Here is a 57,671-nt window from a genome sequence, read left to right as displayed (position 1 = left end):
GAGCGTGCGAAACAGCGGGGAGGGTTGCAGTGTGCGATGGTGTTCCCAGAGGATGCGCCAATCGCTGCCCGCCCAGACCTGGCCGATTTTCTTGGCGAAACTGTAATCCAGGCGGGCCAACGCCGTCCGGGTCGTGATCTCGCAGGCTTCAGCGGCAGTGGGTTCCAAGATGGGCCAATGTCCGGTCCGGCGTTCGAACGCGGCGGCCAAATCGCTGCCCAATGCTTGTATCTGCGCAGGCTCATCGCTGTCCACCAGTAACCATTGCGGGCTGGAACAGGCCTGTTGATCGAGGCGGCAGACCTCATCAACCAGAGCATCCAGCGCCTGCGCGCTGGCCGCGAGCGGCGTGATATAGGCGAAGCTGATCCTATGGCCCCAATCGATCCAGCGACAGCCACTCGGAAGCTGCTCACGCAACGCCTTCAAGGCCGTCTCGCCGCCCCAGGCGCTGACGCCGTGGGCCAACGCAAAGAGACGACCGATCTCCCGCGAGGGCACGGGCAGTACCGCCAGATAATCGCGCAAGCGGCCGCTCGGATCGCACCCCACGAACGCCGCCAGCAACCGGGCCGTAAGGTCGCCATCACGGGAGCTGGGGCGCAGCCAGTTCACATTACCTGCCAGCAGGCCTTCCAGCGCGGCGCAGAATCCCAGCAACGGTGAGTTGCCCGGCGTCACATGCACCACCAGACCCAGGGGCTGCCAGCTTTCGAACGCGCCACCGCCGTAGTCGATGCGTCGCAGCGAGCGCGCGTCGGTGCCCAGTTCCCGCTCCAGTTTGAACTCCAACCGCTGACGTTCGCAAAAGGCAACCAGGGCTTGGCGCTGATCCTCATCGAGCAGTGGATCCGGGGCTGCCGTACGCAGCCAGCGCACGAACGCGTCCGCGCAGTCGAGCACCTCTTCGCTGCGAAGCGGGGCTTGCAGCAGGACGGGCAGTTGCGCTTGAAGGTGTTCAAGTGCGGCATCGAGCGTCAGCTCGACGTTGAGGTGGCCATTGATGAGGTACATGTCAGTTTTCCTTGATCAATTCGGCAGCCGCCATGGCGCAGCTTCGACTGGCACTGGTGCCGGCACGGCCGTGCAGTTCGAACCACTGGGTGGGCAGGCCGCACTCGCAGTTGGCCGGATGCAGGGTCGCCAGATCGCTCATCACCACGACGTGCGCGGGGCTTGACGAGATGTAGGGCGAGACGAATGACAGCAATCCCGGCTCGCCAAACGGCTGGACGCTGAAGTTCGAGGGGTGACGCACGAAGACTTTCGAATAGACCGGTACGTGGAATCGATGGTGGGCGCATTCGACGTAAGGCACCGCGTGTTCGACCGCCCCATAGCCGTCGCGGCAACGTTGGGCGTCGATGCCCAACTGCCGGGTGATGCGCGCGTAGACCTGATGGCGAGGGATTTCCTGGGCCGCCTGTTTCTTCCAGCCGCCCCCCAGGAAGACCAGTGACCCGGGGGCCAGTGTCAGGTCATCTACATCGGTTTCGCGCATGCGTTCGAGGACGTGCCACAGCAGCGCCGGAAAGCCGAAGATTCTCACCGGGAGCCCTTCTTCGGCAAACGACTGCAGGGCATTGATGACGCCAAAGACGTCGAAGTCGTGGCCTTTCCCGGTGCGTCGCAGCGCATAGGCGACACGTTTGGCGGGGGCGAAGCGACACAGAAACTGATCGGTATACGCTGTGCCGAGCCGATTGACGGCTTCGGGTTCATGGCTCAAGAGCAGGTAGTTGCACGGCTCATGGGTAGACCAGCCGTAGTGCTCGAAGATGTTCGCGACCATGCCCTGGGCCGCTGCCATGCTGCGCTCGTCATAGCACATGCGACTTTTCTGCCCGCTGGTTCCCGAGGAGGTGAGCTCCAGCGCGCCTTCGGCGGTGGGGCTGAGGAGCATTCTCTGCTTGAAATAGCTGGCGTAGATCGGTGGCAGGCGCGACCAGTCCGTCAGGTGTTCCAGGTCATCGACCGAGAGTCCATTGGCGTTGAGCCAGTCTCGATAACCGGGGGTGTGATGACTGTGGAACAGGCTGATCTCAGCCATGGCTTTGTCGAACAGGCCCGCAGGCACCGAATCGCAGTCATACGGTCGGGGCAATGCGCACAGTGCATCAGCGTAGGGAAAATCGATCATCAGCTATTCCTCTGCGACGGCGAACTCAGGCGTGGGCAACGGCTGCGACCTGAACAGGCGCAATGGCAAAAGACAGCAGACCCCGGCGATGCCGACCATCAACGCGAAGGACTCAAGGCTTTCCCCGGCCCCCAGCAGTGCCAGTAGCGAGCCCGCCACGCTCATGACGGCGATGGAAATCATCCCGACCATGGCCGAGACCAGCCCTTTGCTGTCCTCGCTGGCGAACAGGGCCAGCCGATACAGTGCGGCGTTGCCCATGCCGAGCCCGATCGCATAGACCGACAGGGCACCGATCAACACGGACAACGAAAGGCTGAACTGGCTGGCAATGACCAATGTGATCAGGCCGGTGCTGAAGGGCCACAGGCTGTAGCCGACCACCCGGTGTACGCCGACCCGTTCGACCAAGGCGTTCAACAGCAGATTGCCGAGGATCACCGCAGAGAAAACCGGAATCTGCCAGGCGCCGTACAACAATGGAGACAGGCCCTGGCCTTGGATCAACAGCAATGGAGACAGACCGATCCAGGCAATGAGCGGCAGACTCATCAAGCCCAGCGCGACGCTGGCCGCCATGAACCCCGAATGGCCCAGCAGAGCGCCGTATCGCCGGACAAGGGAACGCATGTCGAGTGGCTCGACGGTCTGCGCTTTACCGAGGACATGAGCCGCCGCACCGATGTTTCGCGGCATGAAGCCCCATAAGGCCAGCCAGCTCACTGTCCCGAGGCCGGCCAGCAACATGAACAGTTCGCGCCAGGACAGCCATTGCAACAACAACCCGCCCGCCAAAGGCCCCAACAGAGGAGAGAGAAGGGCCACGTTGCCCAATAACGCCATGACTTTCACGGCAGTGGATTCGCAAAAGACCTCTTGTATCGCGGGATAGCTGACGGCAATCACAAAGCCCAGCCCCATCCCCTGGATCAAGCGCAACCCGTTGAAGCCATGCATGCTGGTGACCTGGGTGATTGCCGCGCAGGCCAACGCGAACCCGGCACACCCGACCAGCATGAACGGACGCCGTCCATAACGATCCGACAACGGACCGATCAACCACGGCAACATGACCCCGCCCAACAGGTACAAGTTAAATGCGTAGGGGATCTGATCCGCAGGCGCATCCAGGTCCTGGGTCACCTTGAGCATGGCGGGCATGACCAGGTCGCTGGCCAGGTAGGTCAGGCATTCGAAGAGGGCGATCGCCAGGCAGAAGCCTGTCAGGCGGATGGGTGAAGAACGGGGCGGCTGATTATGCATAGGGTCCCAACGTTGGTTTCCGAAAGAAGAAATTCACTTCTTTTTCGAGAATACGTTGGCGACTCCTACGGTCGTAAGGCGCCTTTTCCTTCAATGAGTAGTGGAAAACGGACCTGCGCTTGTGGGACGTGTCGCTCAGAAGAAAATTACAATGGCTGCTGGGAAATATTCTTACGGTCAATACAAATAGGTCATCAATCGTTTACAACCGCAGTCGCGCGAAAATGCGCGATGGTTGTACCCTATGCCTTGCCTATATCGCGCAGGAACAAAAGGCAGCAGCGGGCCTGGGAAGCACGCTGGATGCAGAACGGATCACTTCAGGAAGCTGTCAATGACACATTCACAACGTTTGAAATACTCGATTCTGATCGTCCTCGTCGTCCTGGCGATCATGCTCGGACTGTCCTGGATGCAGGGCAAGGGAATGATCAGCGAGCAGCTGTTTCAATACATCGCTATTGCCGTGGCGGTCATCGTGGTGGTGATCAACGGCGTGATGCGGCGCAAGGTCAAGTCCTGAGCGTTGGTTTCAATCGTCGGCCTCGAGCGCGGCCATCGCGCTGGGGTGCAGGCGATAGCTTTTATCAGGGTTGAGGGTCACGACCCCCTCGCTGCACAGACGCTTCAACACCTCGCGCACGCTGAGAAAGGACAATGGAATGTCCAGCCCCAATAACTGGCTGTGCACACCGCGCACGCCCAGGCAACGGTTCTCGTTGGCGGCCTTGAGCAGCGCGTCGATGACTTTGAGGCGGATCAGACTGGTCCTGAGCCCGAAACGCTTGAGCAGGCGCCTGATGTGGTCATTGCCGCCGCGATCCGGCAGTTTGTCGAATTCACCGCGGGTGGCGCTCAGCGAGACGCCGGTTGGCCTTGGCTTGCCCTCCATGGGCAGTTGCGCGTTACGCATGCAAAAACTCCTTACCAGCCAGTTCAGAAAAGGTCACGAATACTCTCCTGTAATAGGACGAACGAGGAGGCGCAATCATGAGGACAATGATGTGAAAAAATTGCCCCTGCTTCGTCAACCCCCCGTTTTCAAGCGGTGCCAGGGCATTAATTTTTTTTCATCCGGTTCGTTTTCAAGGGAGGCACATTCCGATTCAGCACGCGGCATGTGATTTCCCAGGCGAGCCGAGTGGTTGTCTATTGGCGCACCGGTAGCCGTCCTGGTCTCTGCAGTTTTCATCAGGAGTGAACGTGAGAATGTCCGGGCAGTTATCGAGGATTGGCCTTGCAGGCGCTTTTCTAGGGATCGCCCTCGGGCTCAGCCCCGTGGTCGATGCGCACGACGATGGGCAGGCCAGCGCCGAAATCCGTCGCACCCGTTTTGGCATACCGCATATCCGCGCCCAGGACGAACGGGGGTTGGGTTACGGCATCGGCTATGCCTATGCCCAGGACAACCTGTGCCTGCTGGCCAATGAGATCGTCACTGTCAATGCCCAGCGCTCGCGTTATTTCGGGCCCGAGCAGGTCACGGTCGAGCAGCGGCAGAACCGTGTCAGCGATCTGTTTTTCAGCTGGCTCAACACGCCGCAAGCGGTCTCCGGTTTCTGGCAGGCCCAGACGCCTCAAGTGCAACAACTGGTCGAAGGTTATGCGGCCGGCTACAACCGCGCGTTGGCTGAGCGCAAGGCCAAGGGCCTGCCCGAGCAGTGCGCCAGCGAGTGGGTGCGGCCGATCACCGCGCTGGACCTGGTCAAGCTGACCCGCCGGTTGTTGGTGGAAGGTGGCGTCGGCCAGTTCGCCGAAGCCCTGGCAGGTGCGCAACCGCCGCAGGCGACAGCACTCGCCGCCGAGCCGACCTCCCGTTTCGCCGCCGCCGCGACCCGGCAGCAGCGTTTTGCGCTAGAGCGTGGTAGCAATGCGTTGGCCATCGGCAGTGAGCGTTCGTTCAATGGTCGCGGGATGTTGCTGGCCAACCCGCATTTTCCATGGGTGGGTGGCATGCGTTTCTATCAGATGCACCTGACCATTCCCGGCAAGCTGGACGTCATGGGCGCGGCGCTGCCAGGCCTGCCGATGATCAATATCGGTTTCAGCCAGCACCTGGCCTGGACCCACACCGTCGACAGTTCAAAACACTTTACCCTGTACCGCCTGCAACTCGACCCGAAAGACCCGACCCGCTACCTGCTCGATGGCAAGTCCGTGCCGATGAGCCAACAGACGGTCACGGTGGACATCAAGCAACCCGACGGCCAGGTGCAGACGGTTTCTCGCGTGGTCTATGGCTCGCAGTTCGGCCCGATCGTGCAATGGCCCGGCCGGCTGGACTGGGATAACCGGTTCGCCTACAGCCTGCGGGATGCGAACCTGGAAAACGATCGGGTACTGGCCCAGTGGTACGCCATGAACAAGGCGGTCACGCTCAAGGATTTGCAGACTGCCGTCCATGAGATCCAGGGTATTCCCTGGGTCAATACCCTGGCGGTGGACGACCAGGGGCAAAGCCTCTACATGAACGTGTCGGTAGTGCCGAACGTCGATGCCGACAAACTGGCCCGGTGCAGCGATCCCAGGGCGGGATTGCAGCTGATCGTGCTGGATGGCAGTCGCAGCGAATGTGCCTGGGGCAGCGACCCCAACGCCGTGCAAAAGGGCATTTATGCCGCCGACAAGCTCCCGCAGTTGCTGCGCCGCGATTATGTGCAGAACTCCAACGATTCGGCCTGGATGGTCAATCCTGCGCAGCCGTTGTCCGGTTATTCCCCGTTGATCAGCCAGCATGGCCAGCCGCTGGGTCCGCGGGCGCGTTTTGCGCTGGAGCGGATGGGACAGTTGGCCAAGAACGGGCCGGTGAAGGTGGAAGATTTGCAGCGCATGGTCATGGACGATCAGGTGTACCTGGCTGACCAAGTGATGCCGGACCTGCTCCGCGTTTGCGCCGGTAACTTGGGGGGCGATGCTCCGGCATTGGCCGAAGCCTGTGCCAGCCTCAAGGCCTGGGATCGCAAGGCCGGTCTGAACAGTGGCCTGGGGTTCGTGCATTTCCAGCAGATCATGGAACGGCTGCAGGCAGTGCCTGACTCATGGCGCGTCGCGTTCGACCCCAAAGACCCGCAACGCACCCCGCGCGGGCTGGCGACCGAGCGGCCACCGGTGCTCAAGGCCATACGCGAAGCCATGCTGGCTTCGGTGGAGGCGGTGAAGGCTGCCGGATTGTCGAAGGACAGCCAATGGCAAGACGTCCAGGTGGCCAGCAGCGGCAGCCGACAGACACCGATCCACGGCGGCCCCGGGGAGCTGGGCATCTACAACGCGATCCAGAGCGTGCCGGGGGCGAACGGCAAGCGGGAAGTGGTCAGCGGTACCAGCTACCTGCAAGTGGTGACGTTTGACGGCAAAGGCCCGCAAGCCCAGGGATTGTTGGCGTTCTCCATCTCCAGCGATCCAGCGTCGCCTTATTCGGCCGACCAGACCCAGGCGTTTTCCCGGAAGCAGTGGAGTGTGCTGCCCTTCACCGAACAGCAGATCAAGGCCGATCCCCAATATCAGGCCCTGATGATCCGTGAGGGTGATGAGGCGGGCAGGGTGGCGACGCAATAACCGCTGTTGTACCTAAGGCGTTCGGTAAACCTGTGGCGAGGGAGCTAGCTCCCGCTGGGCTGCGCAGCAGACCCATTTTGTGAGCGCTCCGCGCTCAAGCGGGAGCAAGCTCCCTCGCCACATCATTCCTCTTTAAGTGAACAGCGTTTCGTTCCCAAAGGGGTGTTTCTCAGCTATTGGACCGGTCGTTGCCCGATGGAGTTGAGGACCGGGTTGCCGTCCTTGTTCTGGGTCAGGTAGACCGGCAGGACTTTCGGCAGCGAAGCCACGAGTTCATGCACTTCGCCGATGTTGTAGACACCGCCGACACGCAGCCCGCCAGTGCTGTTGTCCGCCAGCATGACGGGACGGTCGAGGTAGCGGTTGATCAGCGGCAGGGCGTCGCTCAGGGCGAGGTTGTCCAGCACCAGCTTGCCGTTGCGCCACGCCAGCGAACTGTCGTTGGGGTCTGTTTCACGGACTTGCGGCTGGTGGTCGCCCGCCTTGTAGCTCGCTTGCATGCCCGGCGAAAGTTGCAGGCCGTTACGGGTGAGCGCCTGGTTGCTGGTGACCCTGACTGAACCTTCCACCAGGGTGACCCGCACCTGGTCCTGGTACATCCAGACGTTGAAGCGTGTACCCGTCACACGGACCTGGCCTTGACCGGCCCGAACGACGAAGGGATGTTGTTGGTCATGGCTGACGTCAAAAAACGCCTCGCCCTTTTCCAGCGTCACTCGCCGTTCGTTCTTGTAGTTTGCAAAGGTCAGTTCACTGCCCAGGTTGAGTTCGACCTGGCTGCCGTCGCTCAGGGTGACATGGCGTACGCTCGTGCCAGCTTCGAATCGTTGGTAGGAATTGGCGATCCAGTCCAGGTTCCAGCCGGTGTAGGCGGTCAGGGGCAGACCCACAACGAGAACTGCGGCGGCGGCAGCCAACCGGTTCCAGCGCGACCGGGGCCTGACGCTGGACACCGGAGCAGCGGGTGCTGGCTCGACGCGCGGCAGATGATCGGCAACTTCCCAGATTTCCCGCATGGCTTCGTATTCGAACGCGTGCAGCGGATCGGCATCGTGCCACTGCTTGAACGCCTGCCGTTCGGCATCGGTGCAGTCGACGGCATGCAAACGCATGCACCAATGGGCAGCGGCATCGGTAATGGCGTCGTATTCGGCTTCCGAGAGGGTATGTTCGGTCATTGATTCGTCCTGGTTTGCCGCATTCTAACCTTCGGCATGAGCTGCCGAGAACTGCCGTCATGGCGTTTGCGCATCAATGTGCCTGTTTTTTCGCTCGAAGATCAGTCGTTAACCTGAGCATCGCATACCTTGCGTGAAAAAAAGATCAACAACCCCTCTTGTACGACTCACGGCACGGCCAGTTGCCGAGAGGGACTCGCATCGAGTTGCCGTCCTAATTCACAAATCAAGAGCGTGATCGAGTCGGCGTTGCGAAGTATGACGTCGATGCGCTTGTCCGGCAAAATCGGATCGAGAAAATCATCGCGAGCGTGATCCATGGTTTTGGCGCCGGTTATCTTGAGGATTTCCCGGGTTGTCTCTTTGTATAAAGGCAACAGTTCGATTTTCTTGTGTGTGTTGTCTGAGTTATCCCACTCTGTGAACAATCTGGATTTTGGGGTGGTTAACGAAAGTCCGTGGTGTTGCAGGTTCTTTTGCTTGTCGTATTGCACTTGTCCTAGATAGGTCGCTGTCGAAATCAAGTCGAGAAACGGCAGTGCCGCGTCCAGATACATGATGTCGAAGGTATTGAACAACTGATGGGAGACTTCATGGATAAAAGTCGCTGCCTGGGCATGGGCATCGACATTAAAGGTGTCGGGCACGACGGACTTGTACCAGTCCAGCCCCATGTCGAAGAAGAACTGGGTGATGTAGATTCTTCCAACGGCCGCCGGTTCGAGCACGAATGCAGTCGCTCTGTCCTCCAGGTGCCTGAGATGGCCGACAACGATGCGGCTGGCATTCTGCAGTTCCCAGGAGGGATCGGCCAATGCCTGGCATATCGGCGAGATCGCGGTCTCTATTTTGCGGATAAGACTGGCGTCGACGTGGCTGACACCAAAAAACAATTTAAGGTATCTGTCCAATCGAGAACCCGGAAGAACCTGTTGCTTGAGTTGATGGAGATTGTGCAAGGCATTGAAGGAGTAGAACCGCGCGGTCTCCAGCGCCTGCACGATTGCATTGGCTCGGTATGGGTATTTGCGGCGTATCTCAGCCATGCCTCGCGCTTCGATATTCAGTGACCCCTTGGCTTTGAAGTCGCTATAGGTGACCGCCATCTTCGACCCAGCCTTGCCAAAGCGGATGGTCTGGCGTTGTGGGTCGATCTCCCATAGTCGGCCGTCCGGGGACTTTTTCAGTAACGGCCCGTCGCCGTGTTCATGAATGATTCGCCAGGTGTGGCCGGCCTTTGCCACCTGAAAGACTTTGCCGGCCAGGGGGATATAAAGCTTGCCGTCTCCTAGGGCCTTGTAGGTGCCATCCACCAGGTTTTTCTGCAGGTTCGACAGGCTGACACCCGAGGCTTCGAAGGCGCCCAGGTCGGTGCGTAGTTGGGCGGTGGAGGCGACGTCCTTCCAGTTGAGCGTCGGTGTGACACTTGGCAAGGCCGGTTCAACGGGATCGAGAAGACCGAAGGTATCGTCGCGATTGAGCAGACCCAGCGACACCATCTCGGCGGCGCCGGCGATGAAGTCGTGCAGGCCGGTTCTCCAGTCACGGGCTTGCAGGGCCTCGGAAGACGCCTTGAAGTCCTGGTAGCTTTCCCACAGCGTTTCTATGAACGTGAGTTTGCCAGGTAACTGTCTCCCCACTAGCCGGATGCCCGAGCTGAACAGGTGCAGGACGGTGCCCCAGTCGAATTGGCGCTTGTCCTGTGCCTGCGAACTCAACAGCTTTGCCAGCAACCTGGTGTTGTCCTCGAACAGTGTGTCGAGCAGGTTCGTACGGATGGGGTTGGAGCCCAGGGTGACTTCCGAAAGATGCCCCAGTGTCGACGCGAACAGGTTTTTGAAAATGGCCTGTTGATCCTCTGGAAGCCGGCGAATCAGCAAATCCTGAAGCGCACCGGGCGTGTTGAAGGCCGCGACCACACTCGCTTCATCCTTGAACTCGGTGAAGCAATGGCCTGAATGATAGGGGGTATACAGCACCAGCGGGTTCGTTGCCTGGGCGCTCGAACCCACCAGGTAAAGCCCAAGGGCCTTGACCGCCGCAGCGCCGTCGGTCTTGATCAGCTCCACTGGGCGAAACAGTGCGCCGGCGCCTTCAACCATGCTGCGAGCAATGGCGTCCGGCATATCCAGCACTTGGCGAATCAGGTCGAATGCCCGGCTGGAAAGATGTTGCTGCAGATGCCGGGCGTGAGCGTGTTGCAGCAGTTGCCAAGGCAGTTGTCGGCGGAACCGCCGCTTGCTTTGTTGGACCTGCGCGCCGGAGCCCGAAAGGCTGTCCACCACCTGTGTTCTATAGGCCGTGGGGATATCAAGGGACGATAACATTTGCCTGACTGAGGTCTCGTTCAAGCCATCAGGCAGTCTGCGCGTGGAGGTTGACGACACCTTGAAGCCGTTTCGGGTGACGTCGGCATGATTCAAGGCAAAGTCCGTCAAGGCGCTGGCCGGCCCTACGACGGCCAGGTTCGGTGTGATCTGAATGGTGTCCGGGTCGAGGTTTTTTCCAGGGAAACGCGTATCCAGTAACGCTTTGAGCCTTTTGTGCACGTAGGTGCGCAACGGTTCGATACCGTCCAGGTAGTCCTTGGCATCGGCGTCGACCACGCTGTTCTTGTATTGTTCGAGCAGTTCGATGTGCAAGCGTTGATCGTCCAGGGACGCTGTGCCCAGCCAGGCGGGAAGCTGCTGTTGTCGCCTGTTCGCTCGGGCGATGTTTGCGGCGCGCGTCAGATTGGTGGGCGCGCCCTGGCTCAGCAACGCGTCGAGGCTGTTGCGCAATGTCGACCCGCTGAGTCGCCAATCCCCAGCTTTCAAAGTGCTCAAGTAGCTGTGCTCGGCCTTGAACTGTTCGATGAACGACTTCATCCGATTCACAAGCACATTGTTCTCGAGCAGTTCATAGGCCTGGAGTTGATAGCGTCCATGGGGCTTGCGTTGCTCGGGGGCAAGGTTCAAGAGCCAGGCAAAGCGCTTTCGAGTGTCGAGCAGGTGCTTGTTCAATTGCCTCGTGGCCAGGTCGACGCTGGCAAAAGCCTGCAGACCGGCGAAGGGGCTCCAAAGGATGGCCATGCCCGAATAAGGCGTATCCAGGCCACCGCGCTCGGTCAATAAAAAACAATTGGGCAGGGGCAGGGCGGTCGTACTGCCTCCAATGCTGTACGCCAGCTTCAAGGCGTAGACATCCGGTCGAAAGCCTTTGAAGCCCAGGCGCTGCGCACGGCCCGGGTATTCGGGGTCATAGGCGAACACGCTCCTGATCAAATCATGGGCGACGGCCGGCAGCGTCCCGTCGAGGTCCCTGAGCTCGGCCTCGGCACGCAGGCCCAGTGAAAACACATTGGTCAGGTCAGGCAGCAATTTATCCAACCCGTGGTGCAGTGCAGTGGTATTGGTGGGCGGCAAATGGATGAATTGGGTGTGGAACGTGTCTTCGATGTCGGTGTAGCTCTTGATCTTCCTCTCCAGTTGGTCAGCCCGGAAGTTGGACGGTCGCAGGTTTCCGTAAAACGCCGGTCGCGTGCCCCAGTGCCCTTCGGTTTTCTGATCCAACAGGCTCTTGTTGATCAAGGTGCGTATATCCAGCGCCTTGTCGATGAGCGAATGGAGGTTGACGTCGCCCTGGCGGGACATTTCCAAGGCGTAATGAAGATTGTCCAGTTGCTTGGCGATGATCGCGTCAGCCAGCGACTCGGCCACCGGCAAGTCCACCGATTCGCCTGAGATCTGCGGTTGGTCGAAGCGCAGGAAACGGTTGCGTTCTTCCAGGCTCAAGAGGTTGTAGAGTCCTTGCCTGGGTTCGGAGGTGGCGGGGGAATTGAGTAGCGCATCCTTGAAGCCCAGGTAACTGGCGACTTTCTGCAAGCCGTGGTTGGGGGTGTAGAGATAATGATCCTTGCCGCTGATCATCAACGAACCCGCCAGCTCGACGAAGTGTGGCTCATATTCCCAGAGGCGAATCGTTTCAATGAACAGCAGTACTTCGTCCCGGCGAGAGGGCCTGAACAGGCGAAGCAGTTCTTGGCGCTGGGCCTCGGTCAGTTGCCCTTTTTCGCGCTCGATCAGGAATACTGCCTGCAGTGCGCCACGAATGACCCGGGAAAGAAAGTGGCGGCGCGACTGATGGAAGGGGCTGTTCGCCTCCCAATAGGCATTGATGCATTGGATGAGCGTAGGGATCAGGTTTCTGGCCGTGGCCTTGATGATCGTCTCCCATTGCTGTGGTGTGTGTGTGGTCGTGCCCGGGTGAGTCAGGTCGATGTCATGCCCGGCAGGCCAACCTTGATGGTGAAAGTAGACCAGCACCGCGTCGCTTAGCGGAATGCTTTCGGTGACCGGGATTGCATGGGAATCACCCAGCGGAACACCCTTGCGCACGGCCACGCGGGCCTGTCGTTGATCGAAGTTTGGAAGCCGCTCGCTCAAGGCCTGGTCCAGCATCGAGGTCAGTGTGGGCAGTTTGATCAACTCATCCACCATGGCCAAAGCATTGAGGCTCTGGGCGTGTTCGATGGATTCGATCTGCGCCTTGAAAACACCTTCGTTGATAATCTGGCTGGTTTGCGTGATGTCGGTGGTGCTGTTCAGTTCGCTGCGCTGGGAAATCGACAGGTAGCGAAACAGCTCGTCGCGCCCCGCGGTGTCGCGCAGCATCTCATCGATCTTGTTGTCGAGGGACTGCGGGTCGTTGAACTTGCTGATCCCTCTGTCCGGTGTGTAGAGGAACGCAGGTTTGAGGCTGGCGCCGGCGGTACCTGGCAAGGCCTTGAGGGTAAAACACCCGGCCAGTGGGATCGGGGGCTTATTGTCGGCCTGGAGCAGTATCGTTTCGACGGACATCGGCGGTGTTTGCGCCGCACGTTGTGCATGGCTGGGTAGGGAGACAAGGTGCAACCAGTCGAGGTCGGCCTGGGTCAGCCCGTGGGAGGCGCTCAATTCGTTCAGGCGATTGGCGTTCAGCACCTCAGGAAATAGGAGCGGCGTGGTTGTAGTGGTCATCGTTGCTTCTCGATCAAGGCGCCGCAAAACGGCGCGAACGTGGCGGAAGCGGCCACACTAGGCAACGAAGGACGAGCGAAGGTGGTAAATAGTTATTGCCCGCCGGGCTTCTTTGACTGGCGGTGGGAAGGATTGGCAGTGCACGCCTGAAACAGTGTTTAATCACCCGGCGGGTCCTTCTACGCTGTTGCTACCTCCAACAATCATTCCGGAGCTTCAGATGTCTGCGCCATCCGATCATGCCGCTTCTTGCACCTTGTCTTTCGATGCTCTGGTGAGCTTGCTGGAGAAGACTTTCCTGCGTCATGGCACTTCGGCCGAAGTCGCCCGGTGCCTGGCTGAAAACTGCGCCGGGGCCGAGCGCGACGGTGCCCACAGCCATGGGGTGTTTCGTCTTCCCGGGTATGTCTCGACGCTGAACAGCGGCTGGGTCAACGGCAAGGCCGTGCCGGTGGTCGAAGACGTGGCGTCAGGGTTCGTCGCGGTGGATGCCGGTAACGGCTTTGCCCAACCAGCCCTGGCCGCAGCGCGCCCTTTACTGGTGGAAAAGGCCCGCAGCGCCGGTATCGCCGTCCTGGCCATTCGCAACTCCCATCACTTCGCGGCGCTCTGGCCGGATGTCGAGCCGTTTGCCTATGAAGGCCTGGTGGCGCTGAGTGTGGTCAATAGCATGACGTGCGTGGTGCCCCATGGCGCAGACCGTCCGTTGTTCGGCACCAATCCCATTGCCTTCGCCGCGCCACGGGCCGACGGTGAGCCGATTGTCTTCGACCTGGCCACCAGCGCCATCGCCCATGGCGACGTGCAGATTGCAGCGCGCAAGGGCGAGTTGCTACCGCCGGGCATGGGCGTGGACAGCCTTGGCCAACCGACCCGCGACCCCAAGGCGATTCTCGAAGGTGGCGCGCTCCTGCCGTTTGGCGGGCACAAGGGCTCGGCGTTGTCGATGATGGTCGAGTTGCTGGCGGCCGCCCTGACAGGGGGCAATTTTTCCTTCGAATTCGATTGGAGCAATCATCCGGGCGCCAAGACGCCGTGGACCGGCCAGTTGTTGATCGTGATCGACCCCAGCAAGACTGCCGGACAAGACTTCGCCGAGCGCAGCCGGGAACTGGTCAGGCAGATGCATGGCGTCGGGCTGCGACGATTGCCGGGCGACCGTCGTCATCGCGAGCGTCGCAAAGCCAATCAGCAGGGGATTACCCTGGACGAGCAGACGTTGGCGCAGTTGCGGGCGTTGGCGGGCATTTGAACCGCTGGGCGGTGGCAGCAGCGTGCTTGCCACCGGCTTTCACCATGAGCCCGTGCCAGGGCCTTGCCGTGACACGTTGCGCCAAGCCTTTTACTATGACGGCTTCTTTTCTCTGGAATCGCCTGGATGAGTAAGCCCGGCCAAACGGTGCTGGTTGCGCTGCGCAAGATGATCGCCTCGGGTGAGCTGGCCGCCGGCGAGCGCTTGATGGAAATTCCCACCGCCGAGTTGTTCGGTGTTTCCCGCATGCCGGTGCGCATGGCGTTTCGCACGCTGGAGCAGGAAGGGCTGCTGGTGCGTTTTGGCGGGCGCGGTTTCCAGGTGCGTTCGGTCAGTGCCGAGCAAATAGCCGGCGCCGTGGAGGTGCGTGGCGTGCTGGAGGGCCTGGCGGCACGGCAGACGGCCGAGCATGGCTTGTCTGAAGAGGCCCGCGCGACACTCGAGCAATGCCTGGTGCAGGGTGATGAACTGTTCGCCAAGGGGTATGTGACTGAGGATGATCTGGAGGTCTATCACGACCTCAACATGCGCTTTCACCAAGTGATTGTCGAAGGCAGCCACAACCCGGCGATCGCCGACGCGTTGGCGCGCAACGATCATCTGCCATTCGCCTCAGTCACCGCCCTGGCGGTGGATCGCCAGAACATGGCCGGTGAATTTCGCCGTTTCAACTATGCCCATATGCAACACCATTCGGTGTTCGACGCACTGATCAACCGTCAGAGCGGCCGCGCCGAAGCGATCATGCGCGAGCATGCCAATGCGACCCTGCGTTATGCCGAGGTGTTCGGCTCGACGCTGGCTGACGAGCGGATGAAGGTGATTCTCCGCTCGGAGTGAACGCCTCGGCGGCTGGTGATTGCAGGATTTTTATTTGCCATAAAATGCCCTGTGGGAGCGAGCTTGCTCGCGATAGCGGTGGCTCGGTCGTCATTGATGCTGCTGAGCTGACGCCATCGCGAGCAAGCTCGCACAGGGTTTCGTGTTGTTCGGATGTTAGAGGTCGAGTACCAGCATCGGGGTCTTCGACCTGGAGCAACATGGGGTGAACTGGTCGTTGCAGGCCTGTTCCGCTTCGGTCAGAAACATGTCCCGATGCTCCGGCACACCTTCCAGCACCCGCGTCAGGCAAGTGCCGCACACGCCTTGCTCGCAGGAGATCGGGATCTCGATGCCGTGGCTTTCCAGCACCTGCACCACGCTGCGGTCCGCCGGGATGTCGAACACCTGGCCACAGCGGGCGAGCTTGACCGAGAAGCTGCCATCGGCACGGGTGTCGGTGGGGGCGGCGGCGAAATATTCGCGGTGCAGGCAGTCTTCCTGCCAGCCCTGGCCCTTGGCGGTGTCGAGGACGTATTGCATGAACCCACCGGGCCCGCACACATAGAGGTGCGCGTCATCACCCGGCGCGGCCAGCACCTTGGCGGCGTCCAGCAAGGTTTCAGGTTCGTCATCGAAATGCAGGAACACCCGGTCGGCATGGGGAGCTTGGCGCAGGCGTTCGACAAAGGCCGCACGGTCCCGGGAGCGCGCACAATAATGCAATTCAAACGCCGCGCCGCTCTGGGCCAGGTGCTCGGCCATGCACAGGATCGGCGTAATGCCGATGCCGCCGGCAAACAGCAGGCTGCGTCGGGCGTGCGGGACAAGCGAGAACAGGTTGCGCGGTTCACTGATGTACACGCGCATGCCGGGCTGGATCTGCTCATGCAAGCTGCGCGAACCACCGCGGGACATGGGGTCCTTGAGCACGCCGATGAGGTAGCGATGTCGTTCCTCGGGATGGTTGCACAGCGAGTACTGGCGAATCAGCCCACCGGGCACGTGCACATCGATATGGGCGCCGGCGGTGAAGGGCGGCAACGGCTCACCGTCAACCCGGGTCAGTTCGTAACTGCAGATATCGAGGGCTTCGTCGTGCCGCGCCGTGACCTGGACTTCGATCATGACCGTTGCTCCGCTCGTTGTGGCTGATTGCTGCTGGCGATCAAGCCGGCTTGAGGCTCGCGCTCCCGTGCGATCCAGCGCTCCAGCACCCGCCGGGACTGCACGCCGCCGGCATCGATGTTGAGCTTGAGCAAGTTGCGCTGCGGATGGTCCAGCAGGTTGCGCTGTTGGCGCTCGAGCATTTCCAGGTCTTCGCTGAAAATCTTGCCCTGGCCTTCGCGAATGGAGGCGGTGAGGGCCCCATCCTGCGGTTGGAAGTGCCGGGCCATGCCCCAGAAGTACCAGATCGAGGTCTCGGTTTCCGGCGTGATGAAATCCACCACGATGCTTGATGCCTTGAATTGCGGCGCGGCGTGATAACCGCCGTTGCCGGCATGGGCGACGCCGACTTCGATCAGCACGTGGCTGGGCGGGGTGAAGCGGCAGATCTGCCAGCGGTCCACAGGCACGTCGTCGGCCAGGTTGTTGCCGCGCAAGGCCATGCGCCAGAAGGGTGGGGCCATGATGTTTTCCATATGGCGGGCGGTGACCACTTCATCGCCCTCGACCGTGGTTACCGGCGGCGCTTCGTCGATTTCCTTCTGACCGATGCTTGACGCGTGGACATAGGTTTCGTGGGTCAGGTCCATCAGGTTGTCGATCATCAGGCGATAATCGCAGTGGATATGGAACAGGCCGCCACCGTAGGCCCATTCGTCACTTTCAGCCCATTCCAGATGATGGATCTGCGCCGGATCGGCCACCGCCTGGTCACCGGGCCAGACCCAGATGAAGCCATACCGCTCCTGCACCGCAAAGGTCTTGTTGCAGGGAAATCCCCGTACCCGTTGTCCCGGCATCTCGACGGTCTTGCCTTCGTCGCCCATCACCAAGCCGTGGTAGCCGCACACCAGGTTGCCGTTTTCGACGTAACCCAAGGAGAGCGGGGCGCCGCGATGGGGGCAGAAGTCTTCCACGGCTGCGACCTTGCCTTGGTGCCCCCGGTAAAAAACCATCTTCTCACCACAAATCTGGCGACCCAGGGGTTTGTCGGCGATTTCATCGGGGGTGCAGGCAACGTACCAGGCGTTTTTGGGGTACATGACGGATCTCCAGGCGGATGTTGTTCTTATCTGTGGATCCATTAACTCTCTTAACTAATTTAATTGTCAACGGTTTTGCTGTGTAAATGGACGATTGGCTGACTTAGTGGATCCATTGGCGGGCGTCGGATGATCACTTCAGAACCGATAGGCCGCCGGCACCCGAGCTTCGATGAACTGCTGCATGTGCTCCAGGAAACGGGCTTGCAGCCTGGAGACTGGCCCCTGGATGGGCAGGAGCATGCTGAAGTCCATCTCTATCGCCGGCTCGAAGGCCCGGAAGACGACGCCCTGGCCGCGGTATTCGACAGCACTGATGGCGTCCACCAGCGCCACGCCCAGGCCTTGTTCGACCAGTACGCACATGGGCAGCGAGAGTTGGGTTTCCAGGCGCAGTTCGCGGTCTACGCCATGGGCAGCGAAGATCGCGTCGATCTGTTGGCGCGAAGCAATCGACTGTGGGTAGGAAATGAACGGTTCGCCCTGCAAGTCTTCCGGGCGGATCGTCGCCTGGTCCTGCAAGCGATGGCCGGCGGGCAGGGCGCAGAGCATGCGTGTCGCCAGCAGTTTTTCGGCGCGGGGGCTCGGGTAGGTGTTGGGCAACACGATCAGGCCCAGGTCGCAGCGCTGGCCGACCACCAGATCCACGACTTCCCGCGACGAATGCACCACCAGCGATATCTGCACCTGATCGTGTTCGGCCACGAACGCGGCTATCGCCCGGGGCACGAATGACAAGCCCATGGCCGGGGCACAGGCAATGTGCAGCGAGCCGCGCTTGAGCGTGCGAATGTCCTGGGCGGTCCGCGCAATGCGTTCCACGCCCAATAAAGAGCGCTGCACTTCCTGATACAGGGTCATGGCCTCGGCGGTGGGTTGCAACCGCCCCTTGACCCGGTCGAACAGGCTGAACCCGATGTCCTCTTCCAGGCTGGCGATCAGCCGGGTCGCCGCCGGTTGCGAGATATGCAGCATTTCGGCGGCACGGGTCACGGTCTGGCCCAGGATCACGGCGCGAAAGGCTTCCAACTGACGGAGGTTCATGGTGCTGATCCATCCATAACAAAAAGACATGAGATTGCCAAAATAAAGCATTTTTCAAGGCATTGTCATCGCCCTAGGATCGGACTCAACCAATTGATCCAGCCATAGGCTGGCGCCTGATTGAATATTTAAGCGCCCAAAACAGCGATAACCAAGCCATGCAAAAAACTGATGTCATTGTCGTAGGGGGTGGCCTGGTGGGGATGTCCATCGCCTATGGCCTGGCCTTGCTCGGGCGCCAGGTGAGTGTGCTTGACGAAGGTGACGACGCCATTCGTGCTGCCCGCGGCAACTTTGGCCTGCTCTGGGTCCAAGGCAAGGGCTACCGGATGAGCCCCTATGCGCAATGGACGCGGGAGTCGGTGGCGCTTTGGCCTCGGTTCGCCGCAGCGCTGCAAGGCGATACCGGTATCGACCTGCATCTGCGCCAGCAGGGTGGTTTCCAGCTGTGCCTGAGCGACGCGGAAATGGCCGAGGAAAGCCATCGACTAAGTTGGCTGCGCGAAGCCTTTGCTGGCGACTACCCCTTTGAACTGTTGGACAACGCGCAACTGCGCGCCCGCTTGCCGGGCATTGGGCCGGATGTGGTGGGCGGCTGTTTTTCGCCGATGGACGGCCACGTCAACCCGCTCAAGTTGCTGCGCTCGCTCTACGCCGCCTGCCAGTCGCGCGGGGTCAGGCTCATCAACGGCCATCACGTCGACGCGATCGAGGCGGGTGCCACGGGCTTCGAACTGCGGGCAGGCGCGCAGCGCTGGTCTGCCCGCCAGGTCGTGCTGGCCGCCGGCCTCGGCAATCGGGCGCTGGGGGCCAGGGTGGGGTTGGATGTGCCGGTGCAGCCGAACCGTGGGCAGATCCTGGTCACCGAACGGCTCGAACCCTTTCTGCAATACCCCACCACCTACGTGCGCCAGACCGACGAGGGCACGTTGCAACTGGGGGATTCCCACGAGTCGGCGGGCTTCGATGACGGCACCGGCAGCCAGGTCATGGCCGCCATTGCCCGGCGCGCGGTGCAGTGCTTTCCGCGCTTGGGCCAGGTACGGCTGGTGCGGGCCTGGGGCGCGCTGCGGGTGATGAGTGCCGACGGTTTTCCGATCTACGAAACGCCCCAAGGCTGTCCGGGGCTGGCGGTTGTCAGTTGCCACAGTGGCGTGACCCTGGCCGCTGCCCACGCCTTGCGTCTAGCGCCATGGATCGCCGGTGAATTCGATGATCCGGCGGTGAAGCCATTCGGGCTGGAACGTTTCAACCTGCAAGCAGAGGTGCGCCATGTCGGCTGACAGTCTGTTCCGAGCGCTGCCCCCGGGAGATCACACCGTGCAAATCGAGTTCGACGGCACGCCGTTGACGGTGCCCGCCGAGGTATCCCTGGCGGCGGCGTTGCTGGGCTGCGGCATCCGCCACACCCGCGAGAGCGCCATCAACGGTCGTCCCGGGGCGCCTTATTGCATGATGGGGGTGTGCTTCGAGTGCCTGGTGGAAGTGGACGGCCAAGCCAATGCCCAGGCGTGCCTGGTGCCGGTGCGTGCCGGCATGCGCGTGCGTCGCCAACGCGGGGTCGCTTGCCTGGCATTGTGCGAGGAGGGCGGCGATGAGTAACGCAGCCATCGACCTGATTATCATCGGCGCGGGGCCGGCGGGTATGAGCGCTGCCCTCGAAGCCAGGACCCATGGCCTGTCGGTGGTAGTGCTGGATGAGCAGGCCAGCCCGGGCGGGCAGATTTATCGCCAGGTGCTCCAGGCGGACCCACGCAGCCGAGCCGTGCTGGGTGTCGACTACGTGGCCGGGGCAAAATTGGCCGCCGACTTTCTGCAATGCGGTGCCCGCTATTTGCCCAACGCGGCCATCTGGCAGGTAACGTCGCAATGTGAGGTGCATTACCTGATCGAGGGCCGTGCCGAAGTCTTGCAAGGGCGACACTTGTTGATCGCCACGGGGGCCTTCGAACGGCCGATGCCGATTCCCGGCTGGACCTTGCCGGGTGTCATGACCGCTGGCGCCGGGCAGATCCTGCTCAAGAGCGCTGCCATGGTGCCGGCCACGCCAGTGGTGCTGGCCGGTTGTGGTCCATTGCTCTACCTGCTGGCGGTGCAATACCTGCGCGCCGGGATCGCCCTTGAAGCGCTGGTGGATACCAGCCACCGCAGCGACCTGCTGCGGGCCTGGCGAGAAATTCCCGGTGCGCTGCGTGGCTGGCGCGACCTGCTCAAAGGGCTGGGGCTGCTGACAGAACTCAAGCGCGCGGGTGTCCAGCATTTTCACGGCGCGTGCAACCTGCGGGTGGAAGGCTCGGATCGGGCCTGCGCCTTGAGCTTCGACAGTCAAGGTCGCTCGCAGCGTATTCGCGCCGATTTGATTCTGCTCCATCAAGGCGTGGTGCCGAACACCCAGGTCAGTTGGTCGTTGCGCCTGGCCCACGACTGGAGCGAACAGCAACTGTGCTGGGTTGCGCGCCGCAATCAATGGGGAGAAAGCAGCACGCCGGGCATTTTCATCGCCGGCGACAGCGGCGCCATCGGCGGAGCCCGGGTCGCGCAATTGGAGGGACGCCTGGCCGCGTTGGCCATCGCCGGTCAACAGGCGAAAGCGCGTCCCCTGCAACAAGCCTTGCGCCGCGCTCGCGCCGCACGGCCACTGCTCGACGCTCTATATCGCCCCCTGACACCGAATCGCATCCCTGCCGACGACGTCACGGTGTGTCGCTGCGAAGAAGTCAGTGCTGGCGACATCCGTAGTTACGTCGACCTGGGTTGCTTGGGCCCTAACCAGACCAAGGCCTTCGGTCGTTGCGGGATGGGCCCGTGCCAGGGTCGCCAATGCGGCCTGAGCGTCACTGAAATCATTGCCGAGCGCCGCCGCGTATCACCCGCCGAGGTGGGCTACTACCGTATCCGTTCGCCCCTCAAACCCATCACGCTCGCCCAATTGGCCAGCGAGCGTCTCTCTGTCGAGGAACCCTCATGAGTATTCAACGCATCGAAAGCAACCCACGCCTGAGCCGCAGCGTCGTGCACAACGGCGTGGCCTGGCTCAGTGGTGTCGTCGCCGCTGATTGCCGCCAGGACATCCAGGGCCAGACCCGCCAGGTGCTGCAACGGATCGATGAACTGCTGGCCGCGTCTGGCAGCGATAAGCACAGGCTGCTCAGCGTGCAGATCTGGATGAAGGACATGGGCCGGGATTTCGCCGCCATGAACGCCCTGTGGAGCGAGTGGGTCGATGCCGCGCAGACGCCGGCACGGGCCACGGCGCAAGTGGCCTTCGACGACCCGGACATCTTGCTGGAGCTGATCGTCACCGCAGCGGTCTGAGGCCGCCGGTCGGATCACCGTTGTGCTGTCACCGGGCAGGCGACCGCCAGAGTCACCGTCCGGGCTTGTTCACATTGCTGCTGCCATAACGGACGCCTTCTGTGGAGCGTCCGAAATCAATAACATCGCACCTGGAGCAAATGAATGAACGTAAAACGCATTGCCCTGAAACTGGGTCTGGTCTCGTTGCTGGCGTTCGGCACGAGCCTGCAAGCCGCTGAGTCATCGCTGCGCATCGGCATCGAAGCGGCTTACCCGCCCTTTGCCTCGAAAACCCCGGACAACGCCATCGTTGGCTTCGACTACGACATCGGCCAGGCGTTGTGCGCCGAGATGAAGGTTCGTTGCGTCTGGCAGGAGCAGGAATTCGACGGCTTGATTCCAGCACTCAAGGTGAAGAAAGTCGACGCGGTGATTTCCTCCATGTCCATCACGCCCGAGCGCTTGAAGTCGGTGGACTTCACCGATCGCTACTACCGGATCCCGGCGCGCCTGGTGTTTCGCAAGGGCAGCGGCATCAGCGATATTCCGGCACAACTCAAAGGCAAGCGGATCGGCGTGCAACGGGCGACCAACTTCGATCGTTATGTCACCGATCGCTTTGCCCCGGCGGGCGCCGAGGTCGTGCGCTATGGTTCGCAGAACGAAATCTTCCTCGACCTGCTGGGCGGGCGCCTGGACGCGACCATGGCCAGTTCGGTGGTGATCGACGAGAGCTTGCTCAAGCGTCCCGAGGGAACGGAATTCGAATTTGTCGGGCCTAACTTCACCGAGGAGCAATACTTCGGCACGGGCATCGGCATTGCGGTACGCAAGCGCGATGCGCTGGCGAGCCGCTTCAATCAGGCGCTGGCGACCATTCGCGCCAACGGCACTTACGACAGGATTCGCCAGAAGTATTTTGATTTCGATATCTACGGCGAATAATCTTCGGCCCGCGGGGTATGTCTCGCGGGCTTGCTGTTGCACAACACGGAGTGATTCATGAAAACCAAAGCGGTACTCACTGAGCAGGACGTCGCACAATTACTGGCGGCAGCCAAGAAGCTGGCTCACCAGCGTCAATGGGCGGTGTCGGTCTGTGTGGTGGACGACGGTGGCCATCCCCTCGGGCTGTTGCGCCTGGACGATGCCTCGCCGTTATCGGCTTATATCGCCACCGAGAAAGCCCGCACTGCCGCCATGGGGCGGCGCGACAGCAAGGTTTTCGAAGACATGATCAATGGCGGCCGCTTCGCGTTTCTCAGCGCCCCGCACTTGCAGGGCATGCTTGAAGGCGGGGTGACCATTCGTCATGGCGGCCAGTGCATTGGGGCTATCGGGGTATCTGGGGTCAAGGCTGAGCAGGATGCTGAATTGGCTCGCTTGGCGGTGGAGACGGTATTGCCGGTGATCACCCCGGATGCCTGAGACATGCCAGCATCTATGGGGGCTGAGCCATCGCTATCGCGAGCACGCCGCTCCCACACTGGATCTTCAGCAGGCACACAAAACTCATGCATACCGCAAAACCTGTGGGAGCGAGCTTGCTCGCGATGAGGCCGGCACATCCAACATCTTCATCGACTGTGCCATCGCCTTCGCGAGCAAGCCCGCTCCGACAGGGGAAACGCGGCCTCACCGAGAGCCAGGTCGGCTATCAGGCCGTTTCGCTTTGGCTTTGACCTGGGGCAAAGCGTTTTTGGTTACTTTTGGCGCTTTCGGTGCGTGTCAATACACCTGCGAACGCAACAACTGCTCAATCGTATCGATCAGCTCATCATAGGAAACCGGCTTGCCAATGTGCTGATCAAACCCCGACTGCCGGGACTTCTGCATATCCACCGACGCCCCGTACCCCGTCAACGCAATGGCCGGAATATGTTTGACATGGGGCAACTTGCGCAACGCCTGCATCAGCTCATGCCCGTTCATCACCGGCATGCCCAGGTCGGAAATCACCACATCGAAACGGGCGTCCCGGGCACTTTGCAAGGCCTCTTGCGGCAGCTCGAAGGCCAGCACCTGGGCGTCTTCCATCTCCAGCAGCAGCTTGAGGGTATCCAGCACTTCGGGGGAGTCATCCACCAGCAGCACGGTCAGGCCGCTGAGACGGCCGGATTGCCCACCGCTGGGCACTTGCTTGGCCTGTGGTTCCTCGGCCTTGCTCAAGGGCAGGCGAATGGTGAAGGTGCAGCCCTTGCCCAACCCGTCGGACTTGACCTCCACGCTGCCGCCATGGGCCTCGGTCAACTGCCGCACCAGGGACAGGCCTATGCCCAGCCCTTCGCGTTGATGGGTCGCATGCTGGGTCTCGGCCTGGCCGAACAGGTCGAACACTTCGTTCAAATGCTCGGCTTCGATGCCCACGCCGGAGTCCTTGACGTCCAGCCGCGCCATGTTGCCGTCCTGGCTGGCGATCAATTGCACGCGCCCGCCGTTGGGGGTGAATTTCAGGGCATTGTTCACCAGGTTCCAGATGACCTGCTCCAACCGGGTCGGGTCGGCGTTGACGATCAACTCGCCGGGCCCTTCGGGCAGTTCCAGGGTTACCTTGTTCGGGTGATTGTCATTGATCACCACCGTGTAGATGTCCTGGAGCACTCGGCCCAGGTCCACGGCCTGGCGCTTGAGCTTGAGCTTGCCGGTGCGCACCCGGGCCACGTCCAGCAGATCATCGATGATCCGCGCCTGGCTGGTCACGGCGTCACAGATGGTATTGACAGCCTTGGCGGCCGCACTGACGGTCTTGGTCACGGGCAAGCGCCGTAGCAATTCGGCGTTGAGCTGGATCAGGTTCAGTGGGTGCTTGAGTTCGTGGGACATGACCGCGAAGAACTCGTCCTTCAGGTGACTGGTGTTCTGGGTCTCCATCAGTCGTTGGGTCTGTTCTTCGTGCAGGCGCTTGTGGCCGGTCAGGTCGCGGGCGATTTTCACGTACCCCTGCAGATGGTCGCCCTGCAGCAACGTGACCTCGCCGCTGCAGAAGAAACGACTGCCGTCCTTGCGCAGGTGCCAGCGCTCGTCCTCGCTGCGTCCATTGGCCCGGGCCATCCTCAGTTCGTTTTCCGGCACGCCGTCGGCACGGTCCTGGGGTGGGAAGATGAAGTCGTAATAGGCGCCTTCGGCTTCCGCCTTGGAATAGCCGAAGATCAACTCGGCCCCGGTGTTCCAGCGGGTGATCACGCCATGCTCATCCAGCAGGATGATCGCGTAGTCCCGGGTGCTTTCGGCGACCAGTCGCATGCGTTCTTCTCCCAGGCGCAACTCTTCCTCGGCCATCCGGCGCTTGCTGATGTCGATGAAGGTCAACACCGTGCCGTCGATGTGGTCCTCGCTGGAGCGGTACGGCAGCAGCCGGGCGATGTACCAGCGGCCGTCGTTGCTGCTGACTTCTCGTTCGATCATGTTCAAGGATTCGAACACTTGCGTGGCGTCCGTCGCCATGTCCGCATAGTCCAGGCGATGGGTGATATCCAGCAGCGAACGTCCGGTGTCCACCGGCAGCATGCTGAAGATTTCCGTCGCCCTCGGCGTGAACCACTTGATGCGCACGCTACGGTCGACAAACACCGTGGCGATGTCGGTGGAGGCGATCAGGTTGCTAAGGTAGTCGTTGATTTTGTCGGTCTCTTCGACCTTGGTCTTGAGCTCGTAGTTGACCGTCAGCAGTTCTTCGTTGATCGACTGAAGCTCTTCCTTGCTGGTCTCCAACTCTTCGGTGGCTGAGCGTAACTCTTCGTTGATCGCCTGCATTTCCTCATTGGAGGCCTTGAGCTCCTCGCTGGAGACTTCGGCCTGCTCGATGGTGTCTTGCAAGTGCAATTTGGTGCGCTGCAGTTCCCGCTCAAGGTTGGAAAGGACCTGGTTGTCGGTCTGGTTGACGTTGGCCTCGAGCTGTTCGGCCGCGTCAACTTCAACTTCTTCGAACACGACCAATACGAAGTCACCGTCGGACTGGTCGTCGCGATAAGGCTGGGCCAGCAGATCCACCAGGAACCGTCGCCCATCCCGTTCAAGGTTGACTTGGCGCGACTTGACCGCCTGCCCACTTTGGTTGACCTGGAACAGGGTGGTGCGGATTTCCAGGCGCAACTGCGGATTGATCAGAGTCAGCAGGTTGCGCGACATCTCACCGCCGACATGGCGCAGGAAGCGACCGGCGCTTTCGGACATGTGCAGGATATCGGCATTGGCGTCGACGATCATGCTCGGCGGCGCAGAGCGTTCGATGGCGCGCAGGTGGATGTCGGCAAACGACACCTTGCGTATCGGGGGGGCCAGGGGCGCCGTCGGGGAGGCCGTCGTGCGCACATAACCGCCGCGAGGCATGGTCGGCGTGCGGCGGCTGCTGGCAGTGCCGTACTTGCTGCGGAAGATCCGGTTGCGCTTGTCCACTGGCGTAAACAGTTCATGGCAGGCGTCGGCCGATTCCGACGAGCCGAGGAACAGATAGCCCCCCGGTCGCAGGGCGAAGTGGAACATTTGCAGGATTTCGCGCTGGACTTCGCGGTCGAGGTAGATCAACAGGTTGCGGCAGACGATCAGGTCGATCTGCGAGAACGGCGGATCCGACAGCAGGTTGTGCTTGGCGAACAGCACCCGCTCACGGATCTCCTTGCGCACGCGGTAATTGTGGCCATCCTTAAGGAAGTATTGACGCAGCCGGGTCGGTGGTACGTCGGTAATGATCGCTTCCGGATAGGCGCCGCTACGGCCAACAGTAATGGCTCTTTCGTCGATATCGGTGGCAAACACTTGCAGCTTGGCGGGGCTGGCGTCATGCACCAGTTGATCGCTGACCAGCATCGCCAGGGTATAGGCCTCTTCGCCGGTGGAGCAGCCCGCCGACCACACGCGTATCTCCTCGGGAGCGACGCTGCCGGGCTCGACGGGTTGGAGCAGGCTGGGCAGCACGTCCCGCTCCAGGGCTTCGAATGCTTCACGGTCACGAAAGAAGTTGGTCACGCCGATCAGCAGGTCGCCGAGCAAGGACTTGGTTTCATCCGGATGGTTCTGCAGGTAGCTGTAGTAGGAGGGTAAATCCGCCTGGGCGGTGACCTGCATCCGCCGTTCGATACGGCGCAGCACCGTGGCGCGTTTGTAATGCTTGAAATCATGGCCGGTACCGGCGCGCAGTTGCACCAGGATGTCGTGCAGTGACTGCTCGGCCGCGACGGCCTCGCGCTCGGAGGTCGGCGGCTGGGTGTGAATTTCCGGGTCATTGGCGGTGGCAGGCGGATTGCCTGAGCGTTTCCCCACAACTCCAGGAGTTTTTGCGGCATGTCTACGACGGGTAGCACCAGATCGACCATCTGGGTATCGATGGCTGCTTGGGGCATGCCATCGAACTCGGCATCTGTGGGGGATTGGGCGATCGTCACGCCACCCTGTTCCTTGATCCTCGACAGGCCCACGGCGCCGTCGGAGCCAGTACCCGACATCACGAGGCAAAAGGCCCTTTCCTTGTGCACATCCGCCAAGTCGCGGAAAAACAAATCGATGGCCACGTGCCCGCCCTGGCGCGGTTCAGCCGGGGTGACGTGCAAGTAGCCGTCGTTCATGTGCAGGCTTTGGGCAGGGGAGATCACGTAGACGCAATTCTTGCTGATCGGCACCGTTTCGGTAACCTGCAGCACCGGCATCTTGGTGGTTTCCTGGATGATCTTGCCGGCCAGGCTCTGATGATCGGGCGCCAGGTGCAGGACGATGACGAACGCCATGCCGTTGTCCTTGGGCATGTGCTCGAAAAACTGCTTGATGGCCTGCAAACCACCCGCCGAAGCGCCGATTCCCACCACCGGGAAGTTCAGGTCACTGGGGCTAAGCTCTCGTCGCTGTGGCACGTTGGGAGAGCGCTTGCTGGATGATGGCATAAATTCTTGGCCTTAAAGGGCGGGGCAATCCAGTCCCGCCACATCGAATTCAGGGGGCAAAAACTCGCAGGATAGTCCGGTTGCGCGAAGATTGCGAAAACCGCGCGCTGCAAAGCCGCCGTCATTGGCATTGTGCGCTCTGAAAGCAGGCTCAGCCCACCGGAACGCGCAGGTATTCCGGCTGCAGGTAGTTGAACCATAGCAGGATCATTTCCACCAGGATCGTCACCAGGACCAACAAACCAACGCCCCAGACACTTGCCGAGTACAGCAAGCCCTGTTCCTTCTTGAGGCTCATGAACTTGGGCAATCCGACGAACAGCAGGAAGGTCGAGTAGGCCGACGCCAGCAACAACACCGCCACGGCCAGCCAGCGGCTCGGATAAAGCCCGAAAATCCCGGCCAGAAAGTACGGTGTCGCGGTGTAGGCGGCGAAGCCGATGCACTGGTTGACCGTTGGACGCGCCTCGAAGGTGCGGGACATCCAACGAATGAACAGCCCCATCAGCGTGACGCCGACCACGACGGTCAGGTACAGCAGGGCGCACAACTGAAACGCGCTGGCGCTGCTGAGCCGTACCGTTTCGTTTTCGGCCAGACTCCAACCGGTCCAGGTGGTGCCGATGAACAGACACACGGCGGGAATCAGCGCGAGCAGCAGCAAGTGAGCCAGGTAGTGGCGTGGATGCGCCTGTTCCTGTTCGCGGATGTCGGCCCAGGCGAACTCAGGATGCGTGAACAGTTTGACGAAAGGTGCAGACATGACGACCTCCTGATCAGGACGGCCTCTGCATGAGGCCCATGTAGGTTTGAGGTACGGCTACAGACAGGGGTTTCATTTATTTCCAGCATCGGGCTGCCGGTGCGATAAAGGGAATGAATCACAACGGCAGGGGTCAACCCATCAGCACCCCCGAAGGACCATATGCCATGACTGTTGCCCAAACCCTGGTTGATTATTTGCGCGATCATGACCTGCGCCTGACCACGGCCGAATCCTGCACCGCCGGGCAGATTGTCACGTTGCTGGCCGAGGTGCCCGGTAGCGGCTCGCTGATCGAAAGCGGCTATGTGGTGTATTCCCCTGAGGCCAAGCAGCGCTTGCTCGGTGTCAGCCCACGCAGCATCGAGACGTTCAACCTCACCAGCCGCGAAGTTGCCGAGGAGATGGCCCTCGGTGCCTTGCGCGATGCCAATGCCAACGCGGCGGTGGCGACCACTGGCTTGCTCGGGCCCGACGACAAGGACGGCATACCCGCCGGCACCGTCTGTTTTGCCTGGGCATTCGAGGTGAACGGCCAGCGCGCCTTGTTCAGTCGCCGCGAACGGTTCTTCGGCAGTCGCGGCCAGGTGCAATTGTGGGCCGCCGAATACGTGTTGCAGCAGTTGCCCACCTTTCACCAGCGCGCCGTGGCGGGCGAGCGCCGATAGGGCCGACCATGACCGATCAAGACGAACAGGACGACCACCGTAGCCGCCAGTTCCCAGTGCGCGAAGACATGGTCTTCCAGCACAAGGTGTGGCGTTTCGAGCGAGTCGGCTGGTACGTGTTGGTGCTGCTGGTGATCCTGACCTTGCTGGGCCTGTTTTCCCGGGGACCTTTGAGCGACCGGGAGTTGTACAGCAGCGACGGTAGCGTTGGCGTTGAATACCAGGCTTTCCACCGCAACGGCTCCGCCAACGCCATGACCATCCGACTCAAGGGCCAACCCAACGCCGTCCTGGAAGTGGAGTTGGGCGGCGATTGGCTGGAAGGTTTCGAGGTGCAAGCGTTGCAACCGCCACCGATGCGCTCGGCTGGCGCGGGGCAGGGCATGACGCTCTGGGTCCAGGCCGATGAGCGAGGGCAGGCCAGTCTCTACCTGTCATTGCTCGGCGAAGGCTTCGGGACCTATCACAGCCGCATCGCAACCCCTGGCGGCGCCACGGTCAGTTTCAATCAGTTCATTTTTCCTTAGGTGACCTATGGATTCGGTACTGCGAGCCGCCGCGATGTACGCGGCATTGATGCTGTTGTTCAAGATCGCCGGGCGGCGCTCACTGGCTGAGATCACCACCTTCGACTTTGTGTTGTTGATGATCATCGGCGAGGCCACTCAGCAGGCGCTGTTGGGCGATGATTTCTCGATGACCAACGCGTTGATGGTGATCGTGACGCTGATTGCCATCGATGTCGGCTTTTCATTGCTCAAGCTGCGTTCGCAATGGGTTTCGCGGCTGATCGACGGTGGCCCGACCATCATCGTCGAGGACGGGAAAATCCTCCGCGGCCGAATGCGCCATGCCCGCTTGATCGAGGCGGACATCATGGAAGCGGCGCGCTCGAGCCAGGGCATCGAGACCCTGGAGCAGATCAAGTTTGCGATCATCGAGCGTAATGGGAAGATTTCGGTGATTGCCAAGGAGTAATTCTTACGCCTTTGTGGCGAGGGAGCTTGCTCCCGCTGGGTCGCGAAGCGACCCCAACGACCAGGCAACTCAGTGTTGGTGAGGATTGAGGGGGCTGCTGCGCAGCCCAGCGGGAGCAAGCTCCCTCGCCACAAAAACAGTCTCAACCACCTTGTTCAGAGCATCGGTTTGCCCCCGGTAATCCCATAACGGGCCCCGGTGATGTAGCTGGCTTCGTCCGAGGCCAGCAGCACATAGATCGGCGCCACTTCAACCGGTTGGCCGGGGCGACCAAGGGGTGTCTGGGAGCCGAAGTTCTGCACCTCTTCCTCGGGCATGGTCGCGACGATCAACGGCGTCCAGATCGGTCCCGGTGCCACGCTGTTCACCCGGATGCCCTTGGGCCCGAGCATCTGCGCCAGGCCGCCGGTGAAGTTGGCGATAGCACCCTTGGTGGTGGCATAGGCCAGCAGCGTCGGCTTGGGCATGTCGGAGTTGACCGAGCTGGTGTTGATGATCGAGCCGCCGGGCTTCATGTGCGGCACGGCTGCCTGGCAGATCCTGAACATCGCGGTGATATTGATATCGAAGGTGCGGACCCATTCCTCGTCGGGAATGTCCTCGAGGTTTTCGTGGGTCATCTGGAACGCGGCGTTGTTGACCAGGACATCGATATGTCCGAAGCGGGCGACGGTTTCATCGACGATCTTGCGGCACAGGCCTTTGTCCGCCAGGTCACCGGGCAGCAACAGGCACTGGCGCCCGGCCTGTTCGACCCAGCGCGCGGTTTCCTTGGCGTCTTCATGTTCGTCCAGGTAGGCAATTGCCACGTCCGCCCCTTCGCGGGCGAAGGCAATGGCAACGGCACGTCCGATGCCGCTGTCGGCGCCGGTGATCAGGGCGATCTTGTTCGCCAGGCGTCCGGAGCCGGTGTAGCTCTGTTCGCCGCAGTCCGGGTAAGGGTCCATCTTGCGTTGGGTGCCGGGCACCGGCTGGCTTTGTTTCGGGAAAGGCGGGAAAGGGTAGTCGGCCATTGTCGTTCTCCAGGTGGGGTGCGATGGAGGGTGGACTGTGGGATTTCGGGCGGAGTTCGGTCGGATTGTCCTGTCAGTCGATGAGCGTGACGCGGTCGTTTCGTCGGCGAACGGTGGGCTGTGACGAACATTGGGCACGCGTCTATTCTCCAATGCCAGAACGGGTTTCGATAAGGAGCAGGGCAATGTTCAGCCACATCCAGATCGGCGCGCGCGACCTGCCGAAAATGGTCGCTTTTTATGACGCAGTTCTCGGCTGCCTGGGGCTGGAGCGCATCGAGAGTGAAAATGATTCGGGCCCACCGGGGGAAGGCTGGCGTCTACCCGGCAAGCACTGGCCGCAGGTGTTTGTCCAACTGCCGTTCAACGGCCTGCCCGCGACCTGGGGCAATGGCATGCAAGTGAGTTTCGCCGCTGATTCCCCGCAAACCGTCCGCGCCGCCTGGGAACAGGCGATGGCCATGGGCGGTACCGACGAAGGTCCACCCGGCCCGAGGCCGCAGTACTGCGAAGGTTATTTTGGAGCGTATTGCCGCGATCCGGAGGGGAACAAGCTGTGCTTTGTTTATGCGCCGGATATGCACGAATAGAGCCCGGAACAATTGTCGCAAGAACGCTTTTGTGGCGAGGGAGCTTGCTCCCGCTGGGCTGCGCAGCAGCCCCCTCAGATTTCACCAACACCGAGTTGGCTGGTTAGTTGGGGGCCGCTTCGCGCCCCAGCGGGAGCAAGCTCCCTCGCCACAATGGATTGTTGTTGCCTGTTGGATCAACCCCTGGCTTGCAGGCTACGCTCCATCCGCGCTATGCCTTCCTCCAGCAGCGCCCGCGGGCAGCCGAAGTTCAGGCGCACGAACTGCCCGGCGTCGTCACCAAAATCCAACCCGGCACTCAGCCCGACCTTGGCTTCTTTCAAGAAGAACCCTTGCGGGTCGTCCAGCCCCAACCCGGAGCAATCCAGCCAGGCCAGGTAAGTGCCCTGGGGCACGGTCATGGTGATGCCCGGCAGACGAGTGTTCACCGCTTCGACCAGGTAATCGCGGTTGGCTTGCAGATAAGTTTTCAAGGCCTCTAGCCATGGACCCGCTTCGCTGTAGGCCGCACGGGTCGCTTCCAGGCCCAGGGCATTGACGCTATCGACCATGCCGGCCCGGGCGCTGTTGACCCGTTCGCGCAGCTTGGCGTTCTGGATAATCGCGAACGAGGTTTTCAGCCCGGCGATGTTGTAGGCCTTGCTGGCGGACATCAGGGTGATGGTGCGCTCGGCAATCTCCGCGCTCAGGGACGCGGTCGGTATGTGCACGCGACCGTCGAAGCACAGTTCGGCATGAATCTCGTCAGAGATGATCCACGCATCCTGCTCCAGGCAGATATCCGCCACGGCCTTGAGTTCTTCGCGGGCAAACACCTTGCCCAGTGGGTTGTGGGGGTTGCTCAATAACAAGGCACCGCCGCCCTGCAACGCTTCGCGTAATGCGGCCAACGGGGTGTGGAACTCACCGTTGACCGGGGTGAATGGCAATTCCACTTTGTTCAATTGCCAATGGCCGGGGGCATGGCGCAGTGGCGGGTAGTTGGGCACCTGCACCACAACGTTCTGCTGGGGTTCCACCAGGGCATGCAGCGCCATGTTGAAACCCGGCTCCACGCCGGGCAGGAACACAATCTGCTGGGGCTCGACGCGCCAGGCGTATTTGCTCCACAGGTCAGCCACGATGGCTGCACGTAGATTGTCCTGGGCGACGCTGTAGCCCAGCATCGTATGTTCGAGGCGCTTGTGCAGCGCGTCGATGACCATCGGCGGGGCGGCGAAGTCCATGTCGGCCACCCACATCGGCAACACGTCGGCCGGGTAGCGGCTCCATTTGGTACTGCCGGTGCCGTGGCGCTCCAATACGGTGTCGAAATCGAAAGTCATGGGGGTTCCATCAGTCAGTCATGAGATGGCGGACATCATAAAGCAAAGGCCGCTGAGAAAAGCTTGGTGGCGCAGTGCCACCAATTGATGATAATCAGTTAAAGTTCCCTCACGAAACGCCGCTAAGCCGTTTACGGCATTTGGTAACGGACCTCCAAGTCTTTTGAAAAGGACGACCCCATGACATCGCCCGTGCGCTTTAACGATCACCACCGTAAAGCCGACCGCATCATGCTGGGGCTGCTTTGGCTCACGTTGCTGTACGCCCTGGGCCTGGCATTCCTGCACTCGACGTTCACCCAGGCGCTGCTGGCGGGGGCGACAACCTGCGTGGTGAGTACCGCGCTTTATCGCGTCCTGGCCGGCACCCGGGCGATGCGCTGCGTCATCGCGGTGGCGCTGATGGTCATGGCGGCACTGCACATCAATCAGACCCATGGCGTGATCGAATTCCACTTCGGGATCTTCGTGCTGCTGGCGGTGCTGACGTTCTACCGTGATTGGCTGCCGATTGTCGTTGCCGCCGCCACCATCGCGGTTCACCACCTGGGTTTCCACTGGCTTCAACACCAGGGTTATCCGGTATTCGTCATGGACACCCACGGCGGCTGGTCGATGATCTTCCTCCATGCGTTCTACGTGGTGGTGGAAAGCGTGATTCTTATCTACCTGGCGAACCAGAGCCTGGCCGACGCCACGGAAAACCAGGCGGTGCTCGACAAGGTACTGGCGGCGGCCACGCAGTTGAGCAACGACACCGACAATCAGCGCAGCGCAGGCATCAAGGTTTCTTCGAGCGAGCGTTTCGATCATTTTCTCCAGCAGGTGACCCAACTGGTGGACGGTGTGGTGCGCGACACTCGCAACCTCTCGGACCTGGGCCAGGACCTGTCCCAGGTTGGCCAGACCCTGGAAACCGGCGCCCGCCACCAACTCGACGAAGTGGCACAGATGAGCGGTGCGATCGGGCATCTGGTCCAAGCCATGGAGAACATCGCCGGCCATGTCGGCCAGACCTTGCAGCGCGCCGGCCAAGCCAACGAGCAGGTCAGCCGCGGACGCAGCACGGTTGACCAGACCCGGGAAGAGATTGTCGAGCTGGCAGGGCGCATCAACCTCACCAACGACACCGTGCAGGTCCTGGCCGAACAGGCCCAGCAGATCGGCCAGGTGCTGGATGTGATCAACGGCATTGCCGAGCAGACCAACCTGCTGGCCCTCAACGCCGCCATCGAGGCCGCCCGCGCCGGCGAGCAGGGCCGTGGGTTCGCGGTGGTGGCCGATGAGGTCCGCACCTTGTCACAAAGGACCTCGACGTCCACCACCGAGATCCAGCAGATCATTGCCAAGCTGCAACAAGGCAGCCGCCAGGCCGCCGTCGCGATGCAAGACAGCCGCGACGGGGTGGAACGCTGCGTGTCCGCCAGCCAACTGGCTTCGCAACTGTTGCATGCGGTCGTCGAAGACATCGCCGTGATCAACCATTTCAACGATCTGATCGCCAGCACTACCCAAGAGCAATCCCAGGCGTCGATAGGCATCAGCCAGCGTCTGCAAAACGTGCAGGCCGTGGCTGAGCGCAACGCCGACAACATCGGCATCCTGACTCGTAGCAGCCAGTGTCTGCCACCGTTGGCGGAGCGGTTGGCGGTATTGGGGCAGGCGTTTCATGGGAAGCCACTTTAGGCGACTGGCTGTCCGCTCGATTGGAACCTGACAGCAGGCGCTGTGTAGGAGCTTTGTAGGAGCTGTCGAGTGCAACGAGGCTGCGATCTTTCCCCAGGCACTTGAATCTCAAGCGAAGATCAAAAGATCAAAAGATCAAAAGATCAAAAGATCGCAGCCTGCGGCAGCTCCTACACAAACCCGGTCCTCCTGATACGAATGTATCTCTGTGTATCCAGGCTCACGATCGATACGGACGCTTGCATTCAAACCCATCGCCGACACATCCGCGATACCTGGCCAACGTCAAATGGGACCCATCGAGACAACGCAAGCCGTCTCACTGGCCCACCCCACGTCGTTCGCAAGGAGCTTCACATGGACATAAACCTTACATCCGCCCCCCGGCATCCTCGTTTGCTCGCGCCAACCCTCCTGGCGTGCGCAATGCTGCAACTGGGCGCCTTGGCATTGACCTCGTCCCAGGCAAGCGCAGCCGATGTGCCGGCGAGCACCGTCGGCGCGATCACCCCTGGTAGCCACACGTCGTTCGGCCCGCTCAAGCACGTCAAGGCCGGCCTGCTGGACGTTTCCTATGCCGAGGTCGGTCCTGCCGATGGCCCGGTGGTGATCCTGTTGCACGGTTGGCCTTACGACATCCACAGCTACGCCGATGTGGCGCCGGCGCTGGCAGAGAAGGGCTATCGCGTACTGATCCCGTATGCCCGCGGTTACGGCGATACGCGCTTCCTGTCTGCCAAGACCCTGCGCAACGGCCAGCCTTCGGCGCTGGCAAGCGATCTCATCGATTTCATGGACGCGCTGAACATCAAGCGGGCCGTGCTCGGCGGTTATGACTGGGGGGCACGCACCGCCGACATCGTCGCGGCCCTTTGGCCGGAGCGGGTGAAGGCGCTGGTGGCGGTGAGTGGCTACCTGATCGGCAGCCAGGAGGCCGGCAAGGCACCGCTGCCGCCAGCCGCCGAGTTGCAGTGGTGGTACCAGTTCTACTTTGCGACCGAGCGTGGCCGGCTCGGTTACGAGAAAAACACCCATGACTTCGCCAAGCTGATCTGGAAGCTGGCGTCGCCGAAGTGGGACTTCAATGATGCGACGTTTGACCGAAGCGCCGCCGCTTTGCGGAACCCGGATCATGTCGCGGTTTCAATCTTCAATTATCGCTGGCGCCTGGGCCTGGTCACGGGCGAAGCCAAATACGACGGACTGGAAAAGAAACTGGCGGCGTTCCCGTCGATCAGCGTGCCGACCATCACCCTGGAAGGCGATGCCAATGGTGCTCCCCATCCGCCCGCCGAAGCCTATGCCAAGCGCTTCACCGGGAAATATGAGCATCGCCTGATCGATGGCGGCATCGGCCACAACCTGCCGCAAGAGGCGCCGCAGGCGTTCGCCCAGGCCGTCATCGACGCCGATCATCTTCGTTAACCTGGCTGGATCAATCTGGCACACCGCGTTGGCTGCACTGGGGGGCTGCTGCGCAGCCCAGCGGGAGCAAGCTCCCTCGCCACGTTGTGTGTTGGCTGGGGAAATGCGGGGTATTCAAGCGTCATCAGGTGCTACCGCCCAGCTATGGCAAACCCCGCTTTTGTGGCGAGGGAGCTTGCTCCCGCTGGGGTGCGAAGCGCCCCCAACCCAGTGGGTCGGATCAACTTTGCGCACCAGGTTGGCTGATTTTGATCGTTCCCACGCAGGAGCGTGGGAACGATCGAAGCCGAGACACCTGACAAGCCTTGCCCTCGTCACGCCAACTTGAACGGCAACTCACGCAACGGTTTACCCGTCAGGCTCGCCACCGCGTTGGCGAAAGCCGGAGCCAACGCTGGCAGGCCGGGTTCGCCCATTCCCGTGGGCGGCTCGGCGCTGGGTACGATGTGGACGGCGAATTCCGGCATGTCGGTAATGCGCGGCACACTGAAATCAGCAAAATTGCTCTGCTGCACCACGCCGTCCTTCAGGGTGACGGCGCCACCGGGCAGGCACATCGACAAGCCCATCAGCGCCGCACCCTGGACCTGGGCTTCGACACTCCGTGGGTTGACGACCAGGTTGCAGTGCACGCCAGCAGTCACGTTGTGCAGCACCGGACGCCCATCCTGCACCGAGGCTTCGACCACATAAGCCACCACCGAGCTGAACGACTCGTGGACCGCCACACCCCAGGCACGGCCCGCCGGTAGCTGGCGCTTGCCATACCCACTTTTGTCCACCGCCAATTGCAGCGCTTCGCGATGGCGTGGGCTCTGGTCGCCAAACAACTTCATCCTGTACGCTACCGGGTCCTGCTTGGTGGTGCGGGCGATCTCGTCGATCAGTGTTTCCATCACGAAAGCCGTATGGGTGGAGCCCACGCTGCGCCACCACAGTACGGGCACGTTGAGCTTGGGATGATGAACCGTCAGGCGCATGGGCACCGGATACGGGTTGCGCATGCCCTCGGTAGCGGTCGGGTCGATGCCGTTTTTCACGCGTCCGCCAAACACGGTGCCAGTGATGATCGATTGGCCCACCAGGGCGTGGTCCCAGGCGAGGACCTTGCCGCTGTCATCAAAACCGATACGCGCGCGGTGCAGGTGCATGGGGCGGTAGTAGCCGCCCTTGATGTCGTCTTCCCGGCTCCAAAGGGTGCGGATAGGGGCGTTGATCCCGGCGGTGCGGGCGGCCTTGGCGACTTCGCACGCCATTACCACGAAATCGTTGGTGGGCACGCCGCGCCGACCAAAGCCACCGCCAGCGGTCTGCACGTTCACCTGGATCTGCTCGGGCTTGAGGTTCAGCACCTTGGCCGCGGCCGCGCCATCGCCACCGGGGAACTGCGTGCCGACCCACAATTGAGCACTGTCCTGGGCCAGTTGCACCGTGCAGTTCAGGGGTTCCATCGGGGCGTGGGCGAGGTAGGGGAACACAAACTCGGCGTCCAGTTGATGCGGCGCGCTGGCCAGCGGCGTCATGTCGGCATCAAAGTGCAATGGGCCGGGCTGGCCGGCCAGCTCGCGGTATTGAGCCAGTTGTTTTTCGCTGTCGACTTTTTCCACGGCGGACGCGTTCCACTCCACCTTCAGCGCATCCCGGGCCAACTTCGCCTGCCAATAACCGTCGGCGACCACCGCGACACCTTCGGCGCCGCCATCCAGCGGTACGCGCAACACGGCTTTCACACCCTTCGTGGACCGCGCGGCGCTGTCATCCAGGGACGCGATCTTCGCGCCGAACACCGGTGGCCGGGCGACGACCGCCGTGAGCTGCCCCGGCAGGTGCATGTCGATGCCGAAATCCTGTTGGCCGCTGCTCTTGGCCTTGGCGTCGATGCGCGTGGTGGCCTGGCCGATGATGCGGAAATCCTTGGGGTCCTTGAGGGTGATCTGCTCGGGCACCGGCATTGCCATCGCGGCTTCAGCCAGTTCGCCGTAGCTCGCCTTGCGCCCCTCGGGTCCGAGTACCATGCCGGCCTGAGTGCGCAGGCTCGCCACATCCACGTTCCAGCGGGCGGCGGCCGCACTCAGCAGCATGGCGCGCGCACGGGCGCCGAGTTCGCGATACTGGGTGTAGCTGTTCTTGATCGTGTTGGAACCGCCGGTGAGGTGGATGCCGAAGGCCGGGTCCATGTAGGCGGCGTCGTTGCTGCCGTTGCGACTGCGTACCAGGCTCCAGTCGGCGTCGAGTTCTTCGGCGAGAATCATCGGCAAGCCGGTCTGTACGCCTTGGCCGAACTCCAAGCGGTTGATGGTCACCGTGACTTCGCCATTGGGGGCGATCTGCACGAATGCGGAGGGTTGCTGGGTCGGTTTGAGCGGTGTTGCGGCGGCGCCATTGGTTTCCTGCGCCAAGGCCAGGTGTGGGAACGCGCCCAAGGCCAGCCCGCCGATGCCGACGATCTTGAGAAAGCTGCGCCGGGGCAGGGCCGCGGGGCCGTCAGCCTCATCGCGTTCGAGCATATGTTGCAGGGCGCGGGGGAGCTCGCTTGGGAAGATTTCGTTCAACATGGTCAGCTCCGATCAGGCAAGGGTTTTGGCGGCATCAGCCACCGCGGCGCGGATTCGGGCGTAGGTGCCACAGCGGCAGATATTGCCGGCCATGGCCGAGTCGATTTCGGCCGTCGTAGGCTGCTTGCCCTTGGGCTGGGCCTTGAGAAAAGCCGTTGCGCTCATGATCTGGCCGCTCTGGCAGTAGCCGCATTGCGCCACGTCGTGTTTGACCCACGCCTCGTGCACGGCGCTGCCGACCGGATCACTGCCGTTGGTGGCTGCTTCGATGGTGGTGATCTTCTTGCCTACGGCGGCGGCGATGGGCGTCACGCAGGAACGAATGGCCTGGCCGTCCAGGTGCACGGTGCAGGCGCCACACAGTGCCGCACCGCAGCCGAACTTGGTGCCGGTCATGCCCAGCGTGTCTCGCAGGGTCCAGAGAATCGGGGTGCCAGGGTCTACGTCGACCGTGTATTCACGGCCGTTTATGTTCAGGGCGCTCATAGGGGGACCAGCTCCAGATGGTTTGGCTCTGGTTAACTATAGGAAGGAATATTCGGGGCGGGTTGCATGATCCGGGCTGATTCTTGCCTGATCTTGCAAACCGACATGCCCAGGAACAGCTACGCCGTTGCGTCAACGCAAAACGGCAGGACAGGAGCCGCAGTGGAATACCTCCGGCTCCTTCCTTCTGCATGGTTACATCAACGGAATGCTGTAGCTCACGATCAGGCGATTCTGGTCCTGGTCGCGGGCAATATCGCTTCGCGACATCCCGTTGCGCCAGCCGAAACCAACGTTCTTCAACGCGCCGCTCTGGACTACATAGTCCAAGGAAATATCACGCTCCCATTCACTGGCATCCTGGCCGCTGGCGGTCTGGATGTTGTCGCCCTTGAGGTACATCACCGATGCCTTCAAGCCTGGAACGCCAAGCGCCGCGAAGTCGTAGGCATATTGGGCGAAGGCAGTGCGCTCACCCGCCTGGATGAACGTCTGGATCGTGCGGTCGGTGTAGAGATAAAGACTCGCGCCGCCTTCACCTTTGCCCACCAGGCCGCCCTGGTTCAGTTGGGTAAAGTTGCTGTCTTCGGAAACGCGCTGATAACCGGCGGTAATCGCATGGCCGCCCAACGAATAAATGAACGCTGCGCTCCAGGTATCGTTGTCGATCTCGCCGTTACCATCCTTGGTATAACCGCCGAGTTTGTAGCCACTGGCGCGACCGACAGCGCTGCTGTTCTTGCCGTCAGAGGTGGTCTTGAAATAGCGCAGGTCGGTTTTCAACGAACCGTATTCACCCAACGGCAATACATGCAGCAAACCGGCGAAGTGCTGTTGGTAGTAGTCTTCAAGATTGGCGTAGTAATACTGGGCGGTCAGATCCTTGGTCAGTTTGTAATCGCCACCGGCAAAGGTGAATTTGTTGCTTTCCTGGGTGCCGCCGGCGACGGCCAGGCCGGCGCTGTCGCTGGAACCACGCCCTGTGGCGTGTTCCAACTGGCCGGCGGTGACGGTCAGGTTGTCGATTTCATTGCTGGTGACTTGCCCGCCCTCGAAAGTTTGAGGCAACAATCGGCCATCGTTAGAGACCAGAATCGGCAGTTTAGGCTGCAAGGTGCCGTAACGCAGTTCGGTCTTGGAGACGCGCATCTTGGCCGTGGCACCGAGACGAGCCCATTGGTCTGCCGCCTTGTCACCGTCGTTGGGGAACATCGAGCCGCCGACATGACGGCCGGCGCCGCTGTCTAGCTTCAGGCCCAGCAACCCGATCGCATCCAGGCCGAACCCAACCGTACCGTTGGTAAATCCCGACTGATAATTGAGCATGAAGGCCTGGCCCCATTCTTCGGTCTTCGAAGGTGCGGCGGCGCCGTCACGGTTATCGTTGTTGAAGTAGAAGTTTCGTAAGTTCAAGTTGGCTTTGCTGTCGCTGATAAAATCAGCCGACGCCAAGGGACTCAGGACCAGACTCACACCGCCAGTTAAAAGACTCAGTGTTTGCAATAGGGCTTTCATCAGGACGAACTCCACCACGGAATCGCTGTTCCGGGCATATAGAAAAGGCAGCAGGAGGCCTTCGGCCGATCAGTTGATTGGCCGATGCGTGAATAAAAACGTTAAAGAGTGTTCAATCAATAGACTGGGGCCGTGGTTAAAACCTCCGAGGAGCGCCTTCAGAACAACACCATGAAATTCCCTGGGTTATCAGTCGATCAATCCATGAGCGTCATAAAAGGGATAGGGCCCGGGGTACTCACCCAACACGCCGTTATGGGTCACCAATCCCTGGGCATGCCAGTGATGCAACAAGTACCCGGGTGGCTCCAGATTGAAATGCGCTGGCGCGGCTTGCTGCAGATCCAGCACGATTTGATGAGAGACGCCGGGGCAGACACAGCTAAGACTGCCGCCGAAACGCCGCTGCATCGGCCGATGCAGATGCCCACAGAGCAAGCGCTCAACCTGCGGGTGACGGGCAATGACCTGCTCCAGTGCCGGCGCGTTGATAAACGGCTCCCGGTCCATGTGCCCAATGCCGCTGATAAATGGCGGGTGATGCAAAATCAGTAACGTTGGCGCATCGGGACGAGCTGCCAATTGTTCATCGAGCCAGCTCAACTGGCTGTCCAGCAACCGGCCACCATGGGCTCCGGGAATGGTGCTGTCCAGGCCAATCAGGCGCAGCGGATGCTCCTCGACCACCCAGTCCAAGGGTTCTCCGGCCAAGCTTGGCAAGTAGTCATGGTCGGCGAATGCCGCCCGCAGATGCTCGCGGTTGTCGTGGTTACCGGGCACCAGGTAGCAGGGCATGTGCAGGCGCGCCAGTTCGGGGTGCAACACGGCATATTCATCAGGGCGACCGAAGTCGACCAGGTCGCCACTGATCACCACGACGTCGGGACGCGGTACCTGGTTATTCAAATGATCGATCGCACGACGCAACGCGGCGAGGGTATCAACCACACCATAAGTGGGTTTCCCCCCCGCTTTGAGATGCAGATCGCTGATCTGCGCAACTAGAAACGGACGCTTCAAAATAAACCCTCTGGAAACACGAATATCACGATGGCAGGGTGAACAGCACGTGTGGTTCGACGGCCAAGGCGATCGGGGCGCCGGGGGCATGAATGACACCGTCGGCGCTGTCCACCAGCAAGGGCTGGGTGGCGCCGACATCCACCAACAGACGGCTCTGGGCACCCTGGAAAAACTGGCCCAGCAGACGCCCGTGCAGATGCCCCTCGCCGTCCATTACCCGCAAATGCTCGGGGCGGCAGTAGACGGTGGCGGGCAGTTCCGTACCACGCCACGGCAACTCGCCACCACTGACTTTCAAGCCCCGGTGCGTGTGCTCAAGTACTGGAAACGCATTCAGGTTGCCGACAAAACGGGCGACGAATGCATTGGCCGGTTGTTGGTAGATGTCCCTTGGGCTGGCCAACTGCGCGACGCGCCCGCGTTCCATGACCAGAATCCGGTTGCCCAGGGCCATGGCTTCGCCCTGGTCGTGGGTGACGAACACGGCGGTGATGCCCAAATGGCGTAGCAACTGATCCAGTTCGCTGCGCAGGCGCTCGCGTAACTGCGCATCCAGCGCCGCCAAGGGCTCGTCGAGCAGCAATACCCGGGGCTTGGGTGCCAGGGCGCGGGCGAGGGCGACCCGCTGACGCTGGCCGCCGGACAATTCATGGATGCTGCGTTTGCCATGATCCTGAAGGCCCACCAGTTCCAGCAGCTCCGAGCAACGCCTGTTCCGTTCAGCGGGCGCCATACCGCGAATCTTCAAGCCGTAGACGATGTTGCCGGCCACATCCAGGTTGGGAAACAACGCATAGTTCTGGAACACCATGCCCACGTCGCGGCGTTCGATGGGCAGGCGGGTGACGTCGGTGTCGCCGAAGAACACTTGCCCCACATCCGGGCGCTCAAGCCCGGCAATCAGGCGCAAGGTGGTGGTTTTACCGCAACCGGACGGGCCGAGGATCGCCAGGGTTTCGCCGGCATTGATGGTCAGGTCCAGGTCCTGTACGGCAACGGTGCCGTCCGAGAACGCCTTGCGGCAACCCGCCAGGCGAATGGTGGTTCCGGTCATGGTTTTTCTCCACGGGAAAGGCGGGCGCCGATGACCTGCAACGCAATCAACAGCGGCACGATCATCAGCAGGAATAGGAGGGTGTAGGCGCTGGCGACTTCCAACCTGGCCGAGGCATAGCTGTCTGCCAGGCCGACGGGCAATGTCTTGGTCATGGGGGTGTGAAGCATCCAGGTCAGGTTGAACTCGCCCAGCGACAACGTGACGACCATCAAAACCCCGGCGAGGATTCCTGCCTGGCAGTTGGGCACGACCACATTGAAGAACCGGCGGATCGGCCCGGCACCAAGGCTGGCCGCTGCCTCTTCCAGGACAGGCAGTTGCTGGCGTTGCATCACCGCCATTACCGGACGCACCAGGAACGGCAAGGTGAACAGCACATGGCCGACGAGGATGAACAACCAACTGCTGCGAAACCCGCCAAACTGCCCGTAGGTGAGCAGCAACGCCAAGGCACTGGCCAGGCCCGGCATCGCCACAGGCAACACCATCAACTCCTCGAACGCACGGCTGAAGCGGTTGTTCATCCGCACCAGCGCGTATGCCGCCGGTACACCCACCACACAGACACAGAGCGCACAGGCCACGGCCAGTTGCAGGGAGAGCCAGACTGTCGGCGAATAGGCCTGCCAGACTTGCGCCAACCAATCGAACGTCAGGCCACTGGAGACGCCTTGGAAGTAATTGCGTGTCAGACCGGCCAACAGCGACATCAGCACCGGCACCAACATGAAAGCGCAGACCAGCAGGGTAAACAGCAACTGGCCGATAAACAGTGTCGAGCGCTTCACAAGACCGTCCTCGAATTTTTCGCCAGGCGCCTGGCCAATAGCAGCACCGCCCAGGTCAGCGCCCCCAACACCACCGACAGCGCAGCGGCCACGGCGAAATTGGCGTAATTGGTGAACACGTTGTAGATCGCCACCGGGGTCACGTTCAGGCGGGTGCCCAGGGTGAAGGCTGTACCGAACGCCCCCATGGACGTGGCAAAGCAGATCGCCCCGCACGAAACCAATGCCGGTGCCAGGCCAGGGACGATGACATCGCAGATCACTCGCCAGTGGCCGGCGCCCAGGGAGTGAGCGGCTTCTTCCAGGTTGCGATCCAGGCTTTCACAAGCGGCCATCACGGTGAGGATCACCCGTGGAATCGAGAAGTACAGATAACCGAGGCACAACCCCATCAGCGAGTAGGCGAAGATCCAGCGCTCACCCGCCAGTTCGAGGCCAAGGCTGGCGAACAAGCCTTGGCGCCCGGCCAGCAGAATCACCAGGAAGCCGACGACCACGCCGGGGAATGCCAACGGGAACGTCAACAGGGCGACCAGCAGCGAACGGCCGAAGAAGCGTTGGCGGCTGAGAAAAAAACCACTGATGCCGCCCAGCAGGAGGGCCGCGAGGGTCGTCGCCAAAGCCAGAAGGCAAGTCTGTGCCAGGCTGCCCAGGTACTGCGCACTGCTTAGCACCTGCCAATAACCGCTTTCGCCGCCGTCGCGATGCTGCCCACCCAGCACGATCAGGTGCGCCAGCGGCAACAGCCAGAATGCGAACAGCACCGCCGCCGCAGGCGCCAGGGCCCAGGCCGCGGTCAGCCGCAAACGCGGCACCGTGGCCTGGGCCGAAGGGAGTCCCCGGGCTGTTATTACCGAGGCGGTCACTTACTTGACCTCTTTCAGATAACGGGCGGAAAAGGCTTCCTGTGCCGCTGCCATCTGCGCGTAGTCGACCACGCCGGCCCGTGCGTAATCGCTGTCTGGCAGGAACTGTGCGGCGATGTCGGCAGGCATCTTCATCGCTCGCACCGGTCGCAGGTAGGCCTTGGCCCAGAGTGCCTGGCCCTGTTCGGACAGGACGAAATCCAGGACCTTCTCGGCATTGGCCCGATGGGGCGCGTTGCCGACGATGCTCATGACGTAGGGCACGCTGATGCTGCCTTCCTTGGGGATCACGAAAGCCACGTTGGCCTTGTCCTTGTAACGTGCCCGATAGGCGTTGAAGTCGTAATCCACCAGAATCGGCAATTCCCCGGACAACACCCGCGCATAAGCGGTTTGCTTGGGCACGATGGGCGAGTTCTTCGCCAGTTTCTGGAAGTAATCGATCGCCGGCGTGAAGTCATTCAGGCTGCCGCCCATGGCCTGGTTGATCGCCACCGCAGACACGTAACCGACAAATGCGCTGGAAGGATCGAGGTAGCCGACCATGCCTTTGTACTCAGGCTTGAGCAGGTCGCCCCAGCTTTGTGGGACGGGCAGCCCGCCCAAGGCATCGACGTTGACCATGATGCCCAGGGTGCCGGAGTGAATGGCAAACCAGTGCCCCTGTGGATCCTTCAAGCCCGCCGGAATCTGCTCCCAGCCCTTGGGCTGATAGGTGCCGACCACCCCGGCTTTTTGCGCCTGCAAACCGAAGGTCACGCCGTAATACACCACGTCCGCCACGGGCGCGGCTTGCTCGGCGACCAGTTGCGCCAGCGCCTGCCCCGAGTTCTTGTTGTCCAGCGGGACCTGCACGCCGGTGGTATCGGCGATGGCTTTGAGCTGTGTGCCCCAGTCGGCCCACTCCGGTGGGCAGTTGTAGCAAATCGTCGTTTCGGCGGCCTGGGCCAGGCTGGCAGCGCCGCACAGCAGTAGCGTCGCCAGGGTTTTACGGAAGCGGATCATCAAGCGTCTCCTCGTAGGATTGAGTACTTTCGCCCGGCCGGATATGGCAGGGCAGGCAATGGGAAATCGGTGTGGAGCCGGCGATCTGCGCCAGCAACTGATCGATGACGGTGTAGGCCAAGGCCTCGATGGGCTGAACGACACTGCACAGCGTCGGGTGCATTTGCGTGCCGAGGGCAATGCCATCAAACCCCATGACCGAAAGTTGCTGGGGTACGTGCCAGTTGTTGCGGCGCAGTTGCGCAATCAGGCTGATGGCCAGCAGATCGTTGGAGCAGACCAGCGCGCTCAGCGCCTGCGGACCTTGCAGGAATGGCTCTATGGCCGCGAAGTCAGCCTGGGTATGGGCGGGCATTTCAATCACCGGCAGGCTATCGAGGCCGGCCTGGCGCATCGCGTCGCAATAACCGGCGTAACGCAGACGGGCACGGTCCGATTGCAGGGCAGGGCCGGCAACCATGCCAATGCGCCAATGCCCGGCTTCCAGCAGATAACGAGTGGCGAGGGCCATGCCGGCGCGGTTGTCCACCGACACGGCACCGTAGTCAGGGTTGCCCGGCTGGTGATAGGCCAGCACAAAAGGCGTGTCCTCGCTGTCCAGGCTTTGCAGCACGCGGTTGCTCTCGGCGTCGGTGACCGTGAGGACCAGGCCATCGACCCGTTGGCGCAACAACTCCTCGACCACCACACTTTCACGCTCGCTGCTGTAGTCGGTCGTCGCCAGGAGCAGGTTGTAGCCGCGCAGACGCGCAGCGCGCTCCATGGCCTGGAATTGCTCGGCGAATACGGGGTTGAGCAGGTTGGGGACCACCACGCCGATCAGCTTGGTCTCCTGCAGCCGCAGTTGGCGGCCAAGACGATTGGGCCGAAAACCCAACTGGCGCGCGGCGGCGAACACCTGGTCACGGGTGGCCGGACGCACCACTTCAGGGGAGGCAAAGGTCCGGGCCGCGGTTGCCCGCGAAACCCCTGCCAAACGTGCCACTTCTTTCAAGTCAGTCATTGTCACTCGCTTGAGATCGATCTCATTGGCGAGGACAGTACCCAGGCGTCATGGCATTTCGGCGACGGGATGATGACAATTTGATGTCGGTTTGCGATGGCTGCCTCTGGCGGCTATCCAGGACGCGCACGCCGTACCTGGTTGCAGGTCGGCGAAATGGACGCGCTGGCGACCAGCCTTTATTACAGGCGGGTGCCGATGGGGCGTTGCTACTTGCGAATCAGGGCTATGACGTATTCACACACTTGCGATGTGGCATTTTCAAACGTGCAGGCCTCTTCCGGCAGCCCCAGTTGCAAGCAGTCGCCTTGCTCCAGGACATAGGGGGTGGTGCCCTTGGTAAACGTCAGCGAGCCTTGCGTGACCCACACTTGCTGATGAAGGAACGCATAGGCCGTGGCGGGGTAGCTGATGCGCACGCCGGGGGGCAATTGCACACTGATGAGTTCCAGCGGCCAGCCCTCCCGAGGGGAGACTTGCTGGCGCGAGTAGCCGGTTTCCGGGTCCACCCAGCGCGGTTGCTCCGCCGCCCTTGAAAGAAGTCCCGAGCGCCCCTCGGCTCGATGCAACAGGGTGGAGAGGGGCAAGCCGAACGCCCCCGACAACCGGCCCAGGATCGTCGAGGTCGGGCTGACCTGGGCGTTTTCAATTTTGCTGATCATTGCCTTCGATACGCCGGATAGCTGGGCGAGCTCGCCGATGGACCATTCCCGGGCGGTTCGCTCGGCTTTGATGGTGAGGGCGATGTCGATGGGTTGATTGTTCACTATAGAAGACTTCCAGATCGGGGTGATTTAATTTGAGCTTAGCGCCCGACATGCATCTTATTGGTGCAGAAAATAAATAATGCTCTATTTTTGCGCAACAAAATATTAACAGATCGTAGTTATTTGATTTTAAACGGAATAAATATCGCAATTTTCTTGTTTCAAAATAAATCTATTGTTTGTGCGGTTGGCGATTAAAAGTATTAATTTGTTTGCGCGATTCGCTTGTTTACTATCTGAAACGCGCAGCGACATTCCGTCGCCGCCATCCAAGCTACCTTATCGTATTTGGGGGGATCTATGCCGGCTCAGCAAATGGAACAAGGCTATCTGACGGGTGAGCAAATCATCCATTCGATTAAAGGAATGATCACGGCTTCGGGGATCAACACCAATGCGTTCTATAAAACCTTTCGACAGGCCCCGCTGCCCAAGGCAACGCTGAAGAAAGTGTTCCAGCAGTACTTTTATTACATCCGTACCTTCCCCCAGATCCTGGCAGGTACCTCGCACCGCACCGACAGCGAAGTGATTCGGATGAAATTGGCACGAACGGTCGTGTCTGAGCTGGGCGACGGGGTAGGCGAGGCACACTTCATCATGTTTGAGCGTGTACTGGCCGGCGTCGGCATCACGTTGGATGACTGGAAGAAGGTTGAGTACATTCCCGAAGCCAGTGAGCTGGTCGATGGCCTGCGTCGAATTTTCCTCGAGGGTTCGACAGAGCATGCCATTGGTGCTCATTACGTTATCGAAGAGTTCGGCTTTCCGATGATCGCCAACCTGTACGAAGGTTTCCGCCTCTATAGCGGGTGGAAACACGAAGACTTCACCTACTTCTACCTGCACATGCTGGTTGAAACCGATCATGTGCAATGGATCAGCGACGCGGTCATGGAGGCAGCCCGGGACACAGACAATGGCAACAATATCCTGGAGGGCGCTGCCGATGTACTGAACTTGTTGACCCGATTCTGGCAAGGACTCCACCGAGTAGCCACTCACGCCTGATCGATCAGTACAAGGGGACAGGAAGTCATGGACGATATGACATTGATTGGTCGGGTGGCGCCCTTCAGGGATGCCAGTGCATATGCGGCATCCTCAGGGGCGTTGAACCTGTCGCAAGGGCTTCCTGAACCCCTCTTCGACACTGCCATGAATGCGGCGTTGGCCCGCCAGGTCCGGGCGGGCTGGCAGTACGCCGACCCTCGCGGTGAAATGATCCTGCGCGAAAGCATTGCGGCCCACAGTGCCGGCTATGCGCCCGACACTGAGGTGCTGGTGACCAGTGGTTGTACCGAGGCCTTGTACTTGGCCCTGTACGCAGCGTCCACGCAGTACGGCAACCGGGTCGTTTTCTTTGAACCCTTTTATCCCTATTACCCAGGAATGGCCACATTGTTGGGGCTGGAATTTGTTGCACTGCCATTGTCGATGGGGCAAACAATCGGCCCCGACTGGGCCATGTTCGAACAGCAATTGCGCGCGGGTGTTCGCATACTGCTGCTCAATACGCCCCATAACCCGACCGGATGGTGCATGTCCGTCAATGATTGGCAGCACTTGGCGGCGTTGGCAAAACACCATGACTTCATGGTGATTGTCGACGAAGCCTACCGTCACTATGAGTACGACACCGACGCACCGGCGCAATACCCCTATCAGCAGATTCCCATGATGGTGGCAGGCAGCGCTTCCAAGTTGTTGTCCATGACCGGCGTTCGGATTGGCTGGTTATGCGCGCAGGCAACCTTCATGGCGCGAGCCTATGCCCACCACCTCTACCTGAGCTATTGCCAACCCACTCCCATACAGGCAGCTGTTGCCGTTTTGCTCGATGAATTGACCTCCGGACGGCTTGAAAGCCTGCGCGAGCACTACAAGCACAAACGCGATCGTCTGGCAGGTGCGCTGATGGCCGCAGGGCTGGATATCCGGTTACCGGCGGGCGGCCATTACATCATGGCCGATTATTCACGGCGGGCACCTTCATTGTCCCCGGTTGAATTCAGTCAATTGCTGGCCGTCCGTTGCGGGGTGATGCCATTGCCTGCGACGCCCTTCTACCTGGGGCAGAGCCCCACCTATGTCAGGTTTTCTTTCTCGGTAGCCAAACCCATTGTTGATCAAGCCTGTGTCCGCCTGGAGGATTTTTGAAATGGAGCAGCATGTGTTCGACGTCATTGTCGTAGGCGGCGGTCCCGCAGGGCTTGGCGAGTGCATCCGACTGATTGATCTAGGCCTGAAAGTTGCGGTCATCAGCGATGTATTCGGGGGGTGCATGGATATGATGGGAGATCATCCATTGCAGTCGTACTGCAATGAGCTGGAGATCGAAGGCGCGCCCTATCCCTTGCATCGGTTCATGCGCAAGCTGTGCGTCAGCCCCACCGGTGAGGAATACGCAGCCTACATCCGTAGCAACTTCGAAGCTTTGCCCTTGACCAAGATCCAGCAACGGGTGGTCACCGTCAGCAAGGCCCAGGGGCTGTTCGAGGTGAGCCTGGCCCCGGGTTCCCAGCATCGTTCCTTGCGTGCGCAGCAGATCATCCTGGCAACCGGGATTCGCCCGAAGGCGCCTCCCTTCGAAATGCCCAGTGCCCATTGGTTGAGTTGCTTTGACGTCTACCAATTGGTTGCGCGAGGCCAGGCCCAGCGTTTCCTGCAGCAGGATGTGGTGATTTTCGGCAGCGGTAACAGTGCGTTCCAGATCGCACTGCTGCTTGCGCCGTTCGCCCGCAATGTGTCGATCCTGATCAAATCCTATCTGGGGCTGTATCCCCAAGAGACCGATGATCGCTTTGCCCTCAGGTCCCTGAGCCAGCGCACGCTGGAAATGATTGCCAAGACTTCGTCCAGTTCCTTTCAAGGGGCTCTCAACAGCGCCAACAGCACGGGCCGGGCCAATATCTGGCTGCATGCCTACAACAGCATTCGCCAGGATGGTGACAAGGTCGTCCTCGATCTTCCGGCGTCACTCAACGGCAATTCGCTGCTCCAGGCTTCCTGTCGCAAGGCTCAAGAAGCGGGCCGGTTGGTCGCCGCCCAGGCATCCGACGGGCATGAGTTGCACTTGGATGTGTCGGCGAAGGAGCAATGCCTTGTTTCGGCCATCGGCGTCACCGCACAACTGCCCGCCACCGACTGGCCGCAACTGCTCAACCAGCAAACCGGCTTTACCTGCCACCAGGATGGGAAAAGCCCTGTCGCAGGCCTGTATTTCGCCGGTGCTGCCTCAGGCTATGCGTCGATCAACACGATGGTGCCGGCAGCCGCAGAAATGAGTGCCACGGTATCGCTGCAAGAAGGACTGCGGTCATGGGCGTGAGGATGTTCCAGCCGCTGCGCCTGGACCTTGGCGATGTGCTCGGGCAGTCGGCAGCGGAGTTCAAGCAGACCGTCGCGCAGGCCAAGGTGCTGGTCATCGCCAACCAGGACGTCAGTGTTGCCCCCTACGTGCAGTTGATGCACAGGCTGGGCTCGCCTGTGCATCATGTGTTGGCCAAGTACTGCCTCAAGGATTACCGGGAAGTGCTGACCGTGACCAATCTTCATCGGGACGGCCAAGCCTTGGGCGTGCATGAAGGAGGAGGGTATTGGCACACCGATATGTCGTACAAATCGGCGAACACGGTGTTCACGTCATTGCTGTCGGTACAGGTACCGGACCAGCACGGCGAAACTCAATTCATCGATTGTGTCGCAGGCCTGCACCAGGTTCGCCAGTGGCTGGAAAGTCCAGGTTGCCCGCAACACCTGAAGGGCCTCGACCTGGAAAAACTGCGGATTCACCACCGCTTCGGCAATCGAGACGCGCTGCGCAATGCCAACGCGGCGGTGCAACACCTCAATCCCCAGGAGGTGGGCGCGCTGGAGAACACCGTGATCCACCCCCTGGTCTACAAACACCCGCTCGCTTGCACGGCGTCGCTGTATGCACCGGCTGCCACGGCCATGCAAATAGAAGGGGTGGCGCCTGCACTGTCCCATCGCATTCTCGACAGTCTGGTTGACTTCCTTATCCAACACGCGCCGCGCTATCGGCATGCCTACCGCCCAGGCGACATCGTCATCTGGGACAACCTCTCAACGCTGCATAAAGGTCCGCCAATACCCAAAAGTGAAGGGGGAGCGGATGCGCGGCTCCTCTATCGCATGAACGTCGACTTCCAGTGAGGCATTGCCATGATCCAGACCATCGTTTTCCTGACACCCCATTACCTTAACTTCGCCTCGGAGAAGGCGTTGCAGACGCTGGGTCGAGACTGCCGGACAGTGCTGATCGCCTATCATGCCGACGTCCTGCCGCCTGTGCTCGAGCGCAATGTCTCACAGATCGTGCGTGTCGATGCCGACCTGCAGCGCAACATCCGCCCGTTGCTGGATCATGACCAATGTCGCAGCATCATCAGCGATGAACTGCGAGCCGTGCAGGGCAATACCTCCTCATTGCGGATTTTCTGCCAGGAAGAGTGCCACGTTGAACTGGCGGCTCAGTTGCGCGAGGAGTTCGGACTGGAGGGCGATACCCAGGCGATCGTGGCGAACTTTCGCGACAAGGTGCTGATGAAACACGCCGTCAGCCAGAAGGGGATACGCATTCCCGAGTTTGTGCCACTGGATCACGTACGGCTATCGGCTGAGCCGCAGGCTTACTACGCCGAGCTGACGGCGCGATTGGGCTTGCCCCTGGTCCTGAAGCCGGTGAACGCCGCGGGCAGTTTCGAGGTGTCGATCATTCGTAACGAGGCCGAATTCAACAAGGCCCGCGAACAAGTGTTGGCCTCACCGTATCAGTTTGATTATGAGGTGGACGAGTTCATCGACGGCGACATGTTCCAATGCGACTCGTTTGTTGTTGACGGTCAGATCCGCTACTGCGGTGTGCTGGAGTTGGGCTGCACCAACTTCGACTTTGTCCAGGGCAAGCCCTTGAGCGTGATTCCAGTGGCCGACCCTGCGCTCAAGGCGACCCTGGAAACCTTCAACCGGGACGTGATTGCAGCCCTGAACTTTCGCAACGGTTCGACGCACCACGAGGTCTTCGTGGACCGCAAACGCGGCTATCCGGTGTTCCTGGAAATTGCCGCACGCGTGCCTGGCGGTATCGGCGTGCCGTACCACGAGAAAAACAGCGATATCAATCTGATCGACGCCAATCTCTACCTCGTGGCCGGCGCCGCAGCGCTCGATGACATCAAGCCCAACGAGAAGAACAACGTGGTGTCCGCCTTGTTGCCCTTGCGCAAAGGCCGGATCAGCCAGCTCAACGAACCCCCCATTTCCAGTGCCTATGACATCGATTGGCGGGTCGCCCCCGGGATGGTGGTGGACTCCCGGTCCCTGGCCGACACCGCGGGCATCCTGACTTTGTATAACGCAGATCCAAAGGTGCTTCGCGCCGACTTCGAAGCCTTGCAGGATTACGTACCAACCCAGGTGGAAGTACTGGAGCCGGGAACCGCTTGATTGATCCAGTGGGCGGCAGGCAGCAGGTTTTTCTCAAGGAGCAGGCATGAAGACAGGAATACTCGGTGCCGTCAGCATGGCGGTCTACTGCATCTCGACGGCGCTCTCGGCCGTCTGGGTCATGGTGGCGTTCACCCGTATCAGTGGGGCGGCGTTGACGTTCATTACCTTCCTGATGGCCTGGGCGGTATTTTTCTTGGTGCATACCTTGCGTGGTCACGACCCGTTTCGCCTGCTGCGCGAGCAATGGCGAGGCGTGCTGCTGCTCAATGTGCTGACGCTGTTCAGTTGGTGGCTGATGTTCATGGCGCTGCAGCGCATCGAGGCATCGGTGGAATCGGCTATCTACCAAGGCTGGATGCCGCTGGTGGTGGTGGTCTGTGAACTGCTGGTAGCGCGGTCCTCGGTCAGTCGTTCCCGGTGGCTGGGCGCGCTGCTGATCCTGTTGTCGTTGATGGCGTTGGTTCTTATGCGTCTCGCGCTTGGAGTCACGGCCCAGGTAAGTCTTGTCAACTTGCATGAGGGCATTGCCCTGGCGACAGTCGCCGGAATCACTGGCGGGATCTATGTGTTCTGCTCGGCTCGACTGAACCGCAACAGCCAGTACAGCGCCATGGACATCCTGTGCGTCAGGTTCTTTCTGCTATTGATCGTCACTGGGTGGGTCGGCCGGGAAAATTTGCACCAATTGTTCACCCTGGATACCGCCATGCTCGGCCAGTTGATCAAACTGGCATTTGTCAGCGTGCTGATTCCCGTGTTCACCCTGCAATTTGCCATACAGCACCTGGGAGGCGGGCGGGTGTCCATTCTTACGCCTTGCGTGCCGGTCATTGCCTTGGCGGCCGAGTTCGTGCTCTCCACCTGGCATAGCCCTTGGGTTCCGGTCCTGGTGACGGTGGTGTGCGTGGCGGTGTTGTTGTCCAACGTCTGGTTTTCGCAAGACCGGCGCGTTGTCCGTTCAGGGCCTATGCCTGTTGCCCTTCAAAAATAGACTTCTGTTTGCTGGAGCATCCCATGACTCTTTCCTTGGCCTTTGCGCAGGGGGCGGCAGACGCTTGCTCGAATGACGGCCGCAGCGTGCTGGCACGCACGTTGGAAATCGCAAGAACCTTGATCGGTTTCCCTTCGGTCAGCGACCGCTCCAATCTTGACCTTATCGAATGGGTGAGCGGGTACCTGCACGGCTTCGGGGTGCAGGCCCAGATTCTGCCGGACGCCTCCGGGCGCAAGGCGAACCTGTTTGCCAGTCTCGGACCGCCGCGCCCCGGGGGCATTATCCTGTCCGGACATACCGACGTGGTGCCGGTGACGGGCCAGGCCTGGGCGCAGGATCCGTTCAGCGCCCACCTGGATCAGGACCGGCTCTACGGTCGTGGCAGTTCGGACATGAAGGGGTTCATCGCCGTGGTGCTGGCGATGGTTCCCGAGCTGATGGCGTCTGCACGGCAAAGCTTTCACCTGGCGTTGTCCTACGATGAGGAGGTGGGGGCGATGGGGGCGAAACATCTGGCTCCCTTCATCACCCGGGCACAGTTGGCGCCCGCCGGTTGCATTGTCGGCGAACCGACTTCAATGGCGTTGGTGATCGGTCACAAAGGACGCCACGAAATCAATTGCTGTGTCCATGGCAAGGTGGCGCACTCATCGTTGCCGAGCGAGGGGGTCAACGCCATCGACTATGCCGCGCGGGTACAGATGCAGCTTCAGCAAGTGGCCAGGCGGCTTTCACAGGGACCGTTGGACAGCGGGTTTGATGTCCCGTACACCACCGTCCAGGTCTGCCGGGTCAATGGCGGTGTCGCTGGCAATGTCATTCCTGGTCAATGCAGCTTTGACTTCGAGATTCGCTACCTGCCCGGATGCGATGCCGAGCAACTGCTGCTACAGATCAAGGACGACGCCAAGCAGGCCATGCACAGTGAGATGAATGATCGCGCGGCTGCTTCCATCGAGTTTTCCCACACGCTGCATACCCCGGGGTTGGATGAGAAGGGCAACCAGGCGTTCGCGCAGTGGGTCCGCGAGGCTAGCTCAATGGCCCATGGTCGACAGCGAGTGGCGTACAGCACCGAGGCCGGGTTGTTCCAAGCCGCAGGGATCCCCACGATCGTCTGTGGCCCAGGGAGCATCAAGCAAGCGCACAAGGCGAACGAGTATGTGGACCTGGCTCAGCTTGAAGCGTGTGAACAGTTCCTGCGCCGCCTGGCACACTGTGAACCTTTGCCTCCCTTTCCCGCTGGGGGTGCGCAATGAGCGCCACAGCCCTGGATAGCCAGGGTCAGGGGCGCGAACGCAGAAAACTGGTGCTGGCGGTGAGTGTCGGCGCCGCACTGGAGTGGTTCGACTTCACCCTGTTTGCGATCTTCGCCTTGCAGATTGCCGCAGCGTTCTTTCCGGCGTCCGACCCATTGATGTCATTGCTCGCGTCCTACCTGGCGCTCGCCGTCGGCTTCGTGGCCCGGCCGTTGGGCGCGCTGCTGATGGGGCGCTATGCCGATCGCCAGGGGCGAAAGGCGGCGCTGACCCTGTCCATCATGCTGATGGGCGCCGGGACCCTGATCATTGCCGTATGCCCGACCTACGCGGCCATCGGTTGGTGGGCACCGTTGAGCATTGTCGTCGCGCGCATATTGCAGGGAGTGGCAGCAGGAGGAGAGATCGGTGGCGCGCTGGCTTATCTTGTCGAGACGGCACCGGCGGACCGCCGCGCTCTATTTGCGTCCAGTCAACAAGTGGCGCAAGCCGGATCATTCCTGCTATGCGGTTTAAGTGCGAGTCTGTTGTCGAACACGCTGACGCCTGCCCAGTTGGATGAGTGGGGTTGGCGCGTGCCCTATGTCTTCGGATTATTGGTCGTGGTGGCGGGCTTGAAAATTCGCCGCAGTCTCGAGGAAAGCGAACCGCTGCGTCGCTTCCTCGAAAATCAGGATAAGCAAGCGATGGCCGGGAAGGGGCCTGGCCTTCGCCCTTATCTGCCCAACCTCGTGATGGGGGTGTTGATCGTCGTGCTCTGGACGGTCGCGACACAACTGATCAATTTCATGCCGACCTATGCATCGATGGTGCTTGAGCTTCCGCGCAACAAGGCCTACCTGGGGTTGGTGCTGGTCGGCCTCATCACGCTGCTGTGCCCATTAACGGCACTGCTGTCGGACCGCATCGGACGTTACACCGTCATGCTCATCGGTTCCGTGGGCGTCGCGCTTTGCGCATACCCAGGGTTCATATGGTTGAACAACAGCCCCAGTCTCCAGACGCTGATCAGCTTCCAATGCGGGCTGGCGGTACTGATGGTGCTCTATACAGGCCCGGCGTCGGCGGCCTTGGCGGAGCTGTTTCCGGTGCAAGTCAGAGCCCTGGGTGTCTCGCTGGCCTACGCCTTGTCGGTGACCCTCTTCGGTAGCGCCACGCCCTCATTGATTACCCTGATCTACCGACAAAGCGGGGATGCCCTGGCGGCGGCCCACTGGCTGTTTGCGGCGGCCTGCCTGAGTGCAATCCCCCTGGCCTGGGTAAGCCTGTCGAAATACCGGGCAAGCGCCACCCCGGCGTTGGCCGCCGAGCATGACACTTGAAGATGACTCACGATCCTCATTGAATGCTCTGCGTAAACCCGCACTGCCGGGCAGACCACACCACGACCAATGTCAGAAGCAGGAGGACGACCAGGACCGGCGCAAACGCAACGACACCCAGGTGATCGAGCAGCAGACCTCCGACGATCCCACCGCCGGCAATGGCGACGTTCCAGGCCGTGACCAGCATCGACTGGGCGAGATCCGCCGCGTCTCCGGCGGTCTTGGCGATGGCTGTCTGGAACAGTGTCCCAGCCCCGCCGAAAGCGATTCCCCAGGCCGCTACCGCGATATAAACAGCCGCCGGCCTCTCGCTCATGGCGCCGAGGGTCAGTGCCGCGAGGGCGAACAGCACCGTGCCGGCCAGCGTCAACGCCCGCAGGTGGCGATCGATCAGCACGCCGACCACCCAGATACCGAGCAAGGACGCGACACCGAAGACCAGCAGCACCAGATCGATTCGTTCGCCCAGGCCCGCCGCAGTCAGGAACGGCGCGATATAGGTAAAGAGAATGTTGTGCGCCAGGACAAAAGCCAACACCACAAACAACACGGAGCGAACGCCGGGCAGGGTAAAGACCTGGCCCAGGGCAAGGCGTTTGTTGGAGGCCTGTCCGGGGAAATCAGGCACCTTGAGTCGTACCCAGACCATCAGGGCGACGGCGAACAGGCTCATGATGGCGAAGCTCATCCGCCAACCGATCAGGTTGCCGAGCAGCGTGCCGGCCGGTACGCCCAGGGATAACGCCAGGGGCGCGCCAACCATGGCAATCGCGATTGCGCGACCTTTCTGGCTCTCCGGCACCATGCGGGCGGCATAACCGGCCAACAAGGCCCAGAGCAGCCCCGCCGATACGCCCCCCAGCAAGCGCGCGACAATCGTCAAGCCGTAATGGGTGGAAAGCGTCGTGACCGTGTTGGCAACGGCGAAGCCGGCTATGGCCAGCAACAATAGCGACCGGCGCCGCATGCCCTGGGTCGCGGCCGTCAAGGGAATGGCTGCCAGCAAGGAGCCTATCGCGTAAACCGTGACCAACTGGCCGGCAAGGGCTTCGGAAATCGCCAGCCCTTCACTGATCTGTGAGAGTAGGCCGGCGGGCAAGGCTTCGGTGAGGATGGTCACGAACGCTGCCAGTGCAAGGGCAAACAGTGATCCGATAGGGAGCGGGGCAGTGTCTTGAACGACCTCGGCATTGATCTGGCCTAATGAATTTGGACACATCAATAGGGCGCTATGATGGCGCCCAAATCTGAGGTGTGCATGATGATGCGAAAATCCTATTCCAGTGAGTTCAAACTCAAAGCTGCAAGCATGGTGCTCGATGAGGATCAGCCGATTCCCGAGATCTGTGCCAGCTTGGATATCGGCCCAACAGCCCTGCGCCGCTGGGTCGAGCAGGTGCGAAAAGAGCGCGCCGGATCGACGCTTGTCGGTACCAAGGCAATCACCGCCGATCAGAAGCAAATCCAGGAACTTAAA

General features: G+C 61.1%; 48 protein-coding genes and 1 pseudogene (1 of these 49 running past the window's edge). 25 read left to right on the top strand and 24 right to left on the bottom strand.

Annotated features, from left to right (window positions below; translation table 11 throughout):
- The 3 genes in view from AD659_RS23355 to AD659_RS23345 are tightly spaced (at most 3 nt apart) and all read right to left on the bottom strand, a layout consistent with a single transcriptional unit that may run on beyond the window.
- Positions 1–1,014 carry the 5' end (the start) of an acyl-CoA reductase gene (locus tag AD659_RS23355; RefSeq protein WP_053125483.1) on the bottom strand. 1,398 nt of this gene lie to the left of the window's left edge, so 1,014 of the gene's 2,412 nt are visible here — the first part of the coding sequence; its start codon is at positions 1,012–1,014; its stop codon lies off the left edge, out of view.
- 1 nt (position 1,015) lies between these two features.
- A complete protein-coding gene (locus AD659_RS23350) occupies positions 1,016–2,140 on the bottom strand; it encodes a LuxE/PaaK family acyltransferase (protein WP_053125482.1) in 1,125 nt (374 codons plus the stop codon).
- Positions 2,141–2,143: 3 nt separating this feature from the next.
- Positions 2,144–3,403 carry an MdfA family multidrug efflux MFS transporter gene (locus AD659_RS23345; RefSeq protein ID WP_053125481.1) on the bottom strand — a complete coding sequence of 420 codons (1,260 nt, stop codon included), beginning with the start codon at positions 3,401–3,403 and terminating at the stop codon, positions 2,144–2,146.
- A gap of 334 nt (positions 3,404–3,737) precedes the next feature.
- Here AD659_RS23345 and AD659_RS23340 point away from each other — a divergent pair, with 334 nt between their 5' ends.
- Positions 3,738–3,926 carry a hypothetical protein gene (locus AD659_RS23340; RefSeq protein ID WP_003202135.1) on the top strand — a complete coding sequence of 63 codons (189 nt, stop codon included), beginning with the start codon at positions 3,738–3,740 and terminating at the stop codon, positions 3,924–3,926.
- 9 nt (positions 3,927–3,935) lie between these two features.
- Here AD659_RS23340 and AD659_RS23335 read toward each other — a convergent pair whose 3' ends face one another.
- The gene (locus tag AD659_RS23335) at positions 3,936–4,316 is read right to left on the bottom strand and encodes a fe2+ zn2+ uptake regulation protein (RefSeq protein ID WP_053125480.1); all 381 of its coding nucleotides are present in this window, start codon (positions 4,314–4,316) and stop codon (positions 3,936–3,938) included.
- Positions 4,317–4,612: 296 nt separating this feature from the next.
- On the opposite strand from AD659_RS23335, the gene pvdQ reads away from it, so the two are divergent.
- Entirely contained in the window at positions 4,613–6,958 is a 2,346-nt protein-coding gene (pvdQ, locus tag AD659_RS23330) for a bifunctional acylase PvdQ (RefSeq protein WP_053125479.1), read from the top strand.
- 173 nt (positions 6,959–7,131) lie between these two features.
- On the opposite strand, the gene AD659_RS23325 is transcribed toward pvdQ, so the two are convergent.
- Both AD659_RS23325 and AD659_RS23320 read right to left on the bottom strand, forming a co-directional pair.
- The gene (locus AD659_RS23325; RefSeq protein ID WP_053125478.1) at positions 7,132–8,136 is read right to left on the bottom strand and encodes a FecR family protein; all 1,005 of its coding nucleotides are present in this window, start codon (positions 8,134–8,136) and stop codon (positions 7,132–7,134) included.
- Between the two features lie 167 nt (positions 8,137–8,303).
- A complete protein-coding gene (locus AD659_RS23320) occupies positions 8,304–13,133 on the bottom strand; it encodes a dermonecrotic toxin domain-containing protein (protein WP_053125477.1) in 4,830 nt (1,609 codons plus the stop codon).
- 220 nt (positions 13,134–13,353) lie between these two features.
- Between AD659_RS23320 and AD659_RS23315 the strand changes: the two genes are divergently transcribed.
- Together AD659_RS23315 and AD659_RS23310 are read left to right on the top strand one after the other, a co-directional pair.
- Entirely contained in the window at positions 13,354–14,385 is a 1,032-nt protein-coding gene (locus AD659_RS23315) for an Ldh family oxidoreductase (protein WP_053125476.1), read from the top strand.
- Positions 14,386–14,511: 126 nt separating this feature from the next.
- On the top strand, positions 14,512–15,225 hold the full coding sequence (locus tag AD659_RS23310; RefSeq protein WP_053125475.1) for a GntR family transcriptional regulator: 714 nt from the start codon (positions 14,512–14,514) through the stop codon (positions 15,223–15,225).
- A gap of 156 nt (positions 15,226–15,381) precedes the next feature.
- On the opposite strand, the gene AD659_RS23305 is transcribed toward AD659_RS23310, so the two are convergent.
- The 3 genes from AD659_RS23305 to AD659_RS23295 form a co-directional block, all read right to left on the bottom strand.
- Positions 15,382–16,332 carry a PDR/VanB family oxidoreductase gene (locus AD659_RS23305; RefSeq protein WP_053125474.1) on the bottom strand — a complete coding sequence of 317 codons (951 nt, stop codon included), beginning with the start codon at positions 16,330–16,332 and terminating at the stop codon, positions 15,382–15,384.
- Entirely contained in the window at positions 16,329–17,414 is a 1,086-nt protein-coding gene (locus AD659_RS23300; RefSeq protein WP_053125473.1) for an aromatic ring-hydroxylating oxygenase subunit alpha, read from the bottom strand. Before AD659_RS23300 ends, AD659_RS23305 begins: the two co-directional genes overlap by 4 nt.
- 138 nt (positions 17,415–17,552) lie before the next feature.
- Complete coding sequence (locus tag AD659_RS23295; RefSeq protein ID WP_053125472.1) at positions 17,553–18,458, bottom strand: LysR substrate-binding domain-containing protein; 906 nt, start codon at positions 18,456–18,458, stop codon at positions 17,553–17,555.
- Positions 18,459–18,616: 158 nt separating this feature from the next.
- On the opposite strand from AD659_RS23295, the gene AD659_RS23290 reads away from it, so the two are divergent.
- From AD659_RS23290 to AD659_RS23265, 6 genes are all read left to right on the top strand, one after another.
- On the top strand, positions 18,617–19,741 hold the full coding sequence (locus AD659_RS23290; RefSeq protein WP_082343602.1) for an NAD(P)/FAD-dependent oxidoreductase: 1,125 nt from the start codon (positions 18,617–18,619) through the stop codon (positions 19,739–19,741).
- Positions 19,731–20,060 (top strand): (2Fe-2S)-binding protein, encoded by a 330-nt coding sequence (locus AD659_RS23285; RefSeq protein ID WP_053125471.1) that lies wholly within the window; start codon positions 19,731–19,733, stop codon positions 20,058–20,060. The genes AD659_RS23290 and AD659_RS23285 overlap by 11 nt, the downstream gene beginning before the upstream one ends.
- Positions 20,053–21,426 (top strand): FAD/NAD(P)-dependent oxidoreductase, encoded by a 1,374-nt coding sequence (locus AD659_RS23280; RefSeq protein WP_053125470.1) that lies wholly within the window; start codon positions 20,053–20,055, stop codon positions 21,424–21,426. Before AD659_RS23285 ends, AD659_RS23280 begins: the two co-directional genes overlap by 8 nt.
- Positions 21,423–21,773, top strand: coding sequence for a RidA family protein (locus AD659_RS23275; protein ID WP_053125469.1), 351 nt, complete (start codon positions 21,423–21,425; stop codon positions 21,771–21,773). The genes AD659_RS23280 and AD659_RS23275 overlap by 4 nt, the downstream gene beginning before the upstream one ends.
- Before the next feature lie 144 nt (positions 21,774–21,917).
- Positions 21,918–22,700 carry an ABC transporter substrate-binding protein gene (locus AD659_RS23270; protein WP_053125468.1) on the top strand — a complete coding sequence of 261 codons (783 nt, stop codon included), beginning with the start codon at positions 21,918–21,920 and terminating at the stop codon, positions 22,698–22,700.
- Positions 22,701–22,757: 57 nt separating this feature from the next.
- The gene (locus tag AD659_RS23265; RefSeq protein ID WP_053125467.1) at positions 22,758–23,183 is read left to right on the top strand and encodes a GlcG/HbpS family heme-binding protein; all 426 of its coding nucleotides are present in this window, start codon (positions 22,758–22,760) and stop codon (positions 23,181–23,183) included.
- A gap of 300 nt (positions 23,184–23,483) precedes the next feature.
- Here the strand turns inward: AD659_RS23265 and AD659_RS23260 are convergent.
- Both AD659_RS23260 and AD659_RS23255 read right to left on the bottom strand, forming a co-directional pair.
- Positions 23,484–27,628 (bottom strand): annotated as a pseudogene (locus AD659_RS23260) (CheR family methyltransferase).
- 151 nt (positions 27,629–27,779) lie between these two features.
- Positions 27,780–28,391: a Yip1 family protein gene (locus tag AD659_RS23255; RefSeq protein WP_053125466.1), complete on the bottom strand. Its 612-nt coding sequence runs from the start codon at positions 28,389–28,391 to the stop codon at positions 27,780–27,782.
- 167 nt (positions 28,392–28,558) lie between these two features.
- Between AD659_RS23255 and AD659_RS23250 the strand changes: the two genes are divergently transcribed.
- From AD659_RS23250 to AD659_RS23240, 3 genes are read left to right on the top strand one after another with little or no spacing between them, the layout of a single operon-like run.
- On the top strand, positions 28,559–29,059 hold the full coding sequence (locus tag AD659_RS23250) for a CinA family protein (protein ID WP_053125465.1): 501 nt from the start codon (positions 28,559–28,561) through the stop codon (positions 29,057–29,059).
- Positions 29,060–29,067: 8 nt separating this feature from the next.
- Entirely contained in the window at positions 29,068–29,586 is a 519-nt protein-coding gene (locus tag AD659_RS23245; RefSeq protein ID WP_053125464.1) for a hypothetical protein, read from the top strand.
- Between the two features lie 7 nt (positions 29,587–29,593).
- Positions 29,594–30,037, top strand: a complete 444-nt coding sequence (locus AD659_RS23240; protein WP_053125463.1) for a DUF421 domain-containing protein — start codon at positions 29,594–29,596, stop codon at positions 30,035–30,037.
- A 155-nt stretch (positions 30,038–30,192) separates the two neighbouring features.
- Here the strand turns inward: AD659_RS23240 and AD659_RS23235 are convergent, their stop codons facing one another.
- Positions 30,193–31,050 (bottom strand): SDR family oxidoreductase, encoded by an 858-nt coding sequence (locus AD659_RS23235; protein WP_053125462.1) that lies wholly within the window; start codon positions 31,048–31,050, stop codon positions 30,193–30,195.
- A gap of 185 nt (positions 31,051–31,235) precedes the next feature.
- Here AD659_RS23235 and AD659_RS23230 point away from each other — a divergent pair, with 185 nt between their 5' ends.
- On the top strand, positions 31,236–31,640 hold the full coding sequence (locus AD659_RS23230) for a VOC family protein (RefSeq protein ID WP_053125459.1): 405 nt from the start codon (positions 31,236–31,238) through the stop codon (positions 31,638–31,640).
- 176 nt (positions 31,641–31,816) lie between these two features.
- On the opposite strand, the gene AD659_RS23225 is transcribed toward AD659_RS23230, so the two are convergent.
- The gene (locus AD659_RS23225; protein ID WP_053125458.1) at positions 31,817–32,965 is read right to left on the bottom strand and encodes a MalY/PatB family protein; all 1,149 of its coding nucleotides are present in this window, start codon (positions 32,963–32,965) and stop codon (positions 31,817–31,819) included.
- Between the two features lie 180 nt (positions 32,966–33,145).
- Between AD659_RS23225 and AD659_RS23220 the strand changes: the two genes are divergently transcribed.
- Complete coding sequence (locus tag AD659_RS23220; RefSeq protein WP_053125455.1) at positions 33,146–34,651, top strand: methyl-accepting chemotaxis protein; 1,506 nt, start codon at positions 33,146–33,148, stop codon at positions 34,649–34,651.
- A gap of 357 nt (positions 34,652–35,008) precedes the next feature.
- A complete protein-coding gene (locus AD659_RS23215; RefSeq protein ID WP_053125452.1) occupies positions 35,009–36,076 on the top strand; it encodes an alpha/beta fold hydrolase in 1,068 nt (355 codons plus the stop codon).
- A 314-nt stretch (positions 36,077–36,390) separates the two neighbouring features.
- Here AD659_RS23215 and AD659_RS23210 read toward each other — a convergent pair whose 3' ends face one another.
- From AD659_RS23210 to AD659_RS23165, 10 genes are all read right to left on the bottom strand, one after another.
- Positions 36,391–38,631, bottom strand: a complete 2,241-nt coding sequence (locus tag AD659_RS23210) for a xanthine dehydrogenase family protein molybdopterin-binding subunit (RefSeq protein ID WP_053125450.1) — start codon at positions 38,629–38,631, stop codon at positions 36,391–36,393.
- Positions 38,632–38,643: 12 nt separating this feature from the next.
- Complete coding sequence (locus tag AD659_RS23205; protein ID WP_053125448.1) at positions 38,644–39,117, bottom strand: (2Fe-2S)-binding protein; 474 nt, start codon at positions 39,115–39,117, stop codon at positions 38,644–38,646.
- Between the two features lie 195 nt (positions 39,118–39,312).
- Positions 39,313–40,632 carry an OprD family porin gene (locus AD659_RS23200; protein WP_053125445.1) on the bottom strand — a complete coding sequence of 440 codons (1,320 nt, stop codon included), beginning with the start codon at positions 40,630–40,632 and terminating at the stop codon, positions 39,313–39,315.
- A 189-nt stretch (positions 40,633–40,821) separates the two neighbouring features.
- Positions 40,822–41,652, bottom strand: a complete 831-nt coding sequence (locus tag AD659_RS23195; RefSeq protein ID WP_053125444.1) for a phosphodiesterase — start codon at positions 41,650–41,652, stop codon at positions 40,822–40,824.
- A gap of 25 nt (positions 41,653–41,677) precedes the next feature.
- Positions 41,678–42,709 carry an ABC transporter ATP-binding protein gene (locus AD659_RS23190; RefSeq protein ID WP_053125443.1) on the bottom strand — a complete coding sequence of 344 codons (1,032 nt, stop codon included), beginning with the start codon at positions 42,707–42,709 and terminating at the stop codon, positions 41,678–41,680.
- A complete protein-coding gene (locus AD659_RS23185) occupies positions 42,706–43,500 on the bottom strand; it encodes an ABC transporter permease (protein WP_053125442.1) in 795 nt (264 codons plus the stop codon). Before AD659_RS23185 ends, AD659_RS23190 begins: the two co-directional genes overlap by 4 nt.
- The gene (locus AD659_RS23180; RefSeq protein ID WP_053125557.1) at positions 43,497–44,315 is read right to left on the bottom strand and encodes an ABC transporter permease; all 819 of its coding nucleotides are present in this window, start codon (positions 44,313–44,315) and stop codon (positions 43,497–43,499) included. The genes AD659_RS23185 and AD659_RS23180 overlap by 4 nt, the downstream gene beginning before the upstream one ends.
- Positions 44,316–44,366: 51 nt before the next feature.
- On the bottom strand, positions 44,367–45,371 hold the full coding sequence (locus AD659_RS23175; protein WP_053125441.1) for an ABC transporter substrate-binding protein: 1,005 nt from the start codon (positions 45,369–45,371) through the stop codon (positions 44,367–44,369).
- Positions 45,355–46,374: a LacI family DNA-binding transcriptional regulator gene (locus AD659_RS23170; RefSeq protein ID WP_053125440.1), complete on the bottom strand. Its 1,020-nt coding sequence runs from the start codon at positions 46,372–46,374 to the stop codon at positions 45,355–45,357. Before AD659_RS23170 ends, AD659_RS23175 begins: the two co-directional genes overlap by 17 nt.
- Positions 46,375–46,583: 209 nt before the next feature.
- Positions 46,584–47,141 carry an XRE family transcriptional regulator gene (locus tag AD659_RS23165; protein ID WP_082342032.1) on the bottom strand — a complete coding sequence of 186 codons (558 nt, stop codon included), beginning with the start codon at positions 47,139–47,141 and terminating at the stop codon, positions 46,584–46,586.
- Positions 47,142–47,441: 300 nt separating this feature from the next.
- On the opposite strand from AD659_RS23165, the gene AD659_RS23160 reads away from it, so the two are divergent.
- The 8 genes from AD659_RS23160 to AD659_RS23125 are packed head-to-tail and all read left to right on the top strand — an operon-like array spanning position 47,442 to position 56,191.
- Positions 47,442–48,152 carry an iron-containing redox enzyme family protein gene (locus AD659_RS23160; RefSeq protein ID WP_053125436.1) on the top strand — a complete coding sequence of 237 codons (711 nt, stop codon included), beginning with the start codon at positions 47,442–47,444 and terminating at the stop codon, positions 48,150–48,152.
- Between the two features lie 27 nt (positions 48,153–48,179).
- A complete protein-coding gene (locus tag AD659_RS23155; protein WP_053125434.1) occupies positions 48,180–49,301 on the top strand; it encodes a pyridoxal phosphate-dependent aminotransferase in 1,122 nt (373 codons plus the stop codon).
- 1 nt (position 49,302) lies between these two features.
- Positions 49,303–50,472 carry an NAD(P)/FAD-dependent oxidoreductase gene (locus tag AD659_RS23150; protein ID WP_053125432.1) on the top strand — a complete coding sequence of 390 codons (1,170 nt, stop codon included), beginning with the start codon at positions 49,303–49,305 and terminating at the stop codon, positions 50,470–50,472.
- Positions 50,463–51,320 carry a TauD/TfdA dioxygenase family protein gene (locus AD659_RS23145; RefSeq protein WP_053125431.1) on the top strand — a complete coding sequence of 286 codons (858 nt, stop codon included), beginning with the start codon at positions 50,463–50,465 and terminating at the stop codon, positions 51,318–51,320. Before AD659_RS23150 ends, AD659_RS23145 begins: the two co-directional genes overlap by 10 nt.
- A gap of 9 nt (positions 51,321–51,329) precedes the next feature.
- Entirely contained in the window at positions 51,330–52,613 is a 1,284-nt protein-coding gene (locus tag AD659_RS23140) for an ATP-grasp domain-containing protein (protein ID WP_053125429.1), read from the top strand.
- A 46-nt stretch (positions 52,614–52,659) separates the two neighbouring features.
- Complete coding sequence (locus AD659_RS23135; RefSeq protein WP_053125427.1) at positions 52,660–53,607, top strand: EamA family transporter; 948 nt, start codon at positions 52,660–52,662, stop codon at positions 53,605–53,607.
- 23 nt (positions 53,608–53,630) lie between these two features.
- Entirely contained in the window at positions 53,631–54,869 is a 1,239-nt protein-coding gene (argE, locus tag AD659_RS23130; protein ID WP_173667194.1) for an acetylornithine deacetylase, read from the top strand.
- Positions 54,866–56,191 carry an MFS transporter gene (locus tag AD659_RS23125; protein WP_053125425.1) on the top strand — a complete coding sequence of 442 codons (1,326 nt, stop codon included), beginning with the start codon at positions 54,866–54,868 and terminating at the stop codon, positions 56,189–56,191. The genes argE and AD659_RS23125 overlap by 4 nt, the downstream gene beginning before the upstream one ends.
- 16 nt (positions 56,192–56,207) lie before the next feature.
- On the opposite strand, the gene AD659_RS23120 is transcribed toward AD659_RS23125, so the two are convergent.
- Positions 56,208–57,413, bottom strand: a complete 1,206-nt coding sequence (locus AD659_RS23120; protein WP_053125423.1) for an MFS transporter — start codon at positions 57,411–57,413, stop codon at positions 56,208–56,210.
- 39 nt (positions 57,414–57,452) lie between these two features.
- Here AD659_RS23120 and AD659_RS23115 point away from each other — a divergent pair.
- On the top strand, positions 57,453–57,671 hold a 219-nt coding region (locus tag AD659_RS23115; protein ID WP_156330597.1), incomplete at its 3' end, for a transposase.

Origin of the sequence: Pseudomonas thivervalensis, assembly GCF_001269655.1 — a bacterium.
Lineage (GTDB): Bacteria > Pseudomonadota > Gammaproteobacteria > Pseudomonadales > Pseudomonadaceae > Aquipseudomonas > Aquipseudomonas thivervalensis.
Note: the sequence above shows the minus strand (reverse complement) of the source record. Positions and strands in the feature narration are given on the sequence as shown.

Bases quoted from the DNA above. Each gene is read 5' to 3' on its own strand.
- AD659_RS23325 (WP_053125478.1), bottom strand. From the start codon at position 8,136: ATGACCGAACATACCCTCTCGGAAGCCGAATACGACGCCATTACCGAT.
- AD659_RS23290 (WP_082343602.1), top strand. From the start codon at position 18,617: ATGCAAAAAACTGATGTCATTGTCGTAGGGGGTGGCCTGGTGGGGATG.
- AD659_RS23155 (WP_053125434.1), top strand. From the start codon at position 48,180: ATGGACGATATGACATTGATTGGTCGGGTGGCGCCCTTCAGGGATGCC.
- AD659_RS23210 (WP_053125450.1), bottom strand. From the start codon at position 38,631: ATGTTGAACGAAATCTTCCCAAGCGAGCTCCCCCGCGCCCTGCAACAT.
- AD659_RS23345 (WP_053125481.1), bottom strand. From the start codon at position 3,403: ATGCATAATCAGCCGCCCCGTTCTTCACCCATCCGCCTGACAGGCTTC.
- AD659_RS23200 (WP_053125445.1), bottom strand. From the start codon at position 40,632: ATGAAAGCCCTATTGCAAACACTGAGTCTTTTAACTGGCGGTGTGAGT.
- AD659_RS23350 (WP_053125482.1), bottom strand. From the start codon at position 2,140: ATGATCGATTTTCCCTACGCTGATGCACTGTGCGCATTGCCCCGACCG.
- AD659_RS23235 (WP_053125462.1), bottom strand. From the start codon at position 31,050: ATGGCCGACTACCCTTTCCCGCCTTTCCCGAAACAAAGCCAGCCGGTG.
- AD659_RS23145 (WP_053125431.1), top strand. From the start codon at position 50,463: ATGGGCGTGAGGATGTTCCAGCCGCTGCGCCTGGACCTTGGCGATGTG.
- AD659_RS23245 (WP_053125464.1), top strand. From the start codon at position 29,068: ATGACCGATCAAGACGAACAGGACGACCACCGTAGCCGCCAGTTCCCA.
- AD659_RS23215 (WP_053125452.1), top strand. From the start codon at position 35,009: ATGGACATAAACCTTACATCCGCCCCCCGGCATCCTCGTTTGCTCGCG.
- AD659_RS23250 (WP_053125465.1), top strand. From the start codon at position 28,559: ATGACTGTTGCCCAAACCCTGGTTGATTATTTGCGCGATCATGACCTG.
- AD659_RS23240 (WP_053125463.1), top strand. From the start codon at position 29,594: ATGGATTCGGTACTGCGAGCCGCCGCGATGTACGCGGCATTGATGCTG.
- AD659_RS23255 (WP_053125466.1), bottom strand. From the start codon at position 28,391: ATGTCTGCACCTTTCGTCAAACTGTTCACGCATCCTGAGTTCGCCTGG.
- AD659_RS23310 (WP_053125475.1), top strand. From the start codon at position 14,512: ATGAGTAAGCCCGGCCAAACGGTGCTGGTTGCGCTGCGCAAGATGATC.
- AD659_RS23170 (WP_053125440.1), bottom strand. From the start codon at position 46,374: ATGACTGACTTGAAAGAAGTGGCACGTTTGGCAGGGGTTTCGCGGGCA.
- AD659_RS23125 (WP_053125425.1), top strand. From the start codon at position 54,866: ATGAGCGCCACAGCCCTGGATAGCCAGGGTCAGGGGCGCGAACGCAGA.
- AD659_RS23190 (WP_053125443.1), bottom strand. From the start codon at position 42,709: ATGACCGGAACCACCATTCGCCTGGCGGGTTGCCGCAAGGCGTTCTCG.
- AD659_RS23160 (WP_053125436.1), top strand. From the start codon at position 47,442: ATGCCGGCTCAGCAAATGGAACAAGGCTATCTGACGGGTGAGCAAATC.
- AD659_RS23175 (WP_053125441.1), bottom strand. From the start codon at position 45,371: ATGATCCGCTTCCGTAAAACCCTGGCGACGCTACTGCTGTGCGGCGCT.
- AD659_RS23340 (WP_003202135.1), top strand. From the start codon at position 3,738: ATGACACATTCACAACGTTTGAAATACTCGATTCTGATCGTCCTCGTC.
- AD659_RS23335 (WP_053125480.1), bottom strand. From the start codon at position 4,316: ATGCGTAACGCGCAACTGCCCATGGAGGGCAAGCCAAGGCCAACCGGC.
- AD659_RS23265 (WP_053125467.1), top strand. From the start codon at position 22,758: ATGAAAACCAAAGCGGTACTCACTGAGCAGGACGTCGCACAATTACTG.
- AD659_RS23295 (WP_053125472.1), bottom strand. From the start codon at position 18,458: ATGAACCTCCGTCAGTTGGAAGCCTTTCGCGCCGTGATCCTGGGCCAG.
- AD659_RS23220 (WP_053125455.1), top strand. From the start codon at position 33,146: ATGACATCGCCCGTGCGCTTTAACGATCACCACCGTAAAGCCGACCGC.
- AD659_RS23305 (WP_053125474.1), bottom strand. From the start codon at position 16,332: ATGATCGAAGTCCAGGTCACGGCGCGGCACGACGAAGCCCTCGATATC.
- AD659_RS23150 (WP_053125432.1), top strand. From the start codon at position 49,303: ATGGAGCAGCATGTGTTCGACGTCATTGTCGTAGGCGGCGGTCCCGCA.
- AD659_RS23205 (WP_053125448.1), bottom strand. From the start codon at position 39,117: ATGAGCGCCCTGAACATAAACGGCCGTGAATACACGGTCGACGTAGAC.
- AD659_RS23135 (WP_053125427.1), top strand. From the start codon at position 52,660: ATGAAGACAGGAATACTCGGTGCCGTCAGCATGGCGGTCTACTGCATC.
- AD659_RS23300 (WP_053125473.1), bottom strand. From the start codon at position 17,414: ATGTACCCCAAAAACGCCTGGTACGTTGCCTGCACCCCCGATGAAATC.
- AD659_RS23280 (WP_053125470.1), top strand. From the start codon at position 20,053: ATGAGTAACGCAGCCATCGACCTGATTATCATCGGCGCGGGGCCGGCG.
- pvdQ (WP_053125479.1), top strand. From the start codon at position 4,613: ATGTCCGGGCAGTTATCGAGGATTGGCCTTGCAGGCGCTTTTCTAGGG.
- argE (WP_173667194.1), top strand. From the start codon at position 53,631: ATGACTCTTTCCTTGGCCTTTGCGCAGGGGGCGGCAGACGCTTGCTCG.
- AD659_RS23270 (WP_053125468.1), top strand. From the start codon at position 21,918: ATGAACGTAAAACGCATTGCCCTGAAACTGGGTCTGGTCTCGTTGCTG.
- AD659_RS23320 (WP_053125477.1), bottom strand. From the start codon at position 13,133: ATGACCACTACAACCACGCCGCTCCTATTTCCTGAGGTGCTGAACGCC.
- AD659_RS23315 (WP_053125476.1), top strand. From the start codon at position 13,354: ATGTCTGCGCCATCCGATCATGCCGCTTCTTGCACCTTGTCTTTCGAT.
- AD659_RS23230 (WP_053125459.1), top strand. From the start codon at position 31,236: ATGTTCAGCCACATCCAGATCGGCGCGCGCGACCTGCCGAAAATGGTC.
- AD659_RS23225 (WP_053125458.1), bottom strand. From the start codon at position 32,965: ATGACTTTCGATTTCGACACCGTATTGGAGCGCCACGGCACCGGCAGT.
- AD659_RS23140 (WP_053125429.1), top strand. From the start codon at position 51,330: ATGATCCAGACCATCGTTTTCCTGACACCCCATTACCTTAACTTCGCC.
- AD659_RS23285 (WP_053125471.1), top strand. From the start codon at position 19,731: ATGTCGGCTGACAGTCTGTTCCGAGCGCTGCCCCCGGGAGATCACACC.
- AD659_RS23275 (WP_053125469.1), top strand. From the start codon at position 21,423: ATGAGTATTCAACGCATCGAAAGCAACCCACGCCTGAGCCGCAGCGTC.
- AD659_RS23120 (WP_053125423.1), bottom strand. From the start codon at position 57,413: ATGTGTCCAAATTCATTAGGCCAGATCAATGCCGAGGTCGTTCAAGAC.